The sequence below is a fragment of the Winogradskyella vincentii genome (assembly GCF_020166345.1).
GTDB classification, from domain to species: domain Bacteria; phylum Bacteroidota; class Bacteroidia; order Flavobacteriales; family Flavobacteriaceae; genus Winogradskyella; species Winogradskyella vincentii.
Genome location: NZ_JAIUJS010000001.1, coordinates 173,015 through 230,685, shown reverse-complemented (window position 1 = coordinate 230,685; position 57,671 = coordinate 173,015). Strand labels below are relative to the sequence as shown.

General features: G+C 33.4%; 54 protein-coding genes (2 of these 54 running past the window's edge). 23 read left to right on the top strand and 31 right to left on the bottom strand.

Annotated features, from left to right (window positions below; genetic code table 11):
* From msrA to LBV24_RS01100, 3 genes are all read right to left on the bottom strand, one after another.
* Nucleotides 1-662, bottom strand: partial view of a peptide-methionine (S)-S-oxide reductase MsrA gene (gene msrA / locus LBV24_RS01110; protein WP_224476765.1) — the 5' portion only. It extends 1 nt beyond the left edge of the window; the window shows 662 of its 663 coding nt (coding positions 1-662); the start codon lies at nt 660-662; the stop codon is cut by the window's left edge — 2 of its three bases fall inside, at nt 1-2.
* Nucleotides 663-792: 130 nt separating this feature from the next.
* A complete protein-coding gene (locus LBV24_RS01105; protein WP_224476764.1) occupies nt 793-1,578 on the bottom strand; it encodes a zinc ribbon domain-containing protein in 786 nt (261 codons plus the stop codon).
* Between the two features lie 2 nt (nt 1,579-1,580).
* On the bottom strand, nt 1,581-2,675 hold the full coding sequence (locus LBV24_RS01100; protein WP_224476763.1) for a Nif3-like dinuclear metal center hexameric protein: 1,095 nt from the start codon (nt 2,673-2,675) through the stop codon (nt 1,581-1,583).
* 40 nt (nt 2,676-2,715) lie between these two features.
* On the opposite strand from LBV24_RS01100, the gene lpxK reads away from it, so the two are divergent.
* Entirely contained in the window at nt 2,716-3,714 is a 999-nt protein-coding gene (lpxK, locus tag LBV24_RS01095) for a tetraacyldisaccharide 4'-kinase (protein ID WP_224476762.1), read from the top strand.
* On the opposite strand, the gene LBV24_RS01090 is transcribed toward lpxK, so the two are convergent.
* From LBV24_RS01090 to LBV24_RS01060, 7 genes are read right to left on the bottom strand one after another with little or no spacing between them, the layout of a single operon-like run.
* A complete protein-coding gene (locus tag LBV24_RS01090; protein WP_224476761.1) occupies nt 3,711-5,948 on the bottom strand; it encodes an ATP-binding protein in 2,238 nt (745 codons plus the stop codon). The two genes, lpxK and LBV24_RS01090, sit on opposite strands and share 4 nt — an antisense overlap.
* Nucleotides 5,949-5,976: 28 nt before the next feature.
* Nucleotides 5,977-6,993: a type I glyceraldehyde-3-phosphate dehydrogenase gene (gene gap, locus LBV24_RS01085; protein ID WP_224476760.1), complete on the bottom strand. Its 1,017-nt coding sequence runs from the start codon at nt 6,991-6,993 to the stop codon at nt 5,977-5,979.
* Nucleotides 6,993-7,865, bottom strand: coding sequence for a lipoyl synthase (gene lipA / locus LBV24_RS01080; RefSeq protein ID WP_224476759.1), 873 nt, complete (start codon nt 7,863-7,865; stop codon nt 6,993-6,995). Before lipA ends, gap begins: the two co-directional genes overlap by 1 nt.
* Before the next feature lie 51 nt (nt 7,866-7,916).
* Nucleotides 7,917-9,161 (bottom strand): NRAMP family divalent metal transporter, encoded by a 1,245-nt coding sequence (locus tag LBV24_RS01075; protein WP_224476758.1) that lies wholly within the window; start codon nt 9,159-9,161, stop codon nt 7,917-7,919.
* Entirely contained in the window at nt 9,161-9,706 is a 546-nt protein-coding gene (locus LBV24_RS01070; protein WP_224476757.1) for an RNA polymerase sigma factor, read from the bottom strand. Before LBV24_RS01070 ends, LBV24_RS01075 begins: the two co-directional genes overlap by 1 nt.
* A complete protein-coding gene (locus tag LBV24_RS01065; RefSeq protein WP_224476756.1) occupies nt 9,697-10,806 on the bottom strand; it encodes a glycosyltransferase in 1,110 nt (369 codons plus the stop codon). The genes LBV24_RS01070 and LBV24_RS01065 overlap by 10 nt, the downstream gene beginning before the upstream one ends.
* Before the next feature lie 6 nt (nt 10,807-10,812).
* Nucleotides 10,813-11,016 (bottom strand): membrane or secreted protein, encoded by a 204-nt coding sequence (locus LBV24_RS01060; protein WP_114300638.1) that lies wholly within the window; start codon nt 11,014-11,016, stop codon nt 10,813-10,815.
* Between the two features lie 122 nt (nt 11,017-11,138).
* Here LBV24_RS01060 and aqpZ point away from each other — a divergent pair, with 122 nt between their 5' ends.
* The gene (aqpZ, locus tag LBV24_RS01055) at nt 11,139-11,825 is read left to right on the top strand and encodes an aquaporin Z (RefSeq protein WP_224476755.1); all 687 of its coding nucleotides are present in this window, start codon (nt 11,139-11,141) and stop codon (nt 11,823-11,825) included.
* A 50-nt stretch (nt 11,826-11,875) separates the two neighbouring features.
* On the opposite strand, the gene LBV24_RS01050 is transcribed toward aqpZ, so the two are convergent.
* The 4 genes from LBV24_RS01050 to LBV24_RS01035 all read right to left on the bottom strand — a co-directional run bounded on the left by LBV24_RS01050 (nt 11,876) and on the right by LBV24_RS01035 (nt 15,601).
* On the bottom strand, nt 11,876-12,667 hold the full coding sequence (locus tag LBV24_RS01050; RefSeq protein WP_224476754.1) for an anti-sigma factor: 792 nt from the start codon (nt 12,665-12,667) through the stop codon (nt 11,876-11,878).
* 11 nt (nt 12,668-12,678) lie between these two features.
* Nucleotides 12,679-13,212 carry an RNA polymerase sigma factor gene (locus tag LBV24_RS01045; RefSeq protein WP_224476753.1) on the bottom strand — a complete coding sequence of 178 codons (534 nt, stop codon included), beginning with the start codon at nt 13,210-13,212 and terminating at the stop codon, nt 12,679-12,681.
* A 185-nt stretch (nt 13,213-13,397) separates the two neighbouring features.
* Nucleotides 13,398-14,411 carry a UDP-N-acetylmuramate dehydrogenase gene (murB, locus tag LBV24_RS01040; protein WP_224476752.1) on the bottom strand — a complete coding sequence of 338 codons (1,014 nt, stop codon included), beginning with the start codon at nt 14,409-14,411 and terminating at the stop codon, nt 13,398-13,400.
* Entirely contained in the window at nt 14,411-15,601 is a 1,191-nt protein-coding gene (locus tag LBV24_RS01035) for a pyridoxal phosphate-dependent aminotransferase (protein ID WP_224476751.1), read from the bottom strand. Before LBV24_RS01035 ends, murB begins: the two co-directional genes overlap by 1 nt.
* Before the next feature lie 115 nt (nt 15,602-15,716).
* On the opposite strand from LBV24_RS01035, the gene LBV24_RS01030 reads away from it, so the two are divergent.
* Nucleotides 15,717-17,072, top strand: a complete 1,356-nt coding sequence (locus tag LBV24_RS01030; RefSeq protein WP_224476750.1) for a pepsin/retropepsin-like aspartic protease family protein — start codon at nt 15,717-15,719, stop codon at nt 17,070-17,072.
* 32 nt (nt 17,073-17,104) lie between these two features.
* Here LBV24_RS01030 and LBV24_RS01025 read toward each other — a convergent pair whose 3' ends face one another.
* A complete protein-coding gene (locus tag LBV24_RS01025) occupies nt 17,105-17,533 on the bottom strand; it encodes a DUF1573 domain-containing protein (protein WP_224476749.1) in 429 nt (142 codons plus the stop codon).
* 185 nt (nt 17,534-17,718) lie between these two features.
* Here LBV24_RS01025 and LBV24_RS01020 point away from each other — a divergent pair, with 185 nt between their 5' ends.
* The 6 genes from LBV24_RS01020 (at nt 17,719) to LBV24_RS15310 (ending at nt 25,527) form a co-directional block, all read left to right on the top strand.
* Nucleotides 17,719-20,349 carry a valine--tRNA ligase gene (locus tag LBV24_RS01020; protein WP_224476748.1) on the top strand — a complete coding sequence of 877 codons (2,631 nt, stop codon included), beginning with the start codon at nt 17,719-17,721 and terminating at the stop codon, nt 20,347-20,349.
* A gap of 9 nt (nt 20,350-20,358) precedes the next feature.
* Complete coding sequence (locus tag LBV24_RS01015; RefSeq protein WP_224476747.1) at nt 20,359-20,838, top strand: gluconokinase; 480 nt, start codon at nt 20,359-20,361, stop codon at nt 20,836-20,838.
* Nucleotides 20,839-20,840: 2 nt separating this feature from the next.
* Nucleotides 20,841-22,241 (top strand): NADP-dependent phosphogluconate dehydrogenase, encoded by a 1,401-nt coding sequence (gndA, locus tag LBV24_RS01010; protein ID WP_224476746.1) that lies wholly within the window; start codon nt 20,841-20,843, stop codon nt 22,239-22,241.
* Nucleotides 22,238-23,581 (top strand): GntP family permease, encoded by a 1,344-nt coding sequence (locus tag LBV24_RS01005; RefSeq protein WP_224476745.1) that lies wholly within the window; start codon nt 22,238-22,240, stop codon nt 23,579-23,581. Before gndA ends, LBV24_RS01005 begins: the two co-directional genes overlap by 4 nt.
* A 220-nt stretch (nt 23,582-23,801) precedes the next feature.
* Nucleotides 23,802-25,238 carry an NADP-dependent isocitrate dehydrogenase gene (locus LBV24_RS01000; protein WP_224476744.1) on the top strand — a complete coding sequence of 479 codons (1,437 nt, stop codon included), beginning with the start codon at nt 23,802-23,804 and terminating at the stop codon, nt 25,236-25,238.
* Between the two features lie 91 nt (nt 25,239-25,329).
* A complete protein-coding gene (locus tag LBV24_RS15310) occupies nt 25,330-25,527 on the top strand; it encodes a PLDc N-terminal domain-containing protein (RefSeq protein ID WP_224476743.1) in 198 nt (65 codons plus the stop codon).
* A gap of 74 nt (nt 25,528-25,601) precedes the next feature.
* Here LBV24_RS15310 and rodA read toward each other — a convergent pair whose 3' ends face one another.
* The 6 genes from rodA to purH all read right to left on the bottom strand — a co-directional run bounded on the left by rodA (nt 25,602) and on the right by purH (nt 32,823).
* Nucleotides 25,602-26,882 (bottom strand): rod shape-determining protein RodA, encoded by a 1,281-nt coding sequence (rodA, locus tag LBV24_RS00990; protein WP_224476742.1) that lies wholly within the window; start codon nt 26,880-26,882, stop codon nt 25,602-25,604.
* A gap of 3 nt (nt 26,883-26,885) precedes the next feature.
* Nucleotides 26,886-28,826 carry a penicillin-binding protein 2 gene (gene mrdA, locus LBV24_RS00985; protein ID WP_224476741.1) on the bottom strand — a complete coding sequence of 647 codons (1,941 nt, stop codon included), beginning with the start codon at nt 28,824-28,826 and terminating at the stop codon, nt 26,886-26,888.
* Nucleotides 28,823-29,329 (bottom strand): rod shape-determining protein MreD, encoded by a 507-nt coding sequence (locus LBV24_RS00980; protein ID WP_224476740.1) that lies wholly within the window; start codon nt 29,327-29,329, stop codon nt 28,823-28,825. The genes mrdA and LBV24_RS00980 overlap by 4 nt, the downstream gene beginning before the upstream one ends.
* Nucleotides 29,322-30,143 (bottom strand): rod shape-determining protein MreC, encoded by an 822-nt coding sequence (gene mreC / locus LBV24_RS00975; RefSeq protein ID WP_224476739.1) that lies wholly within the window; start codon nt 30,141-30,143, stop codon nt 29,322-29,324. Before mreC ends, LBV24_RS00980 begins: the two co-directional genes overlap by 8 nt.
* Nucleotides 30,144-30,153: 10 nt before the next feature.
* Nucleotides 30,154-31,182, bottom strand: a complete 1,029-nt coding sequence (locus tag LBV24_RS00970; RefSeq protein ID WP_224476738.1) for a rod shape-determining protein — start codon at nt 31,180-31,182, stop codon at nt 30,154-30,156.
* A 111-nt stretch (nt 31,183-31,293) separates the two neighbouring features.
* Nucleotides 31,294-32,823 carry a bifunctional phosphoribosylaminoimidazolecarboxamide formyltransferase/IMP cyclohydrolase gene (purH, locus tag LBV24_RS00965; protein WP_224476737.1) on the bottom strand — a complete coding sequence of 510 codons (1,530 nt, stop codon included), beginning with the start codon at nt 32,821-32,823 and terminating at the stop codon, nt 31,294-31,296.
* Nucleotides 32,824-32,967: 144 nt separating this feature from the next.
* Between purH and LBV24_RS00960 the strand changes: the two genes are divergently transcribed.
* Nucleotides 32,968-34,218 carry an ABC transporter permease gene (locus tag LBV24_RS00960; RefSeq protein WP_224476736.1) on the top strand — a complete coding sequence of 417 codons (1,251 nt, stop codon included), beginning with the start codon at nt 32,968-32,970 and terminating at the stop codon, nt 34,216-34,218.
* 79 nt (nt 34,219-34,297) lie between these two features.
* Complete coding sequence (locus tag LBV24_RS00955) at nt 34,298-35,551, top strand: ABC transporter permease (protein WP_224476735.1); 1,254 nt, start codon at nt 34,298-34,300, stop codon at nt 35,549-35,551.
* A 1-nt stretch (nt 35,552) separates the two neighbouring features.
* Here LBV24_RS00955 and LBV24_RS00950 read toward each other — a convergent pair whose 3' ends face one another.
* Nucleotides 35,553-36,011, bottom strand: a complete 459-nt coding sequence (locus LBV24_RS00950; RefSeq protein ID WP_224476734.1) for a GAF domain-containing protein — start codon at nt 36,009-36,011, stop codon at nt 35,553-35,555.
* Nucleotides 36,012-36,102: 91 nt separating this feature from the next.
* Here LBV24_RS00950 and xrtF point away from each other — a divergent pair, with 91 nt between their 5' ends.
* The 6 genes from xrtF (at nt 36,103) to LBV24_RS00920 (ending at nt 41,627) form a co-directional block, all read left to right on the top strand.
* The gene (gene xrtF / locus LBV24_RS00945; RefSeq protein WP_224476733.1) at nt 36,103-36,654 is read left to right on the top strand and encodes an exosortase family protein XrtF; all 552 of its coding nucleotides are present in this window, start codon (nt 36,103-36,105) and stop codon (nt 36,652-36,654) included.
* Nucleotides 36,647-37,075, top strand: coding sequence for an exosortase F system-associated membrane protein (locus LBV24_RS00940; RefSeq protein ID WP_224476732.1), 429 nt, complete (start codon nt 36,647-36,649; stop codon nt 37,073-37,075). The genes xrtF and LBV24_RS00940 overlap by 8 nt, the downstream gene beginning before the upstream one ends.
* Before the next feature lie 51 nt (nt 37,076-37,126).
* A complete protein-coding gene (locus LBV24_RS00935; protein ID WP_224476731.1) occupies nt 37,127-37,534 on the top strand; it encodes an HYC_CC_PP family protein in 408 nt (135 codons plus the stop codon).
* Between the two features lie 68 nt (nt 37,535-37,602).
* Nucleotides 37,603-39,840, top strand: a complete 2,238-nt coding sequence (locus LBV24_RS00930; protein ID WP_224476730.1) for a TonB-dependent receptor — start codon at nt 37,603-37,605, stop codon at nt 39,838-39,840.
* A gap of 21 nt (nt 39,841-39,861) precedes the next feature.
* The gene (locus LBV24_RS00925) at nt 39,862-40,233 is read left to right on the top strand and encodes a heavy-metal-associated domain-containing protein (RefSeq protein WP_224476729.1); all 372 of its coding nucleotides are present in this window, start codon (nt 39,862-39,864) and stop codon (nt 40,231-40,233) included.
* Between the two features lie 245 nt (nt 40,234-40,478).
* Nucleotides 40,479-41,627: a N(5)-(carboxyethyl)ornithine synthase gene (locus LBV24_RS00920; protein WP_224476728.1), complete on the top strand. Its 1,149-nt coding sequence runs from the start codon at nt 40,479-40,481 to the stop codon at nt 41,625-41,627.
* Between the two features lie 129 nt (nt 41,628-41,756).
* Here the strand turns inward: LBV24_RS00920 and groL are convergent, their stop codons facing one another.
* From groL to miaB, 9 genes are all read right to left on the bottom strand, one after another.
* Complete coding sequence (gene groL, locus LBV24_RS00915; protein ID WP_224476727.1) at nt 41,757-43,388, bottom strand: chaperonin GroEL; 1,632 nt, start codon at nt 43,386-43,388, stop codon at nt 41,757-41,759.
* A 33-nt stretch (nt 43,389-43,421) separates the two neighbouring features.
* Entirely contained in the window at nt 43,422-43,697 is a 276-nt protein-coding gene (locus LBV24_RS00910; RefSeq protein ID WP_224476726.1) for a co-chaperone GroES, read from the bottom strand.
* Between the two features lie 141 nt (nt 43,698-43,838).
* Nucleotides 43,839-44,189 carry a preprotein translocase subunit SecG gene (gene secG / locus LBV24_RS00905; protein ID WP_224476725.1) on the bottom strand — a complete coding sequence of 117 codons (351 nt, stop codon included), beginning with the start codon at nt 44,187-44,189 and terminating at the stop codon, nt 43,839-43,841.
* A gap of 1 nt (nt 44,190) precedes the next feature.
* Complete coding sequence (locus LBV24_RS00900; protein WP_224476724.1) at nt 44,191-45,117, bottom strand: hypothetical protein; 927 nt, start codon at nt 45,115-45,117, stop codon at nt 44,191-44,193.
* A gap of 3 nt (nt 45,118-45,120) precedes the next feature.
* On the bottom strand, nt 45,121-45,621 hold the full coding sequence (locus tag LBV24_RS00895; protein WP_224476723.1) for an LptE family protein: 501 nt from the start codon (nt 45,619-45,621) through the stop codon (nt 45,121-45,123).
* On the bottom strand, nt 45,622-45,819 hold the full coding sequence (locus LBV24_RS00890; protein WP_224476722.1) for a hypothetical protein: 198 nt from the start codon (nt 45,817-45,819) through the stop codon (nt 45,622-45,624). It abuts the gene before it with no gap.
* A gap of 9 nt (nt 45,820-45,828) precedes the next feature.
* Nucleotides 45,829-47,100, bottom strand: coding sequence for a sigma-54 interaction domain-containing protein (locus LBV24_RS00885; protein ID WP_224476721.1), 1,272 nt, complete (start codon nt 47,098-47,100; stop codon nt 45,829-45,831).
* Between the two features lie 6 nt (nt 47,101-47,106).
* Nucleotides 47,107-48,039: a hypothetical protein gene (locus tag LBV24_RS00880; protein ID WP_224476720.1), complete on the bottom strand. Its 933-nt coding sequence runs from the start codon at nt 48,037-48,039 to the stop codon at nt 47,107-47,109.
* Nucleotide 48,040: 1 nt separating this feature from the next.
* Entirely contained in the window at nt 48,041-49,489 is a 1,449-nt protein-coding gene (miaB, locus tag LBV24_RS00875; RefSeq protein ID WP_224476719.1) for a tRNA (N6-isopentenyl adenosine(37)-C2)-methylthiotransferase MiaB, read from the bottom strand.
* Nucleotides 49,490-49,641: 152 nt separating this feature from the next.
* On the opposite strand from miaB, the gene LBV24_RS00870 reads away from it, so the two are divergent.
* The 6 genes from LBV24_RS00870 to porM all read left to right on the top strand — a co-directional run.
* A complete protein-coding gene (locus tag LBV24_RS00870) occupies nt 49,642-50,082 on the top strand; it encodes a hypothetical protein (protein ID WP_224476718.1) in 441 nt (146 codons plus the stop codon).
* Between the two features lie 159 nt (nt 50,083-50,241).
* Nucleotides 50,242-52,740, top strand: a complete 2,499-nt coding sequence (gene topA / locus LBV24_RS00865) for a type I DNA topoisomerase (protein ID WP_224476717.1) — start codon at nt 50,242-50,244, stop codon at nt 52,738-52,740.
* 5 nt (nt 52,741-52,745) lie between these two features.
* Complete coding sequence (locus LBV24_RS00860; RefSeq protein WP_224476716.1) at nt 52,746-53,912, top strand: formimidoylglutamase; 1,167 nt, start codon at nt 52,746-52,748, stop codon at nt 53,910-53,912.
* A 166-nt stretch (nt 53,913-54,078) separates the two neighbouring features.
* Nucleotides 54,079-55,425: a type IX secretion system lipoprotein PorK/GldK gene (porK, locus tag LBV24_RS00855; protein WP_449667289.1), complete on the top strand. Its 1,347-nt coding sequence runs from the start codon at nt 54,079-54,081 to the stop codon at nt 55,423-55,425.
* Nucleotides 55,426-55,512: 87 nt separating this feature from the next.
* Nucleotides 55,513-56,145, top strand: coding sequence for a type IX secretion system motor protein PorL/GldL (gene porL, locus LBV24_RS00850; protein ID WP_224476714.1), 633 nt, complete (start codon nt 55,513-55,515; stop codon nt 56,143-56,145).
* Nucleotides 56,146-56,192: 47 nt separating this feature from the next.
* Nucleotides 56,193-57,671, top strand: partial view of a type IX secretion system motor protein PorM/GldM gene (porM, locus tag LBV24_RS00845; RefSeq protein WP_224476713.1) — the 5' portion only. 93 nt of this gene lie beyond the right edge of the window; only the first 1,479 of its 1,572 coding nucleotides appear in the window; the start codon lies at nt 56,193-56,195; its stop codon lies beyond the right edge, outside the window.

Sequence of the window (57,671 nt, the reverse complement as noted above, 5' to 3'; positions counted from 1 at the left end):
TAATGCTTTGCACTTTCTTTTAATAGTTCTTGGAATTTTGCCTTAAATCTATTTAATCTTGGTATCGATACTGCTCGTACATATCTTTGATTTGGATTCCTCTTTTCGAAATCTTGATGATAGCCTTCTGCAATCCAAAATTTCTGAAAAGGATAAACCTCTGCAGCGATTTTTGCATCAAGTGTTTTAGCTAACGCCATTTTTTTATCTAAGATGGTTTTCTTTTGAGCTTCATTCTGGTAGAAAATGATAGATCTATATTGTGATCCTCTATCTGGTCCTTGACCATTAAACTGAGTTGGGTCTTGAGATCCAAAATATACATCAACCAAGGTTGAAAAACTTACAACATTAGGATTGTAAATAACTTCTACCGCCTCTGCATGCCCTGTTCTTCCTGTATTACTCAATTCATAGGTTGGATTATCAGTAAAACCACCTGCATAACCACTAATAACTTCGTCAACACCTTTCACGCTTTCATAGATTGCTTCTACACACCAAAAACAACCACTGGCAAAGTAGGCTTTGGCTAAACCATTTTCTAGAGGTACTTCAATAGGATCTGCATTAATTACGGCTTGTTGCTTAGGATTAGTTTGAGCTTGGTTATGACAGCTAAAACAAAATAAAATGCTAAATACGATTACTAATTTTTTCATTTTTGTTATTTCTTTTTCTAATAGACGAACAAAATTAATATTCCTTAAAACCAATTGTTTTAAAATTATATTAAATAAAAAAAGCCTTTGCATTATTGCAAAGGCTTTTCTAGACTTATAAATAGTTAAATTATTTGCTCAATTTCGCGAATAACTTATTCATTTTTGCTTTTTCCTCTTCAGCTAATTGAGCATCAACCAAGATACGGCCACTATGCTCATCAGTGATTACTTTTTTTCTTGAAGCAATTTCAACTTGTACCTGTGGAGGAATAGTAAAGAAAGAACCGCCTGAAGCACCACGTTCAATAGGTACAACTGCTAATCCGTTTTTTACATTATTTCTTATTCTTAAGTAAGCATTAACCAAACGCTCATCGATCTTCTTTTGAAAATCCGCTGATTTAGCCAATAATGCCTCTTCTTCCTTTTCAGTTTCTTTTAAAATCTCATTTAATTCTCCTTTTTTGTGCTTAAGATGAGAATTACGATCTTTTAAACGGTCCTTTGTTTCAGAAATAACTTCTTTCTTCTGTTCTATTTGAACCTTAAATTCTTTGATGTGTTTTTCAGCCAATTGAATTTCTAGCTCTTGATATTCAATTTCTTTAGTAAGTGAGTTGTATTCTCTGTTATTTCTAACATTTTTTTGTTGCTCACTGTACTTTTTAATTAAAGCCTTGGCCTCTTCTATTAGGTTCTTTTTTCCTTTAATCTCGTCATCAATAACAGCTAAACTGTCATTTAATTTTTCTAACCGCTTTGTAAGCCCTTCAACCTCATCTTCTAAATCTCTAACTTCTAAAGGAAGTTCACCTCTGACATTTCTTATTTCGTCTACTCTAGAGTCAATTAATTGTAAATCGTATAATGCTCTTAATCTTTCTTCGACAGAAACTTCAGCTTTTTTTGCCATAATTATAAATACTTAACCGGATTTGTATTTGTCTTTGATAAAATGATTGCAAAACTAGTAATTTTTTTCGAGAGATAGTCTACTAAAAACGATTTTGTGAACTGTTCGCTTTCATAATGTCCGATGTCGGCTATTATGATATCATCCTCTGCAGTAAAGAAATCGTGATATTTTAAATCTGCAGTTATAAACAAATCTGCACCAGAGGCTTTTGCAGCATCAATTGCAAAACTACCAGAACCTCCTAAAACAGCAATTTTTTTAATCTGTTTTGATGATAATTTTGAATGTCTTATACATGCAGATTTGAATGTGTTTTTCACAAATTCTAAACATTTAGTCGCTTCCATTGGCTTACTTAACACACCAACCATACCCATACCAGTATTTGCGTCAGTGTTATTGAGCGTGAATATTTCATAAGCTACCTCTTCATAAGGGTGCGTAGTTAGGAGAGCTTTTAAGACTTGTTTTTCTAGATGTTTTTTGAAGACAACAGAAATTGAGGTTTCATCTTCAGAATGAAGCTCTCCTTTTTTACCAATTGCCGGATTAGAATCGTCATTACCTAAATATGTGCCCTTTCCTTCTACATTGAAACTACAAGACTCGTAATTGCCTAAGCTTCCAGCACCAGCATTGAACAATGCTTCTCTCAATTCTAATGCTTTTTCCTTTGGTACATAGGTCTGTAATTTTTTAATAGTACCCGTTTGAGGTATAAGAATCCTTTTGTTTTCTAATCCTAATTGATCACATATAATGGAATTAACACCTTCAATGGCATTGTCTAATGCTGTATGGATTGAAAAAATTGAAATATTATTCTTGATAGCTTTTATTACAACACGCTCTACATAGGATTTTCCAGTAATTTTTTTTAAACCTTTAAATATGATTGGGTGAAAACTAACAATAAGGTCGCAGTTGTTTTCAATGGCCTCATCTACCACAGCTTCTAGAGTATCTAAAGTGACGAGGATTCCATTAACTTTTTGGTTTTTATCACCAACTAATAAACCTACATTATCAAAATCTTCAGCATAACTCAATGGTGCCAAATCGTGTAGGTGATTAATAACGTCTTGTACTATCATAATTAGTAATTTGTATCAAAAATAGCATATTTTAGTAGCAATGAAATTCATCCGAATTATATTATTTCCATTAATGCCAATATACTATATCGTAACGTGGTTGAGAAACTGGTGTTATGATAATGGAATATTAAAGTCAAAATCTTATAACGTACCTATTATATGTGTTGGGAATTTAAGTACTGGTGGTACTGGAAAAACGCCTATGATTGAATTATTAATTTCTTTATTGCATAAAAAGAAATCCGTTGCAACTTTAAGTAGAGGTTATAAGCGCAGTACCGAAGGATTTGTTTTGGGTGATGAAAATGCTTCAGCCTCCTCAATTGGTGATGAACCATTTCAGTTTTTTAAAAAGTTTGATGGCATAAAAGTAGCTGTGGACAGTGATAGACAGAATGGTATTTCTAAATTATTGCAATTGTCTTCTCCTCCTGATGTTATTTTACTTGACGATGCCTATCAGCACAGAAAAGTGCGTGCAGGATTAAATATATTGTTGACCTCATATAGTAATCCATATTTTAAAGATTATGTTTTACCAACAGGTAACCTTAGGGAACCAAGATCTGGTAAAAATAGAGCTGATATTGTTGTGGTAACAAAATGCACAATAGGAATAACAGAAACAGAGAAAGAGCAATATAGAGAGCGTTTAAAGCTAAAATCTAACCAAAGTATTTTTTTTAGTTATATAGATTATGCTACGGATGTTATTGGGTTAAAAACTACCTTAAAATTAAAAGATCTATCAAAATTTACATTGGTAACTGGTATTGCAAATGCTAAACCATTAGTTGAATATCTTGCTAAACAAGGTTTGATATTTGATCATATTGAGTATCCTGATCATCACAATTTTAGAACTTCTGAAATTGAAATGTTAAGTCAAAAGGAACTTATATTAACTACTGAAAAAGATTATATGAGATTGTCTGATAATGATAGCCTAAATGAAAACCTATTTTATTTGCCAATTCAGACAAAAATTGATGATGCAGATAACTTCAAAAAGCAAATAACATCATTTGTTATTTAGAAGAAACTTGAAACAACTTCTTTACCTGTAAGTACATCGTAAAGTTTGTTCTCGAAGTCTTCTTGCTTGAACGGTTTAGAGATAATATCGTTAAAACCAGCTTCACCAAACTCGTGCATCTTATCTTCAAGTGTTACGGCAGTTAGGGCAAAAATGGTTAATTCTTTATCAAAGGTTCTAATGATTTTTGTTGCTTCTAATCCGCTAATTCCAGGCATATGAATGTCCATTAAAACAACTTTGTATTCAACCTTACGAACTTGTTCCACAGCGGCTTCGCCATTGTCAACAACATCACAATGTAATCCCATTTTATTTAGGATCTTTTTTGTAATCATTTGATTGATTTTGTTGTCTTCTACAACAAGAATTTTTACTCCGCTTAAATCTAAACCTTCCATTTTACTTGGTTTTTTGTCGTCTTCAACTTTTTTGATTTTAGACTTTTCAGCAACTTCTAATGGAATTTCAAAAAAGAATGTTGTGCCTTTTCCAAGCTCACTCTTTAGGTAAATCTTTCCTTTTAGAATTTGAATAAGTCCTTTTACAATTGATAAACCAAGACCAGTTCCGCCATACTTTCTGTTTATTTGTACAGAACCTTGAGAAAAACTCTCAAACATTTGGTCTTGTTTTTCTTTTGTAATACCAATACCATTGTCTTCAATTTCGAAGCGTAAATTGCAGATCTTGTCTTTTTGATCTACTTTATGCGCTCTGACCCAGATGTCACCATCTTTTGTGAATTTAATAGCATTACCAAGTAGGTTAATTAAGATTTGGGAAATCTTAAGTTGGTCTCCAAAGTAGGTTTCTGGGAGACCATCTTCATATTTAAAATGTAATTTGGTGCCGTTATCTTTAGCCGAATTACTGAGAGCTGACATTACATTTTCAATTTTTGTTTTAAGGTTAAATCTTTCTGGATCCAGTTCAACCTTATTAGCTTCAATCTTATTAATTTGAAGTATGTCATTAATAAATGTTAACAAATAATCACCTGAAAATTTGAGTGATTTTAAATGAGGTATCTGATGTTCTTTTGGGTTTTCATCTAACAACATACTTGTTAAACCTGTAACTGCATATAAAGGAGTACGTAATTCATGGGTTACAGTTGATAAAAAGTTAGCCTTTGTTTTAGATGCTAGCTCTGCCTTTTCTTTTGCAACGATAAGCTCATCATTCTTCTTATGAAGCATGTTATTAGTTTTGAGCCTTATGTTATTGTTTTTATACAGAGACAGGGTCAGCAAGGATAATATTGTAATTAATGCAATACTTAGAATTGTTGTAATTCTTGTAAAATTACTTTCAGCGCTTACCTCTTCAATTTGAGCCTTTAATTGCGCGTTTTCAGCATTTTTATATGCATTAATATATTGGCCAGATAGTCCTGCACTTAAATTCTCTCTTTGTATATGCAATAAAGAATCAGATAGTTTTATGTGCTGTTTTAGATATAATAATGATTTTTTATAATCGCCATCATTATTATAAATTTCACTCAAAGTACTGTAGGCTGTATTAACATTGTCTGTAAGGTTGTTTGTTTGTGCGATTTCGAGCCCTTCATTTACTTGAGTGTATGCTAAATCATGACTTCCTATTGCACATGATACCTTACCTGATTGTATCAACGCACTGCTTAGTAATCTTTGTTGATCGTATTTTTTGGCTATTATAATTGTTCGTTCAAGTAGAGATTTAGCCTCCTCGTATTGTTCTAGGGCAATATGTGCTTTAGCTTCATTTAACGTAACTTCCGAAACGTATTCTTCTAAATCTTCCTGCTCAAATAAATTTTTTGCGGATTTAAAATAATCTAGGGCATTTTCATAATCTTCTTGAGCACTTAAGAAAACTCCTTTAATATTATAACTTACTGCTCGATTACCATAATCATCTATCTCTCTTTGAATATTAAGTGCGTTTGTTAGTGATACTTTTGCTTGATTGTGCTCATTTACAAGGAACTGAGCTTTGGCAATTTTTGTGTATATAATGCCTTGACTAGATTTATCATCAATTTTTATTGCAACATCTAGTGCTTTGTTAAGATTATCAATAGCATTAAAGTAGTCACCACGATCACTCTCTAGCTTGGCTTGATCTTCGTAGTTTTGTTGGCGTAGAGCAAGCATGTCCACGTCTTCGACTTCATCTTGTTGTGCGAAAACTAGGCTACAAAAACTTGCTAAAAAAACAAATATATAATATTTGATTCGGGACATTTCAGCTCTCTTAATTGAACAAATATAATTATTTATTCGACAAAAGTGATGTTTTCTCCGATAAATTGCAAATTAATTCTAATATTCTTGAACTGTAACCTGTTTCATTGTCATACCAACCCACTATTTTCACCATGTTTCCGATAACAGAGGTCATTTGAGAATCAAATATGCATGAATGGGGATTTCCGACAATGTCAATTGATACAATTGGATCTTCAGTATATTGTAAAATACCTTTAAGTTTTCCTGTTGCGGCATTTTTGAAGAGGTTGTTTACTTCTTCTATTGTAGTTTGCTTTTTTACATTAATTGTAATGTCAGTAAGTGAACCATTTGCGACAGGAACTCTGATACCGCAACCACCAATAACATCTGATAAATCAGGAAAAATTTTTGTTAACGCTTTTGCTGCACCAGTCGTTGTTGGTACAATTGACTGACTTGCAGCTCTTGCACGTCTCAGATCCCGATGAGGTTGATCATGAAGGCTTTGGTCCGTAGTATAGGAGTGTACCGTGGTTATATATGCTTGTTTAATACCAAGATGCTCTTTTATGATAGAAATCATAGGAGCAGCATTGTTTGTTGTACATGAAGCATTTGAAATAATAGTATCATTTGCATCTATACTATCATCATTTATACCTAAAACAATTGTTTTTATATTGTCTTGTTGTGGAGGTACGGATAATATTACTCTTTTTGCACCATTATTAATATGTTGCTGTAATACTTCTTCTGACTTAAATTTACCAGTAGATTCAATTACAAAATCAGGTTTTACTTTAGACCAATCTATATCTCGTGGATGAGAGTGGTTATATAAAGGTATTTGCTGATTATTAATTATGATGTGATCCTCATTGTATGATATAGTCTCATTAAGAACACCATGAATGCTATCATACTTTAACAAATGACTTAATGTTTTGGCATCTGCCAAATCATTAATTGCAACAATTTTTATTTTGGGATTTTGAAGCGCTAACCTAAAAACACGTCTTCCTATTCTACCAAAACCATTTATGGCAATAGCAATCATTAATTAATATGTTTCTGTGCTTTGTATGAAGACCTAACTAAAGCACTGCTTTCCACATGTCTAAACCCAAGACCAAGTCCAATTTCTTCGTATTCTTTAAACTCGTCTGGATTAATGAATCGTTTAACAGGTAGGTGCTTTTTACTTGGTTGTAGATATTGCCCAATGGTTACGACATCAACATCATTTTCTCTTAAATCATGTAAAGTTTCGATAACTTCTTCTCGCGCTTCACCTAGACCTAGCATAATCCCAGATTTAGTTCGTCGCTGGCCTTGCTGTTTTAAATATTTTAAAACACCCATGCTACGTTCGTATTTTGCTTGTATCCTTACTTCGCGAGTAAGGCGTCTTACAGTTTCAATATTATGTGAGACCACTTCTGGTGCAACATCAATGATTCTGTCTATATGACGTTCTATACCTTGAAAGTCTGGAATAAGAGTCTCAAGTGTAGTTTCTGGATTCATTCTTCTTACAGCTTTAACTGTTTCTGCCCACATAATGCTTCCCATATCCTTTAAATCATCTCTATCTACACTTGTTAATACGGCATGCTTTATTTGCATGATCTTGATAGAACGAGCAACTTTTTCAGGTTCATCCCAATCTACGGTCTCAGGTCTACCCGTTTTTACACCACAAAACCCACAAGAACGTGTACAAATATTCCCTAAGATCATAAATGTTGCTGTTCCTTCTCCCCAACACTCACCCATATTTGGACAACTACCAGAAGTACAAATTGTATTTAATTTGTATTTGTCAACAAGTCCTCTTAATTCGGTATATTTTTTACCTGTTGGTAATTTTACACGAAGCCATTTTGGTTTACGCTCTGGTAATATATTTGAAGCAACTTTCGTTTCCATGTAATTTCAATTTCAGGAAGCAAAGATACGAAGTAATAAATTAAAATAATCTTAAATAGTTGTTAGGTACCAGATGCTGAATCCTATTAAAAATACGACTCCAAACCATGATAAAATCCTTAGTTTTAAGTTTGGTTGCCATTCTTTTGGAGTGTGTTTACTGGTAATAAGTCTTAAGTTTATAATGGCATAAAATGGAGCTGTAATAAAGGAAAGGATCGTTGCTATTTTAATCAATAATCCCATTTCTGAAATAAAGGCAAAGAAAATAACCAAAGTGCCAATCGTGAGAACTAATATCCAAAAGAAATATCCTCTAGGAAAAGATTTCTTAAGTAATAACTCCATACTGTTTGTCATTGCTCTCGGTGACGCATCTAAAGTTGTAATTGTTGTACTAAACATTGTGGTCAATGCTGCAACTCCTATAATTACAAAAGCCCATTTACCCAAAGTACTTGTGTAAAGATCAATGAGTTGATTTGAAAATACCGAGGCTTTATCGCTAAAAGTTTCTCCCGTATTATACATTACAAGGTATCCAAGAGATAAAAATGCAATACCAAGAATAATAGTACCTATATAACCAATATTAAAATCTAATAATGCTGTTTTTGGAGAGAATTTCTTCTCGTCTTTCTTTTTTTCTACTGCCCAGATGGAATGCCAGACCGAAATATCTAATGGAGCAGGCATCCAACCCATAAAGGCGATTAAGAATGCAATTTCCAAAGAGTTTTGTGGCAATACTTGTCTTAAAGAAATTTCATTGGTGTTTTCTATAATGGCAAAACCAACCGCAACCAATGTGCTTATGGTTAAGATTATAATTATGAATTTTATGAGTTTATCTAATGCACTATACTTACCAATGAATAGAAATAGTAGGCAAATGCTTAAAATTATCATAGTCCAGATCTGAATACTAGATATACCAAGAGACTGACTATTTAATATACTAATATCACCAAAAAGAGAATTTGCCAGTCCGGCAGTTACGATTGTAACAGCCGTTTGAATTGTAAACATTGTGGCCAAGTTTAAAATAAAGTAGACAATCAATATCCCTTTATTCAATTTATAATACCCTTGTAATAGATTCTCACCAGTTGCTGCGGCATATCTTGGGCCAAACTGAAAGAATGGGTATTTAAATAAATTTACTAGTAGTAATGCCCATAATAGACCTAACCCGAAATCAGCTCCAGCTCTTGTGGATTGAACCAAGTGTGATACACCAATCGCCGCACCTGCAAATAGTAGTCCTGGTCCTAACTTTTTAAATGCCTTAAACATTAGCTTTTGGTAATTATTTCAGCCAGTAGTTTTTTGGCTCTAAGAAGTTTTACCTTAACATTATTCATAGGTTCATTTAACTCTTCTGAAATTTCTTTGTAACTCAATTCTTGAAAATACCTTAAGTTAATAACCTCTTGGTAGTGGGGTTTTAATTTTTTTATATCTCTCAGAAGATTAGCTAAATTCTGTTCGGTAATAATTTTATCCTCAGGTGAAGGAGAGTCATCGATAATGTCGAAGTAGTGGTCTTCGTTATCTTTAGATGTATTTCTAATTGATTTTTTCTGTGATCTTACTAAATCAATATGGATATTTTTAGAAATGGTAATTAACCAAGTTTTAAACTTGTATTTATCCTTGTAAGTATCAATTTTATCAAAAGCCTTTGAAAAGGTTTGAATGGTAATATCTTCTGCATCATTCTCATTTTTAGTACGCTTTAATTGAAAAGCATAAACATCATTCCAAAAGCTATCTAACAAGAAATTAAATGCAATCTGATCATTTTGCTTTGCTCTATTAATTGCTTCTGTTAATTCCAATGCTTGGGTTTAGATATGAGATTAGCAATAAAGATAAATAATTGGGAGATAACTAAAAATAAATCTAAAAGAGGAGTGAAGACTATTAAGTCCCTTTCATTTAGTTTAGAAGACGTTAAGCCAGTACACACTATTAGAATCAAAATTCTGGATAAGAATAAAACAAGTATCAGCCAGTTGTTTATAAAAATAAAGCACAGAAGTGCTATTATCCAAAACATTATTTGACTGAAATAAAATAGACCTAACAAGAACTTATGTTTAGGTTTGTACAATTTGGCAGTGCTAATGTGCCTACGTTTTTGATTAAACCAATCCAGAAAACTTGCTTTAGGCTGAGAAATTGTAAAACTATCCTTAGTATAGCAAATAGCCGTATTTTGGCTTGTAGCCACTTCATTAATAAATAAATCGTCATCGCCAGACTTAATATGCATATGTTCCTTAAAACCAGAATTATTAAAAAACAATTCTTTTCTATAAGCCATATTTCTTCCAACACCCATATAAGGTATCCCTAATTTGGTATAAGAGAAATATTGTAAAGCAGTCATTAAAGTTTCAAATCGAATAAGTTTGTTGAGTAGAGAGTATGACTTTTTTGAATAAGCTCCATAGCCCAAAACAATTGATTTTGAATTTGAAAAGTGTCCACTTATATTAGCCAGCCAATCTTCAGAAACTGGAGTGCAATCTGCATCTGTAAAAACTAAGAAATCATTTTTTGCTGCTTTGATTCCAAGTGTTAATGCATATTTTTTGTTTCCCCAAAAAGCCTCATTTACCTTTACATCCACCAATGAAATATTTTCATGTTTTGATTGAAATTCCTTCATGACTTCTAAGGTGTTATCCGAGGAACTGTCATTAACCAAAACAATTTCAAAATTCCCGTATTTCTGATTTATAATTGTAGGTAGAGATTCTTTTAGGTTCTCTTCTTCGTTCTTTGCGCAAATAATTACTGATAGCGGAAGATTATGTTTTAATTTCTTTTCTGAACTTTTAATAGCAAAGGAAAAAAGAAAGCATAGGTAATAGCCAGCTTGAATACTTACTACTGCAATAAACGCTACAAATAGTATAGTAGTTAAGCTCATTAAGTATTAAGAATGTTGAGGTTCTTTGCAGTCTTTGAATTGATCTGGTGTTTTACCGCAGAACCCACAGGCTTCACCATCTTGATTAAGCATTGGATTTTGACTTGCACAGGTTCCAGCAAATTCACCATCTTTTTTTGCCCATATCTTAATTGCAATTCCGGCAACTGCTAAAGCCAATAAACCAAGTGTAAGTAATAGTAGTTTCATGTCAAGACTTAAATGAGGTACAAAGATAAGCTTTTACTTTATTTTTTTTCAATTAATTTAGATTGTGACTTTAAGAAAAATCAATGTGTCACATTATTAATAACTAATTAATTATATCAATTATGAAAAAATTATTCGCAGAGTTCTTTGGAACTTTTTGGCTTGTTTTTGGAGGTTGTGGTAGTGCTATTTTTGCTGCAGGTTTTCCTGAATTAGGAATTGGCTTCGTAGGGGTGGCTCTCGCCTTTGGTTTAACGGTACTAACAATGGCTTATGCTGTAGGGCATATTTCTGGAGGACATTTTAATCCTGCCGTTTCATTAGGACTTTGGGCAGGAGGAAAGTTTGAAGCTAAGGATTTAATCGGTTACATTATTGCACAAGTTGTTGGCGCAATTGCTGCTGCGGCAGTCTTGTATCTTATTGTGTCAGGTAAATCTGGATTTGAATCCGTAGGAGGATTTGCTTCTAACGGTTACGGCGAGTTATCACCAGACGGTTATGGATTGACATCTGTAATAATAGCAGAAATGGTTCTGACTGCATTTTTCTTATTGGTAATTTTAGGGAGTACAAATGCTAGGGCTCCAAAAGGATTTGCTCCAATAGCCATTGGTTTGGCATTAACACTTATTCATTTAATAAGTATTCCAATTTCAAATACATCTGTAAATCCTGCAAGATCTTTAAGTCAGGCTTTGTTTTCAGATGGAGGACATCTTGCACAAGTATGGGTATTTTGGGTGGCACCTATTGCAGGTGCAATTATTGGCGGAATAATCCATAAGACACTTTTTGAAAAAGAGTAGAAAACAAAAAGGCGCTTATTAAGCGCCTTTTTTAATTCTTTATATTAAGATTAATTATCCTTAAGTGAAATCTCAGCTACTTCGGTATTGTTTTCATTGGTTTCTTCACCTTTTGTACCGATTTTAATACTTAATGCAAGTGCATCTTCCATATAAGGAATTGGTTTCAATTTACGATCAGATTCATCTAGGATTCCCAGGTTTACCATTCTGTCTTGAAGCTCCGCCCAAATTTGGTAGTGTTGTTCTTCAGGCAACTGAGGTAATGTAATGACGTCAATCATAGAGGTTTTATCAACCGGATTAATATATGCTACTGTTTTTAGGTTTTTAGCTCTTTCATTGCCTGTCAGCACATATTTTTTAGCATCTGGATTATTTAATTTCATTAATAGATCAGACAGTTCACCAAGTTTATTGTTGTTATTTTCAATATCACTTCTCAAGTCAAAAATTTCATCAATTACAACATTATTTTCATCAAGTAAATTTTGATTTTTTTGGTATAAAAAGAAGGATGTAACAGCAAATAAAACTGCAGCAGCACTTGCGGCAATACTGTACCATTGAGTTTTCTTATGCTGTACTAATTGTATAACCTTAGTTTGATTTTCTTCATCTAAAGTTTTCAAAATGTCTTTTAGTACGTGCTTAGGAACATCTACAGCACCAGCTTTAGCTATAATTTCTAAATTCTTCTGAAGCTTATCATATGCTAATGATGCTTCAGGGTACTTGGCAATAAAGTATTCAACTTCTTGAGTTTCTTTCAGAGAAGTTTCTCCTACTAAATATTTATTAAGAAGGTCAGACTTTAAAAATTTATGTAATTCTGTTTCCATTTTAAAAAATTTTAAGGGTCGTAAACTTTTTTCAATTCACGTAATCCTATTTTTAATCTAGATTTAATCGTACCCAAGGGAATGTTTAATTCATCACTTGCCTCTTGTTGAGTCATGCCTTCAAAAAACAAGGCTTTTAGCACAATCTGGTACTTTTCTTCTAGTCTGCCTACATGCTCTTTTATATCCAAAACATCTTGGTTTAAATTACTTGAAGGTAGAATATATACGTTAGAAGTGTCAATTTGGACTTCCTTATGATACCTGTTGTTAAAACTTCTAAGTTTATCTATGGCTGTATTTCTTGCAATTCTGAATAGCCAGGTAAAGAGTTTTGCTTTGCTTGAATCATATTTTCTCGCATTTTTCCAAACTTTAACAAATGTCTCCTGCAGTGCGTCTTCAGCAATTTCTTCATTAACGGTAATTTTTAAAATAACACCATAAAGACTGTTTGAGTAGTGTTCATACAAAAGATTAATGGCTCGTTTGTCCTCTTTTTCTAAAAGCTCTATAATTTTTTGCTCTATTGGTGTAATACTCAAAATGTTAATTTATTAAATGAAAGATCCAAATCAGGATAATTAATGTAAATATACTTAAATACACTTTTAACGCTAATTAAGTTAAAATATTTAGAATAATTTTTTCCTTCATAAAAATTTGATTAATAGCATATTAAGAAATTATTCTAGATTCAAAAGTCACACATTTTGTTGTGACTTTTGTATTATATAATATTCACCTCAGTATGAATATTAATTTTAAAAATACGCTTTACTGTAGCTTTGATTAGTAATGCTAGTTTATGAATATCACCTCCTTTGGCATCGCCATAATTTACCAAAACAAGAGCTTGTTTTTGATGTACTCCGTAATTATTAAATCGTTTTCCTTTAAAACCAGCTTTTTCAATTAGCCAACCTGCTGGAATTTTAACTTCAGTGTCAGAAACTTTGTATGAGGGAACTTCTGGAAAATTTAGTTTAAGTTCATTAAAGTCTTCAGTTGAGATAACAGGATTTTTAAAAAAGCTTCCGCTATTACCTATTTCTTTTGGGTCTGGTAATTTACTCTGCCTAATATTTATTACGGCATCAGATACGTTATGTATTGTTGGATCTGTTATACCTGATGAATGCAATTGGTCATGGATAGCACCATAATCTAAATGAAGTTTATGATTTTTCTTCGAGAGTTTTAAGTTAACACTTGTGATTATATACTTTCCTTTTAACTGTTGCTTAAAGATAGATTCCCGGTAATCGAATTTACATTCTTCGTTAGTGAAGGTCTTTAACTTTTGATTTTTAATATCAATTGCCTCGCAACTAACAAAGGCATCTTTAAGCTCAACACCATAGGCACCAATATTTTGAATAGGTGCAGTACCAATATTTCCAGGAATTAATGATAGATTTTCAACACCACCATAGTTTTGCTCCAACGTCCATAGCACAAATTCATGCCAATTTTCACCTGCCATTGCTTTAACCGTTACCCAATTTTCATTTTCCTCAACTATACTTATTCCTTTGAGGTTAATATGGAGCACTAAAGCCTCAATGTCTTTGGTAAGTAGCATATTGCTTCCTCCACCTAATATGAATAGTTTTTCTTCTTTGTACTTTTCTAAACACAGGATTAATTCATCAATTGATGAAATATTACAATATGATTTGGCGTTGACATCAATACCAAAAGTGTTGTATGGTTTTAATGAAATGTTTTGCTCAATTTTCATTAATCCTTGTATACTTTTAGTGCTTCTGCTAAAATTTTTACAGCAGCTCGAAGACTTTCTTCGTTCAAGACATATGCTATACGAATTTGATTTTGACCAACACCAGGTGTAGAGTAAAATCCGGCAGCTGGAGCTACCATTACAGTATTATTATTATAGTCGAATGATTCTAGTAGCCACTTTGCAAAATCATCACTATTTTTCACGGGAAGTTCTGCAATACAATAAAACGCCCCATTTGGCTTGGCGACCTTAACACCATCAATTTTTTCTAATTCTCTAATCAATACATTCCGACGTTTTGCATACTCATTAATGACATCGTCAAAATAGCTTTGAGGAGTATCTAAGGCAGCTTCACTCGCAATTTGCGCTAAAGTGGGAGGGCTTAACCTCGCTTGTGCAAATTTTAAGGCGGTTTGTATAACTTCTTTATTCTTTGATACTAAATACCCTATTCTTGCACCACACATACTGTATCGCTTAGATACCGAGTCTATAACTATTGCATGTTCTTCTAAACCAGGTTCTTGCAGTATGGAATAATGTTCAATACCATCGTAGACAAATTCCCTATATACCTCGTCTGCAATCAAGAATAAATCATGTTTTTTAACTATAGATGCTAATTTTTTAATTTCTTCTTTTGAATAAAGGTATCCTGTAGGGTTACCTGGATTACAAATTAAAATTGCTTTGGTATTTGGAGTTATTAGTTTTTCAAATTCCTCGATTGGAGGTAATGCGAAATTATTATCAATTTTAGAAATAACAGGAACTACTTTAATACCAGAGGCTGTTGAAAAACCATTATAATTTGCGTAAAATGGTTCAGGTATTATTAATTCGTCATCTTCATCCATAATGCTACCAAATGCAAAAAGCAAAGCTTCACTACCTCCAGTAGTTACAATAATGTCATTGTGTGTTATATCAATATGATTTTTTTTGTAATATTTAGCAATTTTCATTCGGTATTCCTCAGAACCTTCAGATCTAGAGTAGGCCAAAATATCTAAAGAATGAACTTTGACAGCATCTAGTGCTATTGTAGGTGTTTTAATATCGGGCTGACCAATATTTAGATAATAAACTATTTTACCTTTTTTATTTGCTTCTTCTGCATAGGGTACCAATTTTCTAATTGGTGATTGAGGCATGTTATGGCCTTTTTTCGAAATTTCTGGCATTTACAGATTGTTTAGGTTACAAAGTTCTGAAAATTCTTAAAGTTTATTTAAAAAATTACAATTAAAAAATGTCTTAAGTTAAAGATTCGTAACTTAAAATAAAATCACAGCTGTATTGAGGCGCTTTTACATTTATATAACATTTTTCTTCTTTTCATTTAATATACTTCATTTAAATGCTCAAGGTAATTTTATTTTAAATGACAATGTTAGTGATCGCATAAACTTTGAGTTTATAAGCAATCTTATAATAGTTCCTATTGAAGTTAATGGAGTAGAATTGTCCTTTGTATTAGATACAGGAGTTAGTAAACCTATTCTTTTCAATTTATCTGAAAAGGATTCTTTAGACCTAAAAAATGCAAAGACATTTTATTTACATGGCTTAGGTGCGGAAGGTAAATTTAAGGCTCTACGATCTACCCAGAATACTTTTAAAATTGGTAATGTTGGTAGCGTCAATCAGGATTTATTTGTTGTTTTTGACGAAGCAATAAATTTTACTCCAAGATTAGGAGTACTAGTTCATGGCATTATTGGATATGATGTGTTCAAGGATTTCGTGGTAGAAGTTAATTACAGTTCAAAATATTTGAGATTGCATAAAGCCAACTCATTTAAACCGAAGAACTCAAAAAAATGGAAATCAATACCAATGTCAATTCATGGCAGAAAGCCCTTTATTGATACAAAGGTTACAATAGATAATCAGCAACAAGATGTTAAGTTACTAATAGATACTGGCAGTAGTGACGCACTATGGCTTTTTGAAGATGAATCATTGGGATTATTTCCTAAGGAAAACATGATTTTCCATGACTATTTAGGACAAGGATTAAGTGGTTCGGTTTATGGAAAGCGATCTAAAGTAGAGCAATTTACAATAAGTGATTTTATGCTATCAAAGGCAAATGTTGCATTTCCTGATTCAACATCAATAGACAAAACCAAAATTTTTAAAGAAAGAAATGGTAGTTTGGGTGGTGATATTTTAAAACGTTTTAATCTGTTTTTTGACTATAGCAATGGTAGATTATACTTGAAGAAGAATAGTTATTTCAAAGATGCATTTACTTATAATAATAGTGGTATTGTCCTAGAACACAACGGTTCTGTTTTTGTTAATGAAGAAATTAGGATGCCCTCCTATGATAATTTTGGTGATAATAGAAACGATAATTCAGTGCAGATTAATTTCTCGATTAATTATATCATGAAATTAAAACCAGCCTATAAAATTGTAGAGTTAAGGGCTTCTTCTAATGCTTATCAATCCGGATTAAGAGTAGGTGATGTTTTAATAAATATTAATGGTAAGCAAGCCTATGATTTTAAACTACCTGAAATTAACAGAATTTTGCATGGTAAAACAGGTAAGCCAATTAGGTTGCGAATTGAACGGAATGGTAAAAATATGCTATTTAAGTTTAGGTTAGATGACGCTTTTAAAATAAATGAGCCCTCAAATTGAGAGCTCATGTAACTTAATATTTGCTGATTGACTTATTGCTCAATCATACTTTTACTTTTCTTTTCTAAGACACTCGTTTTACTTGGGTCTACAACCAAACCTTTAATCTTAAGTGCTACGGTAGGTCTTTCTGCATTAGAAATTACTGTAATTGTCTTTCTAATAGGGTTAACTCTGTTAGTGTCGTATTTTACTTCAATTTCCCCAGTTTCCCCTGGCATAATTGGTTCTTTCGGCTTTTTAGGAACTGTACATCCACAAGTAGACTTAACATTAGATATAATCAATGGAGCATTTCCTGTATTTGTAAATTCAAATACTCTTACACCATCAGCACCCTTTTCAATAGTACCATAATCAATGATCTCTGTTTTAAACTCAATCTTTGCGACTTTTTTGTCTTGAGCATATAGTCCAAGGCTCATCATTCCTACAAATAAAACTGCTATTAATTTTTTCATCATTTAAATTTTAAATTGATATTATAAAACTACTTACTTTTTTAATGTCAACAAAATTAATTAGATGTAATGCATTGTATTTAACAGTATTTCACTGTATTGACACATATTAGTACACTAATTGTTTTTCAAAAAAAGAAATATAAGTACTTTTGTCAGTTACTTAGCAAAAACAATACCAAAATATGGAAATCCCATCAAAATATAATGCATTGTCAGTAGAGAAGAAGTGGTATGACTATTGGATGGAGCACAATTATTTTCATTCTGTTCCAGACGAAAGAGAACCTTATACCATTGTTATTCCTCCTCCTAATGTAACAGGAATATTACACATGGGCCATATGCTAAATAATACGATTCAGGATGTATTAATTAGACGAGCTAGACTATTGGGTAAGAATGCATGCTGGGTGCCTGGTACAGATCATGCTTCTATTGCAACAGAAGCAAAAGTAGTAGCTAAACTTAAAGATCAGGGTATTGATAAAAATGACCTAACTAGAGATGAGTTTTTAAAACATGCTTGGGATTGGACAGAGGAATATGGAGGTGTAATTCTAGAACAATTAAAAAAGTTAGGTTGTTCTTGTGATTGGGATAGAACAAAATTTACTATGGACGACGATATGTCTGAAGCAGTAATAGATGTTTTCATCAATTTATATAACAAAGGACTTATTTACCGAGGATTTAGAATGGTGAATTGGGACCCTGAGGCAAAAACTACATTATCAGATGAAGAGGTAGAATATGTTGAAAAACAAGGCTTGTTATATTATTTGCAATATAAAGTTGAAGGAAGTGGCGAAACCTTGACAATTGCAACGACAAGACCAGAAACAATTTTTGGTGATACGGCGATTTGCATTAATCCAAATGATGAAAGATTTACTCACCTTAAAGGAAAAAAAGCAATTGTTCCTATTTGTAATAGAGTTATACCAATAATTGAAGATGAGTATGTGGATATTGAGTTTGGTACTGGTTGTCTAAAGGTTACACCAGCACATGATGAAAACGATAAAGTTTTAGGTGATAAACATAATTTAGAGGTAGTTGATATTTTTAATGATGATGCATCACTTAATAGTTATGGATTGCACTATGAAGACCAAGATAGATTTGTTGTAAGAAAGGCTATTGCAAAGGAACTAAAAGAATCTGGTCAGTTAGTCAAAACAGAAAATTACATTAATAAGGTAGGTACATCAGAGCGCACAAAAGCAGTAATTGAACCAAAGTTAAGCGATCAGTGGTTTTTAAAAATGACAGATTTGGCAAAACCAGCTATAGATGCCGTCTTAAAAACAGGAGATGTTAAGTTGTTTCCAAAGAAGTTTGAAAACACCTATAGACATTGGATGGAAAATATTCGTGATTGGAATATATCACGTCAGTTATATTGGGGACAACAAATACCAGCTTACTATTATGGTGACGGAAAAAATGATTTTGTAGTAGCCAAAAATTTGGATGATGCTTATTCTCAAATTAGTGAGAAAGGTATATCTATTAAGAAGGAAGATATACGTCAAGATAATGACGCTTTAGATACGTGGTTTTCTTCATGGTTATGGCCAATGAGTGTTTTTGACGGTATCAGAAATCCAGATAATGAGGAAATAAAGTATTATTATCCAACAAATGATTTGGTTACAGGACCAGATATTTTATTTTTCTGGGTGGCACGAATGATTGTCGCAGGATATGAATTTAAAGGCGAACGTCCTTTTGAGAATGTATATCTCACAGGTTTGGTAAGGGATAAGCAACGTCGTAAAATGTCTAAATCACTTGGTAATTCACCTGATGCCTTAAAACTTATTGAACAATATGGTGCAGATGGTGTAAGAGTAGGATTATTATTAAGTTCGGCAGCTGGGAATGACTTGTTGTTCGATGAAGAATTGTGTGACCAAGGAAAGAAATTTGCAAATAAAATTTGGAATGCCTTTAGGTTAATTAAAGGCTGGGAGGTTGATAAGACAATTAGTCAACCAAATTCAAGCAAAATTGCTCTCGATTGGTTCGAAACTAAATTTCAAAAAACAATAATTGAAATTGAGGATCACTTTAGTAAATATAGATTAAGTGACGCACTCATGGCAACTTATAAATTGATTTGGGATGATTTCTGTGGATGGACTTTAGAAATGATCAAGCCAGCCTATCAACAGCCAATTGATACGACAACTCTTGAAAAAGTTATCTCAATTTTCGAGGATTTACTTAAAGTTCTTCATCCGTTTATGCCATTCTTAACTGAAGAAATTTGGCAGTATATAGATAAACGATCACCAGAACAAGCTCTTATTATATCAAAGTGGCCTGTAAAAACAACGGTTAATGAAGGATTAATTAATGAATTTGATTTTGCGTCTGAAGTTATTTCTGGCATTAGAAATATTAGAAAACAAAAGAATATTGCCTTTAAAGAAACCATTGACTGTTTGTTAATCAATAATGAGAATGGCAATTCAACCTTTGATGAGGTAATAATTAAATTGGGTAATCTTAGTAGCTTTAAACATGTAACTGATGCTGTGGAAGGCGCTTTAACCTTTAGGGTGAAATCTAATGAGTACTTCATTCCAATGGCGGGAAGTATAGATGTTGAAGCTGAGGTAAAAAAACTCACTGAGGAATTAAATTATACTGAAGGATTTTTAAAATCCGTTCAGAAGAAACTTTCTAATGAGCGCTTTGTAAATAATGCTCCAGAGCAAGTCGTAGCATCAGAACGAAAAAAAGAAGCAGATGCTAAAGCTAAAATTGAAACTATTAAGGCGAGCCTGGCAAGTTTGAGTGTATAAATTGTAATAATGATAATAATCGTTTTTGGAGTTAGTGGCTCTGGTAAGTCAACAATTGCTAAAGGCTTGTCAGAGAGATTGCGATTACCATACTATGACGCTGATGATTTTCATCCACAACAAAACATTGATAAAATGTCTGTTGGAAAAAGCCTTAACGATGAAGATAGATTACCTTGGTTATTATCATTGGCAGATAACATAAATATCTGGTCACAAAGTGAAGGTGCTGTATTAGCCTGTTCGGCTTTAAAGGAAAAGTACAGGGCCTTGCTTAGCTCTAACTACAAAACTGATATTAACTGGGTTTTATTAAAAGGCACATCAGAGCTTATCAAAAGAAGAATGGATACTAGAAAAGGTCATTATATGACTTCCAAATTACTTAATTCTCAATTTGAGGATTTAGAAATACCAGATTACGGTCTTCATGTAGATATTTCTGAACATCCAGATTCAATCATAGATAAAATAATTTCAAATATATAAGAATGGAAAAATCATTTTTTGGAGTTATTGGTTTAGGTGTAATGGGGCGAAGTCTTAGCCTCAATATTGCAAATAAAGGTTTTAAACTTTCAGTTTACAATAGAAGTACAGCAGGTGAAGAAACAATGGTTTCTGACTTTATGAAAAATGTTAATTCTCAAAATGAAGTTTTAGGTTTTACTGATTTGACGGAGTTTGTAAGCTCTTTAGAAAGACCGAGGAAAATTTTAATAATGATAAAGGCCGGTAATGCTATTGATGTAGTAATTGATAAGTTATTGCCGTTATTATCAGAAGGAGATATTATTATAGATGGTGGTAATTCCTTTTTCGTGGATACTAACAGAAGAAAAAAGGAATTAAAAAATGAATGTGTTAATTTCTTGGGATGTGGTGTTTCAGGAGGAGAAACAGGAGCACTAAAAGGTCCATCACTAATGGTTGGTGGAGACAAAAATGCATATGAAATTGTTGCGCCAGTATTAAAAGCAATAGCTGGTAAGGATAAAAATAATAATCCATGTTGTACTCTGGTTGGAGATGAAGGATCTGGTCATTTTGTAAAAATGATTCATAATGGAATTGAATATGTAGAAATGCAATTGTTAGCAGAAATATATGCGTTACTGAAGGAAGAGTATTCTAACGATGAAATAGCTTTAATCTTAAATCAATGGAATCAAACGGATTTATCGAGTTATCTTTTAGAAATTACATCTAAGATATTTCTTAAAAAGGAAAACGATGCGTACATAATTGACACTATATTAGATAAGGCTGGTAATAAGGGCACTGGATCCTGGTCCTCTAAAATAGCTTTTGATTTAGGTTCTGTGAACACGATGATGTCATCAGCAGTGTTTGCAAGATATATCTCATCATTTAAATCTAAACGTACTCAACTATCACAGGATATAAAATCTGAAAATTCTAATAAAAATATTGATTTGAATGATCTTGAGATTGCTTATAGGTTTGCTAGAAAAATAAATCATCATCAAGGTTTTGAACTCATTAAAAATGGATCTCAATCTTATAATTGGGATTTAGATTTATCTGAGATTGCACGAATCTGGACTAATGGATGTATCATAAGATCAGATTTTATGGAACGCTCTATTTTTCTTTTAAAAGATGGTAAAAATTATCTTGATAATGAGGAAATCATTTCTTTTTTAAAGAATAATGAATCAGGCATTATTAATATACTTAATACGGGTTTGATAAACCGAATAAGCCTAAATACCTTCTATACTGCTTATGATTATTGGGTGGCAATTACAACCAATAGATTACCTGCAAATTTAATCCAAGCTCAACGAGATTATTTTGGTGCCCATACCTATCAGAAAATTGGATTTAACGAAAATGAATTTTTTCATACTAATTGGGAACAATCATGATTGACTTTTCACTTTTAGGTGCGGTTATGGTAGGTGTTGTTTTACTTTTGGTTTTAATACTAAGATTTAAAATCCAAGCATTTATTGCTTTGCTATTAGCAAGTATCACCGTAGGTGTTTTATCTGGTATGCCACCATTATCTATAATAAAAACCATTCAAGAAGGTATGGGTAATACACTTGGATTTGTGGCTGTTGTAGTTGGTTTGGGTGCCATTTTTGGTGCAATCTTAGAGAATTCTGGTGGTGCTGAAGCGCTCGCTACATATTTACTGAATAAGTTTGGAGAGAAGTATTCATCTTGGGCATTAATGCTCACAGGCTTCATTGTAGCTATTCCAGTGTTTTTTGATGTAGCCTTTATTATATTGGTTCCAATGATTTATGCACTACAACGTAAAACAGGTAAATCATTGCTGCTTTATGGTATCCCTTTGCTTGCAGGTTTGGCAATAACTCATAGTTTTATTCCACCAACTCCAGGACCTATTGCTGTAGCAGATATTATAAATGCAGATTTAGGTTGGGTAATATTATTTGGAATTATTGTGGGTTTTCCAACAGCTATTTTCTGTGGGCCTTTATTTGCAAAATACATTTCAAAAAAAATTAATGTTGTAGCTCCAGAATTAATAGAGAATAATACATCAAATAAACAGTTACCGCCTGTAATTTCAATAATGATCATTATAGCTATACCTATTGTATTGATAGTTTTGAATACTATTTTGAACAGTCCCATGATAGAACAAGGTTCAATTTCTCAGACTATTTTGGATTGGATTGGAATGGTTGGTCACCCCTTTAGTGCACTGATTATTGCTAATTTAATTGCATGGTATTTATTAGGAGTAAATAAAGGATTCACAAAATCTCAATTATTAGACATATCAACAAAATCTCTTGGTCCAGCTGGCATAATAATATTAATTACTGGAGCAGGTGGAGTCTTTAAGCAAGTATTGGTAAATACAGGTACAGGTACAATGCTTGCTAACTATTTCGCTGATATGGGTATTAGTATTATTCTATTTGGGTTTTTGTCTGCAGCTATTGTTAGAATTTTACAAGGTTCTGCGACTGTGGCGATGATTACAGCTGCTGGTTTAACTGCCCCATTATTGATTAACGATATTTCAGAACCTCAAAAAGCACTCCTAGTTATTTCAATTGCAGCAGGTGCAAGCATAATGTCTCATGTTAATGATAGTGGTTTTTGGCTGGTTGGAAAATATTTAGGATTAAATGAAAAACAAACTTTTCAAAGTTGGTCATTGATGACTACAATTTTAGCGATTACAGGATTTTCTTGTGCATTTATTCTTTCACTTTTTTTCTAATGTACAACGATATTTCAGGTTGTACTCACAAACTAACAATAGTTAAAGTTTCTTAAAGTTCTTTATGAGTTTTCTTTTTCCCTATGTCATTTTTATGAGAAATGGTACAGTATGAAATCATTTTCAATAACTTTTGTTTATGATTATTATAAAAAACATATATAATAGTATATGAAAATTAATAATAATATTTGCACATCAAAATTAAACAATAGGTATTATGATTAAAATATCACTAGCAAAGGGTGACGGTATTGGTCCAGAGATTATGGACGCTACACTTAATATACTAAACGCTGCAGGTGCAGACTTGACCTTTGAGGAAATTGAAGTTGGTGAAAAAGTGTATTTGTCAGGTAATTCTACAGGGATTTCAGATGAAGCGTGGGATACCATTAGGAGGAACAAAATACTTCTTAAAGCACCGATTACTACACCTCAAGGTGGCGGTTATAAGAGTCTTAATGTTACTATGAGAAAAACTCTAGGTTTATACTCAAACGTAAGACCATGCCGTAGTTTGCATCCATTTGTTATCACCAAACATCCTGATATGGACGTTGTAATTATTAGAGAAAATGAGGAGGATTTATATGCTGGGATTGAACATCAGCAAACAGATGAGGTTGTACAATGTCTTAAATTAATCAGTCGTCCAGGATGTGAAAAAATTGTGACCTATGCATTTGAATATGCAAGAAAATATGGTCGAAAAAAGGTGACTTGTTTTACTAAGGATAATATAATGAAACAAACTGATGGATTATTCCATCAGGTATTCGATGAGGTGGCCGCAAAGTATCCAGACATTATCAATGAACATTGGATTGTTGATATAGGTTCTGCATTGCTTGCGGATTCACCGGAAGATTTTGATGTTATTGTAATGCCAAATTTATATGGAGATGTTGTTTCGGATATTGCTGCACAGATTACTGGTTCTGTTGGATTAGCAGGTTCGGCTAATATTGGACAAGAATGCGCAATGTTTGAGGCAATTCATGGATCTGCACCAGATATAGCTGGTAAAAATGTAGCGAATCCTTCTGGATTAATAAATGGAGCAGTAATGATGTTAAATCATATTGGGCAAAATGATGTTGCTGAAAACATTCAAAATGCATGGCTTAAAACTATTGAAGATGGTGTGCATACCAATGACATCTATGATCCAATCATGAGTACTAGAAGAGTTGGTACAAAAGAATTTGCAGAGGCCGTTGTTTCTAACTTAGGTCAAAAACCAAAGCAATTACCAGAAGTCTATTTTGAAGATAATACACCATTGATATTGCCAAAATATCAAAGAAAACCATCAAGAGATAAGAAAGTTGTCGGTGTAGATCTTTTTGTAGATTGGCATGGTACTGATGCAAATGAGCTAGCAGAAAAATTGCAAAAACTAAATAATGATGAATTGAAACTAACTCTAATTACAAATAGAGGTATTAAAGTTTGGCCAAATGGTTTTAACGAAACGTTCTGTACGGATCACTGGCGATGCAGATATTCATCAAAAGAAGGGAAAGAATTGTCAAAAAGAAAAATTGTAGAGATATTACAGGCAGCTATAAAGTATGATATAGATGCCATTAAGACGGAAAACTTATACACTTTTGACGGTGTTAGGGGTTATTCATTAGGGCAAGGTCAATAGAAATAGGTTAAAAGTTACATCCCAAGTTTTTTTTTAGAGTTTGAAGAGTTAGTTATCAAAAAGACTTGGTATGTAACAAAAAAAAGACACCATGACAGTGGTAGACTCAGGATTGGTAAATTTTTTCATAGGTTGTTACATACTAATTATCTTGTTTCTGTGTATCGTTGTGCTTAGATCAAAGTTGAATCTCAATGATAAGTTGATTTGGTTAGTATTACTACTGTTTTTACCTGTGCTTGGTGTCTTTTTCTATATAATGTCAATAACATTTAAAGTTAGGGTTTAGCTAGAAAATGGATTAATAGCAGTGATGTATTATCTTGTTATAAAAGACTGTCCATAATTGGTCGGTCTTTTTTGTTACCACTCATTTATTTTATTGCTATCAAGTTTTATAAATATAAATAGCAGAATAGTGAATCCCCAAAGACCAGATCCACCGTAACTAAAAAACGGAAGTGGTATGCCAACTGTTGGTATTAAACCCATAACCATACCTGTATTTATGGTAAAATGGACAAAAAGAATGGAAGCAACGCCATACCCATAAACTCTACTAAATTGGGACTTTTGTGATTCGGCTAGATATAATATCCTTACAATTAAAGCCACAAACAAAATGACAACAAAACTACTACCTAAGAAGCCCCATTCTTCACCAACAGTACTAAAAATATAGTCCGTATGTTGCTCAGGAACAAATTTCCCCGTTGTTCTTGTTCCTTGCAAAAACCCTTTTCCATATGTACCTCCAGAACTTATGGCTTGTTCAGACTGAATAAGGTTGTATGCTTCCGCTTTTTTCATACGCTCTAGCTTAGCGGGATCTTTCTCTAATCTTAACCAAAGACTTATTCTATTTTGCTGATGTGGTTTAAGTCCATGCTCATAGAACAATTTAACACCGTAGGCAAAACCTATACTTATTATCAAAACCAAGATGTATTGGATGAGTGACGCTCGCTTCTTTTTTCTCAAAAAATAGCGTACTAATAGAATTATCGAAGCAATTACAGAAGTAACAATTAATCCATATTTTAATGATAAAACCGCAAGGATTATTAAGGCTAATGCTACTATTAAATAAACCTGCTGTAAACCTTCCCTGTAGAAAACAAAGAAGAATGCTAGATATACTATAGTACTACCTGCGTCATTTTGAAGTAAAATCAATAATGCAGGTGTAAATATAATAGCAGCAACTCTAATTTGGTCCTTTAGAGTCTCCATATTAGTTTGTAAGTCGCTAATATATTTTGCTACAGCAAGTGCGGTAGCAAATTTTGCAAATTCACTAGGCTGAATAGTCATACTGCCTATACCATACCAAGACCGCGCACCATTAACATCTTTACCAAAAATAAACAAGCCAAGTAGTGATAGGATGGCCACTATATAAATTATACTGGCAAACCGTTCATAAAACTTGGCTTCAAAGGATAGTATTAGGATAATTAGAATAAAGGTAAGTCCAATAAAAACCGTTTGTTTTCCATAGGGTTGACCCATATCAAAATAGTTGGTAATTTCTCCAACATGCGAGGCAGAAAGAATATTAACATAACCAAAAGCAACCAATAACAGAAAAATGATAATGGTTATCCAATCAAATTTAAATCGTCTTTGATTTTCTCTTAGCATAGATTAGTCTTTTGGAATATTTGCTTTAATCTGCATAATATTTTGGTATTCTTCAGGCGAAACAGTCTCTAAAGTTGTTTGCCTGTTAATACCAAACGGCTCATCAGAATAAGGCTTGGCATACTCATGTTCTAATGTATGTCTCAAAACAAAATCTTCCATATCTGTTCTTGAAATCTCACCTTTTATATAGCGTTCAATCATTAAGCTGGCCATTCTACCTGCAAATCGACTACCGAAATAACCATTTTCAACAAAAACTGCAATTGCAATTTTTGGATTGTCTTTTGGTGCAAATGCCATAAAGATAGAGTGATCGGTTAATTGTGTCTTTTCACCATTAATTATTGCAAAATTTTCTGCCGTACCTGTTTTACCGCAGATTTCTATTCCAGGTATTTGAACCCACTTAGCTGTACCCTTATTGTAAACGTCAAACATACCTTGAACTACAGGTTCAAAATGTTGTTTGTCGATGGTGGTATATTTAGGTGTAGTAAAATTTTCTGGTATTGGTTCTCCCTCAATTTCCTTAATAATATGTGGCGTGTAATAAAACCCTCTATTTCCAATTGCGGCAGCCATATTGGCCAATTGAATAGGAGTTGCAAGTACTTCACCTTGACCAATTGCATTAGAAATTGTGAATGTGGTATACCATTTGTTTTTGCCGTATCCTCTATCATAGGTTGCGGCGGTTGGTACCTTACCTGGTTGACCAACAGATAAGTCGTTATTAAGATAATTTCCTAGCCCAAAACTTTTTATATGGTTACTCCAGTTATCCATTCCTTCAGCAGGACTATCGTATTTATCAATGATCTTTCTATATACATTGGCAAAATACGCGTTGCAAGATTCGTAAATGCCTAAATTCATGTCAGCTGGACTTCTATGAACGTGGCATCCCATTTTTCTGTTGCCATATCTATAGCCTAAGGAACAGGAAAACTTGTCAGTAGTAGTTACAACCCCTTCTTGTAATGCAATTAATGCATTGAGTGTTTTAAACGGTGAACCTGGTGGATACATCGCTTGTAATCCTCTATCAAAAAGAGGCTTAGCAATACTATCGTTATATAGTTTTGTGAAATTCTTTGACCGATTCCTTCCAACTAAAAGATTTGGATTGTATGATGGACCGGATACCATTGCAAGTATTTCTCCAGATGCTGGCTCTATGGCTATGATTCCACCACGTTTATTCTTCATTAATAGCTCACCATAAGCCTGTAGTTTGGAGTCTATGGTAATTTTTATGTCCTTTCCAGGAACAGGTAAGGTATCTAAGGTACCATCCTGAAATGGTCCTATATCCTTATTAAATCTATCTTTCTGGATAAATTTTATACCCTTAACTCCTCTAAGTGTTTTTTCGTAGGTTTTTTCAACACCTTGTTTGCCAATTAAATCACCCATATTATAATAAGGCTGTTTGGCTATGATACTCCTATTCACTTCACCAATGTCTCCAAGAACGTTGGCTCCAATAGTAGTTTGATATAACCTGAGGGAACGTTTTTGAATATAAAAACCTCGGTATTTCCTCATTTTCTCTTGAAGCACAGCATAATCAATTTTTGATAATTGAGCTACGAAAGGAGAAGGTAATCTAGGTGAGTATCTGGTGGCTCTATCGAGTTTTTTAAAATAGTCTTCTTTAGTGATTTTTAGAAGAGTGCAAAATTCTTCAATTTCAATTGAGTCCAAGGGTTCCACGTCTCTTGGAATAACCATCACATCGTAGGATGGTTGATTGGCAACTAAAAGTTTACCATTTCTGTCATAAACATAACCACGTTTAGGATAATTATATTCTTTTTTAATCGCACTGTCCTCAAATACATCATACTCGTAGCCACCATACACTTGCAAGTAAAATAAGCGTGCAATGAAAACTATTCCAACAAGGATTACAATTGTTAAGAGTAGTAGTTTTCTCATTTTTTGTTCCTACTGAATAAAACTATTATTAATATACTAAGGATTATGGTAAAAATACCTGAGAATAACGTCTTTTTCAGGATTAAAAGTATGTTGGAAATGTTAAATACTTCAAGTGAAAAAAGTATAAAGTGGTGCAATAACGTTCCTAATCCCACATAAGTAATTAGACTACCAATATCTGTATTACTAAATTTCACACTTTGATGTTCATATAACATCCCAAATGACATTTTTAATAAGAGTGGCCTAGCATACGCTAGAGTAACTGCAGCGGCGGCATGTACACCTCCAGAATCTGAAAACATATCAACTAACATGCCTAATAAAAAACTAACTAGAAGTAATACAATTCTACTGTCTCGAATGGGAAACAAAAAAATAAATACTATGTATATATATGGGTTAATATAACCCAAGAAATTAATATTATTACAAATAACCACCTGCGCTAGTAGCAATGCAATAAATCTTAGACTAAGTACACCAGAAAAACTAGTCATCTACGCTGCTTTCTAAGTTAATAATTTCCTCTTTATCTAAATTATTAATGATATAAACCGTACCTATATTTGTCATATCATTAAATAATTTCACTTCAATATTATATGTATCACCGCTTATGTCAGTTTCAAATTTTTCAATCGTACCAATGCCAATTCCTTTTGGAAATATTGCGGACTGACCACCTGTTTCAATCGTATCTCCAACTTTAATTGGAGCAAATTTTGAAACATCTACCAATTGAGTGAAATAAGGTGATTTTCCATCCCACTCTAAAGAGCCAAGATGATTAGTAGCTTTAACTTTTGCATTAATTTTACTATTGGTATTTAAAATAGACAGAACAGTAGAATAATTGTTGGAGGTATTATCGATGATACCTATAATACCCTTTGAGGATATAACACCAAAATCTTCTTTTATACTATCATTTTCTCCTTTGTTTATTGTTAAATAATTATTGGTGGATGAATAGCTGTTTTTGTACACTTCCGCTGTTGTTACTTTGTAATTTCTTCTCGATTGGGTAGTGTCTAATTGAGATGTGTTAGCAGGTTTATTTAAATTAAATAGTTCATTTCTCAATCTCTTGTTTTCTTCTACTAAGATTTTGTTCTGGTCTTTTAGACTGAAATATTTGCCTATTGAATTGAATGTGCCATAAACACCACCAGTTAATGCATTGGCAGAATTAATAAACTTACTTCTATGGTAAGAATGAGATTGAATTGTTAGGGTCAGTGAAATGGTAAAAAGCAACAAAAACAATAGAAAGGTCTTGTTTCGTATAACAAAATTGATGATTTGTTGCATTATTTAACCCTTATTTAATCAATACGCTTTTGTATTTAGATAAGTTTTTAAGCACAATACCAGTTCCTCGAACAACTGCTCTTAATGGATCCTCTGCAATATAAACTGGTAAATCTGTTTTTTGTGATAAACGCTTATCAAGCCCACGAAGCATAGATCCACCACCGGCTAAATAAATACCTGTATTATAAATATCTGCTGCTAATTCTGGCGGAGTCTGAGATAAAGTCTCCATTACAGAATCTTCAATTCTTAAAATAGATTTATCTAATGCCTTTGCAATTTCTCGATATGATATTTGAACCTGTTTAGGCTTACCGGTTAATAAATCACGGCCTTGAACGCTCATATCTTCAGGAGGCAATTCTAAATCTTCTGTGGCTGCACCAATCTGAATTTTTATTTTCTCTGCTGTTCTATCACCAACATATAAGTTATGTTGGGTACGCATGTAATAAATAATATCATTTGTAAACACATCACCTGCAACCTTTACTGATTTATCACAAACAATTCCACCTAAAGCTATAACTGCAATTTCAGTTGTTCCACCACCTATATCTACAATCATGTTGCCCTTAGGTTGCATAATATCTACGCCAATACCAATTGCGGCAGCCATAGGTTCATGGATAAGGTAAACTTCTTTACCATTAACTCTTTCACATGATTCTTTAACCGCACGCATTTCAACCTCTGTAATTCCAGATGGAATACAAACCACCATTCTTAGGGCTGGATTAAAAAACTTCTTTTTTAAAGCTGGGATATTCTTAATGAACAAACTTATCATCTGTTCAGAGGCATCAAAATCTGCAATTACTCCATCCTTTAAAGGGCGAATAGTTTTAATGTTTTCGTGGGTTTTACCTTGCATCATATTCGCCTCTTTACCAACAGCGATAATTTTACCACTAATTCGATCTCTGGCAACTATAGAAGGGCTATCTACCACAACTTTGTCATTATGTATTATAAGTGTATTTGCAGTACCTAAATCTATTGCGATTTCTTCTGTAAGGAAATCAAAAAATCCCATGCGCTATTTAATTATTTGGGTTACTCTTTAATCAAGTTTTTCGACTATCTGTAAATGTAATAAATTATACGTTATTTCTACGATTTAAGACGTCGTTTACGTATTTATTTTTTAATGTTTAAAATGACGTGTTCCGGTAAAGACCATGGCAACATTATTTTCATTGCAATAATTGATGCTCAATTCATCTTTAATTGATCCGCCTGGTTGAATAACTGCTGTAATACCTACATTATCCGCTATTTCTACACAATCTGGAAATGGAAAAAAAGCATCACTTGCCATAACAGCTCCATTTAAATCAAAATTGAATGATTTAGCTTTATGAATAGCTTGATTAAGTGCATCAACTCGACTTGTTTGTCCAGTTCCACTAGCACAAAGCTGTTTGTTTTTTGCCAAAACAATAGTGTTAGATTTGGTATGCTTGCAGATTTTAGAAGCAAAAATTAAATCCTCAACTTCGTTTTGGTTCGGAGAGGTTGAAGTAACTGTTTTTAAATCTTCAATACTGTCTGTTTTGCTATCTCTTTCTTGAACCAAGGCTCCATTAAGACATGTTCTAACTGTAGTTTTTGGTAACTCCACCTCATTAAGGATTAAAAGGATTCTATTTTTCTTTCCTTTTAAAATTTCTAAGGCATCATCACTGAATGATGGTGCAATTACAACCTCACAGAATAATTTATGTATTTCTTCTGCCGTTGCTTTGTCAATTTCTGTATTTGAAATTAAAATGCCACCAAAGGCTGAAATAGGGTCACCTGCCAGTGCATCTACATAAGCTTGATAAACAGTATTTCGTTGCGCAAAACCACAAGCATTGTTATGCTTTAATATTGCAAATGTTGGCGCCTCACCTTTAAATTCTAAAATTAAATTTACTGCAGCATCAACATCCAAAAGATTATTATAGCTGAGTTCCTTGCCATGAAGCTTTGTGAACATCGCATCAAAATCACCAAAGAAAAATCCCTTTTGATGAGGGTTTTCACCATAGCGCAATACTTTGCCATTTGTTTCACTGATTTTTAACGCAGCATGATCATGATTTTTATTAAAATAATTAAAAATGGCTGTATCATAGTGAGACGACACATTAAATGCTTTAGTGGCAAAATGCTGTCGATCTTCTTCTGAAGTTTCACCATTTTTAGTATTAAGTAAATTTAAAAACTCACTATAGTCTTCAACGGAAGAAACACATGTAACGTCCGCATAGTTTTTGGCTGCAGCTCTAATTAATGAAATACCACCAATATCTATTTTCTCAATAATTTCTTGATTGCTAGCTCCAGAGGCCACTGTTTTTTCAAACGGATAAAGATCAACTATCACCAAATCTATTTGAGGGATTTCAAATTCAGCTAATTCTGCAACATCACCATCGTGGTTTTGACGATTTAGAATACCACCAAAAATCTTTGGGTGTAACGTTTTAACTCTTCCGCCTAAAATTGAGGGATAAGATGTTACATCTTCAACAGGGACTACATTTATCCCTAAATCTTTTATAAATTTTTCTGTTCCTCCTGTTGAATATATCGTTACATTAAGTTTGTCTAATTTTTTAACGATAGGTGCTAATCCATCTTTACTGAATACTGAAATTAGTGCAGATGAAATGGTTTTGTTGCTCATAGTGGTTTATTGTAATTTTAATGCGCCAAAAATACGGATAATCAAAAAGAAATTATTGGTGATTCTGGCAGTTTATTAAAGTTTTTTGTAACAATGAATTGTTGAAAACGTCTAATTGATAAATAGAGAAAAAACAACCAATCTATGTTAGTCTATCTTAGGGTTTTTAAAGAGAGTTTTTCTTTTGCTTTAAATGCACTTAGAAATAATAAACTACGTACATTTTTATCGTTGCTTGGAGTAACGGTAGGGATCTTCTCTATTATTGCTGTTTTGGCTGCAGTAGATTCACTTGACAAAAACATAAAGGAAAACCTTTCTGGATTAGATAAGAACACAATTTATTTATCAAAATATTCATTTGGCCCAACTGATGTTCCAAGGTGGAAGCGTGATAACTTTCCGCAAACTGAATACGATGATTATGAGTTTGTAAGACGAAATATACCTGATATTGAAGAGTCTGCGTATGTAATTTTTGGAGGTAGTGAAACTATTAGATATCAGGCTGAAACACTGACCAATATTAACATAACTCCAATTTCACATGGTATATATACTATTGATGATCTGAAGGTTGTTCAAGGAAGGTTTTATTCTGAATTAGAGTCCGATACAGGTGCACCTGTAATAGTGATTGGTTCTAATTTGGCTGAGAATTTGTTTGATAAGGCCAACCCAATAGGTAAGGTAGTAAGGGTATATGGAAGAAAGTTGACCGTAATTGGTGTTTTGAAAAAATATGGTGCAAATTTTGGGGATTCACCAGACGATAAAGGTTTTGTACCAGCCAATTTTGTAAGACAATTTAGAAATGGTGGTGTAGACGGATTACCTGGAGCTGTGGTTATAAAACCAAAAAAAAGTGTGGATATTGGTGCATTTGAAAGCGTTTTGAAACAGAAATTCAGAAATTATCGAGGATTGAAAGCTGATGAAGAAGATGATTTTTTTGTTAATAAACTTTCGGGATTAGTTTCTTTTATAGACGCAATAATTGCTGGTTTGAATACTGTAGGTTGGGTTATTAGCGGATTCTCATTGTTAGTTGGTGGCTTTGGTATTGCCAACATTATGTTTGTGAGTGTTAAAGAACGCACCAATCTAATTGGTATTCAAAAATCACTTGGTGCTAAAAACAGATTCATATTGTTCCAGTTTCTATTCGAAGCGACAATTCTTGCTGTAGTTGGTGGTTTAGTAGGATTATTCCTTGTGTGGATAATATCGCTCATAATGAATGGATTTGTAGAAGACTTTAAGTTTGTACTCTCCTTTGCAAACATGTTTCTAGGTTTTGGATTATCTACCTTAATTGGTCTTATATCTGGTGTAATACCGGCTTTTTCAGCATCAAAATTAGATCCTGTGGAAGCCATTAGAACAGGTATGTAATTCACAAAAAATATATTTAAGCTTTTTGTAACATCATAATAATTGAAAAGCAACTATCTTTAAGCGTTTCAATGTAACTATGCTCGTATATCTACGTTTATTTAAAGAAAGCTTTTCATTTGCATTTAATGCTCTACGCAATAATAAATTAAGGACATTCCTTTCCTTACTGGGCGTTACAATTGGTATATTTTCTATCATTGCTGTATTGGCAGCAGTAGATTCATTAGATAAAAATATTAGAGAATCTCTTAGTGCACTAGATAGTAATACCATGTACTTGGCCAGTTTTTCATTTGGCCCAACTGACGTGCCAAGATGGAAAAGGGAGACATTTGATGAGATTTCTTATAATGAGTATAAGTTTCTAAAGGCAAATCTTAATGGTGCAGAGCATGTTGCTTTTCAATTATTTGTTAGGCGTGAAAACATAAGGTATGAATCTGAGCAGGTAAGCAGTATTAATACTGTGGTTGTTTCTAATGAATTCACAGATATCCAAGTTTTGGAATTTGAAAAAGGTAGGTTTTACACTGAATCCGAATCTAATGCTGGTAGGCCAGTAGTGGTTATAGGCTCGGAAATTGCTAAATCCTTGTTTGGTGATTTTGAACCCATAGGAAAGAAAGTAAGGTTGTATGGACAAAAATTTACAGTTATAGGAGTTGTCAAAAAAGAAGGTTCAGGACTTTTTGGTGATAGTAATGATGTTTCAATATTTCTTCCTGCCAATTATGTAAGAAAACGGTTTGGTGATAACAATAAAAATTTCAGAAATATTATAATTATCAAACCAGAAAAAGATGCAGATATTGCAGGTTTAAAGGCAGAAGTAGTACAGTTAATGCGTAATCGTAGAGGCTTAAAGCCAGATGAAATAGATACGTTTTTTATTAGTGTTATATCTGGACTTCAAGATGCTATCGATGGTATTATTGGCACAATGAATTTAATTGGTTGGGTAATTAGTGGTTTTTCCTTGCTGGTTGGTGGTTTTGGTATTGCCAATATTATGTTTGTTAGTGTTAAAGAGAGAACCAATTTAATAGGTATACAAAAGTCTTTAGGCGCTAAGAATAAGTTTATATTGTTTCAGTTTTTATTTGAAGCAATAATACTAGCAATTGTTGGTGGTGTAGTTGGTTTGTTTATGGTTTGGATTGGTACGATAATAGGAAACAACCTCTCTGAAGATTTTGAATTTGTTTTGTCCTTTAGAAATATGCTATTAGGTATTTCAATATCGTCCTTTATAGGTTTGATTTCTGGTTTAATACCAGCGTTATCTGCTTCGAGATTAGATCCGGTTGAAGCAATTAGAACAGGAATGTAGTTTAAGCCAAAATATGTGAAACCTCTTCACAAACAAATTCAAGGAAGCGTTCGTCAGCTTCAGTAAAAGGATCAGGAGTATTAGAATCTATATCTATTTGACCTATGTTTTCACCATTCACAAAAATTGGTACTACAATCTCGGCCTTAACTGTAATACTGCAGGCAATGTAATTATCTTGCGCTGAAACGTCTGGAACAACAAAATTCTGATTGCTTACGGCAACTTGTCCACAAATACCTTTACCAAAAGGAATAATTGTATGATCGGTTGGTTCACCAACATAGGGTCCTAATTTCAATTCTTCTTTGTCACCATTTTTAAAATAAAAACCAACCCAATTATAATGGTCAACATTAGATTCTAGTAATTCACAAATCTTATGTAATCGTTTATCTAGGGTAATTTCCGATTGATTTATTATTGATTTTACTTCTGGTTTTAATTCTATAAGGTTCATAAGATGAAAAACTTTTGGTAAAAGTATTCAAAATGCACTATTTTGAAATACTGTTTTTATAAATTTAACAACAAACTAACACAGCTAATTGTTGAGATCAATTTTAATTAAATATAAACTTGTAATACGTTTTATACTAACCTTTGTATTAGTTTATACAGTTCTTACAATGGGGTATAAAATATATCTCAGTAATTCTGACGGTTCATTGTATTATCCTGACTATGCGACACATTTAGTGGCAAATCAAACCGAAAACTTACTAGATGGAATTGGTTATGATGCTTTAGTCCTTCCTCATGAAACTGAACCTTCAATGAAAGTTGTAATTAACGGAAAGTTTGTAGCACGAATTATTGAAGGTTGCAATGCCATAAGTATTATAATTCTGTTTTTATCTTTTGTAATCGCGTTTGCGGATAATTTTAAAACAACATTTTTGTATTGTTTGGTTGGGAGTATAATTATATATGCTTTTAACCTCATAAGAATTGTCATCTTGTCTGCCGGTTTATATCATTATCCTTGGCGAAGAGAAATTTTACACACTGTTATTTTTCCACTTGTCATTTATGGAACAGTATTTATTCTATGGATGATTTGGGTTAATAGATTTGCAAAAAAGAAAAAAGTCAATGCCTAGAGTTGTGAAATATATCATCTTGTTTGTGCTTTTTTTGATGCTCGTTTTAATACGTGCTTTTGAGGATGTTTTATTTTATGACCCATACCTTTCCTTTTTTGAAAATGATTATTTGTATATGGATAGTCCACGTCGTGAAGTCGCAAAACTGGTGTTTTTTACGAGTTTGAGATATCTATTAAATACCATAGTTTCATTAGCAATACTATTTGTGATCTTTAAGGATAAGGGCATTTTAAAGTTTAGTACACTTATTTATACACTAGCGTACATCGCTTTAATGATACCATTTTTATATTTTGTAATTAATCCAAAGCAAGAAGATTATTATTTGTTTTTCAATATTAGACGATTTTTAATTCAGCCATTGTTGTTATTACTTCTGTTGCCAGCGTTTTATTACTATAAATTGAATCGTTAAGACTAATATAAAACTCATCTCACCTTTTAATTTATTTTGTAGGTTTGCAATGTGAAAGCAACAGTTTTACATAAGACCTTTTCTTTGTTCCTGGCATTTTTAGTGCTCTTTTCAACATTATCATTCACTGTTGAGAAACACTATTGTGGTAATCATTTAGTTGATACTGCAATTTTTAGCGAAGCAAAAAAATGTGGTGGTATAGATGCTGAAGATATTAGTTATGTTAAAAAACCCTGTTGCAAGGATATCGTAGATATAATTGAAGGTCAGGATGAACTGAGCGTTAAAGACTTTCAATCTATTGAAAAAGATACATGTACTACTTTAGTGTCTTATGTCCTTAGTTATACGTTTCTGTTTGAGACGGTAGCAAAACCAATAATACCGCACAAGTATTACAAACCTCCCAAAATCATCAAAGACATACATGTTTTAGATGAAACTTATCTCATTTGATTAAGAAGTAACAACTCAAAAATTAAGAGAGCACTGAATTGTGCAAACGTTATTTCTATAATTAAATCATGAAAAAATATTTATACATTTTATTTATAATTATTGGGTTTATATGTTATTCCCAAGAACAATTAAAAGGTGTTGTTTTAGAAAACAGTAGTTCTAAAGAAGTACCATTACAAGGAGCTAATGTATTCTGGCTCAACTCAACAGTAGGTGCAGTTACGGCTGAAGATGGAACATTTTCATTGCCATATAAGTTTTCCTATAACAAACTTGTAATAAGTTATGTTGGCTTTAAAACTGATACCGTAATTGTCAGTGAGAACAGATATATAAAGCACGTGTTACAATCATCGGATGAATTAGATGCAGTAACCGTGACATCACGAAAACAAGCCACTACAAAGTCCTACTTAAAAGCTACTAACACGTTCACGGTTAGTAGTGAGGAATTATTAAAAGCGGCATGCTGTAATCTCTCAGAAAGTTTTGAAACCAACCCATCAATTGATGTCAATTTTGCCGATGCGGTTACAGGTACTAAGCAGATAAAAATGTTAGGACTGAATTCTCCATATATTTTAATTGCAACAGAAAATATCCCAGCAATTCGAGGAGCTTCTCAAGCATACGGATTAAGTTTTATACCAGGAACTTGGGTTGAGAGTATACAGATTACCAAAGGTGCAGGAAGTGTGGTGAACGGTTTTGAAAGTATTGCAGGCCAAATTAATGCAGAACTTGTAAAACCAATTACTGACAACAAGTTGTTTGTAAATGCGTATGCAGGGATTAATGGACGACTAGAATTAAATACACACATTAATAAAAAAGTATCCGATAAATGGAGTAGTGGATTATATATCCACGGTAATCTCCGAAATCAAAAGTTTGATAGAAATGATGATTCTTTTTTAGATGTCCCTTTAAAAGAACAAATTAATATCATGAATAGGTGGCAGTACACTAATCCAGAAAAAGGTGTAGTCAGTTTTATTAATCTTAGATATCTGAATGATAATACTCAGTCTGGACAAATTGATTTTGATCCAGAACGTGACAAGGGTACTACAAATTTTTGGGGAAGCGAAATAGATACAGAACGATTTGAGGTAACTACCAAACTTGGTTACGTTAATCCTGAAATCCCATATCAGAGTTTAGGGTTTCAGACAGCATTTAGTCAGCACAATCAAGAATCTTATTTTGGGTTAAATGTATATGATATACAGCATACGAGTTTTTATTCAAATTTGGTATATAACAGTATTATCACAGATTCAAGGCATAAAATTAAAACTGGACTAAGTTTCACCTACGATAATTATGATGAGTTGGTCAATACCGATAATTATGAACGTACGGAGAACTCGTTTGGAGGCTTCTTTGAATATTCTTATGATGATTTAGATAAGTTGACATTAACTGCTGGTATTAGAGCAGACCAACATAATAGATTTGGATTTTTTATAACACCAAGATTACATGTTAGGTATACACCTTGGGAAAAATCTGCATTTAGGGCTTCAATTGGTAGAGGTATAAAAAGTGCCAATATTTTTGCTGAGACTCAAAATATGTTCTCTAGTTCTAGGCAGATTAATATTCTTGGAACAGGAGGGAAGATTTACGGTTTAGATCCGGAGATTGCATGGAATTATGGTTTTAGCTATTTACAAGGATTTAATCTTTTTGAGAGAAAAGCGGATATTACGCTAGATTTTTATAGAACGGATTTTGAAAATCAGGTTATAACTGATTGGGAAAATCCATTTGAAATAAATTTTTACAATCTAGAAGGTGAAAGTTTTGCAAATAGTTTTCAGTTAGAGTTTAATTATAATGCCTTCGAAAATTTTGATTTGCGCATGGCTTATAAGTTTTATGATATTCAAACAGATTATTTAAGTGGTAGGTTAGATAATCCGCTGATCCCTAAACATCGTCTATTTGCAAATGCATCTTACGAAACGGAGTTGACCACAAATGGATCCCAATGGAAATTCGATGCAACGTATAACTGGTTGAGCAAACAGCGTTTCCCTAACACTGAACAAAGTGCACCTGAATTTCAGTTAGATGAATATTCACCTACAATTGGAACTTTAAATCTACAAATGACTAAGGTGTTTTCGCCAAGTTTTGAAATTTATGTTGGAGGAGAAAATGTAACAAATGTGAGACAGTCTAACCCAATTATTAGCCCAGATAACCCATTTGGTTCAAATTTTGATAGTAACTTTGTGTATGGTCCTATTTTTGGAAGCATGTATTATGCAGGACTTAGATTTAAAATGAATTAAGAAAATTTAAAAATTAATAACATGAAAAATATAATAACTCTATTAGCCCTTTGTTTTGGAATGATTGCTTTTTCTCAAAATAAAAATGCAAAGGCAAGTATGGAAGTAGATGGCGTTTGCATGATGTGTAAAGAACGAATCGAAAAAGCTGCAATTAGAACAAAAGGAGTTAAATCTGCTGTTTGGAGTGTAGATACGCACGAGCTTAAACTTATTTATGACGAGCGTAAAACGAATCTTAAAACAATTGCACAAAAATTAGCTGACGTAGGACACGATACCAAAGAAATTAAAGCAACAGAAGAGGCCTACAATTCAGTTCACCCATGTTGTAAATACAGAGACAAAGATGTGGTAAAAGACCATGAAAGTGAGAATGGAAATGGAAATTAAGTAAAATGCCTGAATTTAAATTCAGGCTTTTTTTATAAAGTACTTATATGCTGTAAAAGTCTCAAGTGAACTTCTTTGTCGTTTTATTTATAATATTAAAACAGATTCGTATAAATTATTAAATATAAATATCTTAGGATGCCTTTGATTTTCTTATCTTTAATATATCACTGACAAGTAGATTGTCATATTCGGTTATTACTTATTTTGATTATCATATCCTAAAATTTAAAATCAATAAGCATATGAGTTTACTTAATGTTTGTGTTTTCGGATCTTCGAGAAAAAAACAAGAAAAAAGAGTGCCAATTCACCCTGATCAATTGGATTGGATAAATGACGAGGTTAGAGACCATTTGTTTTTTGAAGAGGGCTATGGTTTGCCTTTTGGAATGAATGATTCCGAATTAACTAAAATGAGTGCTGGTGTTCTAAATAGGGCTGAGCTCTTTCAGCATTGTGATGTCGCATTATTAGCCAAACCAGTACAAGAGGATTTTGAAGATATGAAAGAAGGGACAATCCATTGGGGCTGGCCGCACTGTGTACAACAAAGACGTATTACACAAATAGCGATTGATAAAAAGCTGACACTTATTGCCTGGGAAGCCATGCATCGGTGGTCAGCTCATGGAGATTGGCAAATGCATATCTTTCAACATAATAATGAAATAGCAGGATATGCAGGTGTACATCATGCCATGAACTTGATGGGAATCGATGGAAACTATGGGCCAAATCGTAAAGCAGTTGTGATTAGTTTTGGTTCGGTAAGCAGAGGTGCCATAAGAGCATTAAAAGCAAGAGGGATACAAGATATTACTGTATTAACGCAACGTCATTATTTTCTGGTCGCTGACCAAATGACCGGAGTTAATTATTATCAAATTGATGAAGATAAAAATGGTAATCTTAAAGCTTTACATCCCGATAATCAGTCTCGTCCGTTTGTTGAAGAATTAATTGATGCAGATATTATTGTGAATGGCATGCTTCAGGATACAGATCACCCTTTGATGTTTGTGCCTGAGGATCAAAATAATCGACTTAAACCGGGTTGCCTAATTATAGATATTAGCTGTGATGAAGGTATGGGTTTTTCTTTTGCTAAACCTACTAATTTTGAAACACCGATATTTAAGGCAGGAGAATTATTTTATTATGCGGTTGACCATACGCCTTCATATCTATGGAATGCGGCTAGCTGGGAAATATCTAATAACCTTATTCCTTACTTACCCATAATAATGGGAGGTCCTGAAAAATGGAACCAAAGCGAAACTATACGACGAGCTATTGAGATTAAAGATGGAATTATTCAAAATCCAAAAATTACCTCTTTTCAAAATAGATCAAGTGAATATCCACATATTGAAATTTCTGCCTCCACCTAACAATTTATTTTTTGAATACTAAAACGTGAACAAGCCATAAAATTGAAACAGCAAAAAGCCCTTGATTCTCATCAAAGGCTTTTAATTTATTATTGACTCTAGTCAATGCCTGTGTGTCGAGGCACTTGACTACATCATACCTGGCATTCCACCTCCACCCATTGGAGGCATTGCAGGTGTATCTTCTTTAATATCAACTAAAGCACACTCCGTAGTTAAGATCATACCAGCAACAGATGCTGCATTTTCTAAAGCAATACGAGTCACTTTCTTAGGATCTATAATACCAGCTTTAAGCATGTCTACATATTTCTCTGACTTGGCATCATAACCAAAATCCTTTTTACCTTCTAAAACCTTATTGATAACAACAGACCCTTCACCACCAGCATTTTCAACTATAGTTCTCAATGGAGATTCAATAGCTTTATTTACTATTTGAACACCTGTAGTTTCATCTAAATTTTCAGTTTCTAATTTCTCTAGGGTTTTCTTTGCTCTTACTAAAGCAACACCACCACCAGCAACAATACCTTCTTCTACAGCAGCTCTAGTTGCATGTAAAGCATCATCTACACGATCCTTCTTTTCTTTCATTTCAACTTCTGATGCCGCACCAACATATAATACTGCAACACCACCTGCTAATTTAGCTAAACGCTCTTGTAGTTTTTCTCTATCATAATCTGAAGTTGTTGTGTCTATTTGAGCTTTTATTTGGTTTACTCTTGCTTTGATATCTGCAGCTTTTCCTTCACCATTAACAATTGTAGTATTGTCTTTGTCAATTGTAACGGTTTCAGCAGTACCCAACATAGTAAGATCAGCATTTTCTAGCGAGAATCCTCTTTCTTCAGAGATTACAACTCCACCAGTTAAGATGGCGATGTCTTCTAACATTGCCTTACGTCTGTCACCAAATCCTGGAGCTTTAACTGCGGCAATTTTTAAGCCACCTCTAAGTTTGTTTACAACTAATGTAGCCAATGCCTGTCCTTCTACATCTTCAGCGATAATTAATAATGGACGTCCAGATTGTGCAACTGGCTCTAATATTGGTAGGATTTCCTGTAAATTCGAAATCTTCTTATCAAATAATAAGATGTATGGATTTTCTAAATCTGCGATCATTTTATCAGCATCAGTTACAAAGTAAGGAGAAAGGTAACCTCTGTCAAACTGCATACCTTCAACAACGTCTACATATGTATCTGTTCCTTTTGCCTCCTCAACTGTGATAACACCTTCTTTACCTACTTTACCAAATGCTTCTGCGATAAGTTCACCTATAGTACTATCGTTGTTTGAAGAAATTGAAGCTACTTGTTGAATTTTCTCAGAAGAATTACCAACTTTTTTAGCTTGCTTTTCTAAATCTCCAGTAATAGCTTCAACTGCTTTATCAATCCCACGTTTTAGATCCATTGGGTTTGCACCAGCAGCAACATTTTTAAGACCTTCTTTTACAATAGCCTGAGCTAACACTGTTGCTGTAGTTGTACCATCACCAGCCAAATCGTTGGTTTTAGAAGCAACTTCTTTAACCATTTGAGCTCCCATGTTTTCTAACTCGTCTTCTAATTCAATTTCTTTTGCCACTGAAACTCCATCCTTGGTCACTGCAGGACCACCAAATGATTTTCCAATGATTACATTACGTCCTTTTGGCCCTAATGTTACTTTTACTGCATTTGCTAAAGCATCAACACCACGTTTTAACCCGTCACGTGCTTCAATATCAAATTTTATATCTTTTGCCATTTTGTACTAAGTTTTAATTGATTTGTAAATAGATTAAACAATTGCCAAGATGTCACTCTCGCGCATCATTAAATAGTCTTTGCCTTCTAATTTAAGTTCGGTTCCTCCATACTTTCCATATAATACAGTGTCACCAACCTTAACAGTTAAAGGTTCGTCTTTTTTACCGTTTCCAACGGCAACAACAGTTCCCTTTTGCGGCTTTTCTTTTGCATTATCAGGAATAATAATACCAGAAGCTGTAGTTGTTTCAGCTTCCATTGGTTCTACAAGAACTCGGTCTGCTAAAGGTTTAATGTTTAAGCTCATTCTATTTAAGTTTTTATTAATTAATTATTGTTTTAACGCTTTAGCGTTATTCGAAAATTATGCCAAGACAATTAGACTGACAAACTTGCAGTAATAAAAAAGCCAGCTCATTGAGCTGGCTTGTGTTTTCTTATAGTTGCATTACTCGTTGGTAGTGTCACTACCACCAGAGGTATCATCAGTTGCTGGTGTTGTATTCAATGGAGGAAGTGTAGTATCTTCCGTTGTGTCTAACGCTTTAGACTCCAAAGTTGTATTAGACTCCATAGTTAAGTTTGAAGCTAAAATTAACACGATTAACGCTGTCGCCAAAAACCAAGTACTTTTATCTAGAAAGTCTCCTGTTTTCTTAACACCACCTAATTGTTGTGTGCCACCACCTCCAAAAGAAGAGGATAAACCACCTCCTTTAGGATTCTGTACCATAATTACTACCACGAGCAGAAACGCTACGATTACGATTAGTACTAGAAATATTGTAAATGCACTCATTTTATATATTATTATCCTTTAATTCTACTATTAATTTTAATTGGTCTGCAAAGAAACTACTTTTTTCTGGATATTTCAAACTTAAAATCTTGTAAGATTGAATGGCTTTATCATAGTTTTTTTGCTCTAAATAAATCCGTGCTAGAGTTTCTGTCATTAAACTATCAGAAATATCTTCATCATTATTAACCAATTTTGGTTTTGGTTGATGATGTGCAACTGGTTTTATCTTTGGATTTTCGCTTATGAATTTGTCTATTATATCTAATTTGTTTTGAATGGGAGGTTTAGATTCCTTTGTTTCAATTTGATGTTGTTGCTCCTCTTCGGATCTCACAATTGGCTTGAAACTTGTAATTTTTAACCATTCAGCAAATGAATGACTTTCTGTTTTGTCAAACTCTAAAGGTTTTCCAATATTCAGTTTCTCATCAGGTTTAATATTCTTAACATCAACTGATATAATTGAATCTTCAATTTTCGGAACTTCTTTTTCAATAATTGTTTCAGGCTTCTCCCTTGCTTCAAATAATTGAGGATCTAAAACACCTTCCGTGGCTTTGATATGCTCCTTTAAAGCATCGTCTATTGTAACACTTTTATTTACTGAAATATCATCTACTTCATTTACGCTTATGGATTTAATATACTCGGTAGTTTGCTTTATCTGTTGGGATATTTCATTTTGATTAAAGGTCTCGGAAGTGATGTAGTCAAATAGCACACTTCTATCTGTAGTATGTGCAGCCGTGACTTTAAGTGTATTGTTGTATTTGTAGCTATCTTTTTGCTTAAGTCCTTTTAAGTAAAGCGCATGTAGAGGTTGAAAGTATGGATATTGTTTAATCTTGTTTGCAAGCGCCTCTGTTTGAGAACTGGTAATAGCTTCAGGATGTTGTAATAAATATGTAAGGTCTTGAAGTTGCATATATTACCAATTGGCTAATGATGTATTAAATATATCTTGTGTTATTCTTTCAAAAAGTACTTCATGGGCTTCACTCTTTACACTTGATAACTGAACATCAGCGGGATAATCAAAGAAAAATGTGAAGCGTTGCTCAAAATCTTTTTCTTCATCTAAACTATTAAAGTATCTCACATTTACTGCCATAGTAAGTCTATTCTGTGCAGCGGTATTTTGAGCAGTGGCTGTCATAGGAGCGATTCTATATTCAGTAATCTCACCTTCAAAAATTAAATCACCACTATCTGTCACTAAATTTAAATTGGTCTGATTTTGAACAAGGTCTTGTAATGCATTTGTAAAGTCAATATCTAATCCAGGCTCAATTAGTTGTGCGTTATTTTGAAAGAAATTAACTTGAAAGGTTTTTGCATTTCCGGTATCGGCTCCAGTAAATGAATAAATACCACAACTTGTCACTGAAATGATGAGTCCTAAAACAATAATTAACTTTAAATCTTTCATTTAATAGGTGTTTGGTCGTTTCATTGTTATAAAGGCATAAATGTAACCTGCATTGTCCGCAACATCAAAATCAACATTGATTAATCGATACCCTTGATAATGTTTTTCATTAATTAAGTCTTCAGCTTCCTTTCTTATCGCTTCAGAACTGTTTGGTCTAAACGACTTTCTAATCATAAATATTTCTACTGCCTTCATAATTTTATCTTAAAGATCGTATTGCTTTATTTTTCTGTAAAGGGTTCGTTCACTAATACCTAACTCCGCAGCTGCAAGCTTACGCTTCCCATTATGACGTTCTAAAGATTTTTTAATCAATTCTAATTCTTTATCATGCAATGAAAGTGTTTCTTCTTCTTCAATTTCTTCAGCAAAATGATATTTATCTTCTACTTCAACGGTATTATTCTCAATGGTCTCAGTATGTTCTGGTATTGAAAGCACTTCGAGATCATCAACTACAGTTTCCGTTTTTATAGGGTCTTGGTCATCTTCCCCATATATTTTTTGGATAAGATGCTCATGCTCTTTTTGAACATCAGAAACACTACCTTTCTTCATCAGTTCCATTGTGAGCTTTTTAAGGTCATTAAGGTCACTTTTCATATCAAATAAAACCTTGTATAAAATCTCACGTTCACTGCTAAAATCACTTTCAGACTTTGTAGTGCTTATAACTGCTGGTAAATTATTTCCGGCATTAGGTAAATATTGTTTTAAAGTTGCGCCATTTATAGTTCTATTTTGCTCTAAAACAGAGATTTGTTCAGCCACATTTCTTAATTGACGGATATTTCCGTTCCAACGGTATTTTAATAAAAGTCCTACGGCGTCATCCGTGAGTTTAACGGTGGGCATTTTATATTTTAAGGCAAAGTCGCTGGCAAACTTTCTGAACAACAAATGAATATCATCTTTCCTTTCTCTAAGTGCTGGTAGATTAATCTCTACTGTACTTAATCTATAGTAAAGGTCTTCTCTAAATCTTTCTTTTTTAATGGCCTCAAACATATTAATATTAGTTGCGGCCACAATCCTAACATTTGTTTTCTGAACCTTACTTGATCCTACTTTTATAAATTCACCATTTTCTAAAACACGTAATAGGCGAACCTGAGTGGTAAGAGGTAATTCACCAACTTCATCTAAAAAAATTGTACCACCATCTGCAACCTCAAAATAACCTGAACGGGTTTGAGTAGCACCAGTAAAAGCACCTTTTTCATGTCCAAATAATTCACTGTCAATTGTACCTTCTGGTATGGCACCACAGTTTACAGCAATATATTTCCCATGCTTTCTGTGTGATAATTGATGAATAATTTTTGGGACACTTTCTTTACCTACACCACTCTCACCAGTAACCAAAACTGAAATGTCGGTTGGTGCAACCTGAATGGCCTTCTCTAAGGCACGATTAAGTTTGGGATCATTTCCTATAATCCCAAAGCGTTGTTTTATGGCTTGAACAGATTCCATTGTTTTTTAATTAACGTAAGTAAATCTTTCATTAAACTCAAATGCTAACTCCGCTCCAAAATCGTATGCTATATCTCTGCTAATGATTCTTCCGGCAGTATTATACTGAAGATCAAATGAGAATGCCTCATCATTGAATGTTGCAGAACTCCAGTTATTGCTGGATAAAAATTGAGCTATCTGTGGGCCAATTTCGTCAGAGTAATCATCTGTTAAGAAGCGTAATAAATAATTGTCTTCGTAAACTGCTTTAAGAGGGTTTTCGTTGTCATCAAATTGATACGATGTATTACTTTGAGCTTCTCCTGTAGTAACACTGCTATTTATATTTCCTACTCCAGAATAGACTACACTTTCATTCTGTATAGAGGTTGCTCCATCAAAAGATTCTTTTCTAATTACTCGATCAAAACCGTCTATCGTAAAAATAGTACTAATGGAAGACCCTACTTCAGTTCTGGTAATGGTATTACCATCGTATGTGAAATTATAAGTGTAATCGTCAATATCATCCTCATAATAATCGTAAGTGATTTGAGTAATCATTCCATTGGTATAGAAAACTTGAGTTTCATTAGTAGTTATGCCTCCCGAGTTTACGGAAATATCACTTATGATTTGACCAGTACTGTTTCTAGTTATAATTTGATTTTCCGTTTCAAATGGACTACCACTAACAGAAAATGCATTTACACCGGACACAATTCTATCATTAAGAATATTGATATCAGAGTTGGTTACCGATTCTATTGGCACTCCAAAAAAATCAAAATTAATTTGGGTATCTAATTCATACAGTAATAAGCTTAAGTCATCACTTTCACTTCCACCTGTGGTGCCACCATTATTATTGTTGCCAGACAAATCACCATCGATAGGTTCATTTTCGCAAGAGAATATTAAGGTGGTAGCAAATAATAATATAAGTAGTTTCTTCATTTTATAGATTGTTTTTGGAGTAATCTACGGCTTGGCCAATTAGTGTAGCACTTGTGCAATCATTTATTTTTACATTGACAAATTCTCCAACCTTATAATGTTCTTTAGGGAAAACAACAACTGTATTTTGGCTATTTCTTCCGGACCAATGTTGGTCAGATCGTTTTGATTCTTTTTCTATTAAGACTTCTTCAATTTTACCTACATGCTCCTGTGTTCTTAAAAGGCTGTGCTTTTGTTGAAGCTGAATAATTTCATTTAAGCGTCTTTTCTTTACATCCTCAGGTATGTCATCCTCTAATTTTCTTGCAGCAAGAGTTCCTGGACGTTCAGAATAGGCAAACATAAACCCAAAATCGTACTTAACATATTCCATAAGGCTTAACGTGTCCTGATGATCTTCTTCAGTTTCAGTTGGGAATCCAGAAATCATATCTTGGGATATAGCACAATCAGGAATAAGTCTTTTAATATTATCAATCAACTCAAAATATTCTTGGCGTGTATGCAGGCGGTTCATGGCTTTTAATATCCTATCGCTTCCACTTTGTACAGGTAGGTGAATATAATTGCAGATATTCTCGAATTTAGCCATCGTTTCAATAACATCTAAAGTCATATCTTGAGGATTAGATGTAGAAAATCTAAATCGCATTTTTGGTTGTGCTTTGGCACATAGTTCTAATAGTTTTGAAAAGTTCACAGCAGTCGCTTTTTCAAAGTCAGATGCTTTTTCAAAGTTCTTTTTTAGACCACCACCATACCATAGGTAGCTGTCCACATTTTGTCCTAATAAAGTAACTTCTCTATATCCTTTAGACCATAAATCGTTTATTTCTTCTATTATACTCTGAGGATCTCTACTACGTTCTCTACCTCTCGTAAATGGAACTACACAAAATGTACACATATTGTCACATCCTCGTGTAATTGAAACAAAAGCAGTTACACCATTGGAGTTTAGTCTTACGGGAGAAATGTCGCCATATGTTTCTTCTTTAGATAGAATAACATTAATAGCATCTCGCCCTTCATCCACTTCCGCAAGTAAATTGGGTAAATCTTTATAGGCATCTGGGCCAACAACCAGATCAACAATTTTCTCCTCTTCTAGGAATTTACTTTTTAGTCGTTCTGCCATACAACCTAAAACACCAACTTTCATGTTAGGGTTAATGCGTTTTACAGCATTGTATTTTTCCAAACGCTTTCTGACCGTTTGTTCTGCTTTGTCACGAATAGAGCAAGTGTTAACAAGAACCAAATCTGCCTCTTCTAATTGTTGTGTGGTATTAAAACCTTGATCACTTAATATTGAAGCAACGATTTCGCTGTCACTAAAATTCATTTGACAACCATAACTTTCAATAAAAAGCTTCTTTGAGTTGCCCTCTTTATTATCTAAAATCAGGGCTTCTCCCTGTTTATTCTCGTCTATAGTCTTTTCCATCTTTAATAATGAATTCTACTGCATTCAATAAGTATGCAAAGATAGGATTAATTTGTAGAATATGACAATCTGGCAGTTTAATAAAAATTTAATTTAACATTTAAATACGCAACCAATTAATGTATCTTTAATCTTATAATTAAAGATTAAAAATGAGGTATACCATACTATTAAAGTGTGTTGTTTTTTGCATGTTGTTTGTAAATACAACATGTGACGACGATGTTGTTGAAGTTCCAGAAACAGAGTGCGATCAATTCGCTATAGCAGATAATAGTTTATATCAAGGTGCACAATCTGATTTTTATCAAATAGTTAGTGCCGAGGTAGTGGAAGACTGTCTAAACTTTGAAGTGTCGGCTAGTGGTTGCAGTGGAGATACATGGGAATTTTTGTTATTATCATCTGAGGAGGTTATGGAGTCGTTTCCTGTTCAAAGGAATATAAAATTGATACTAATTAACCAGGAGGCGTGTCTCGCAGTATTTACAAAAGAAGTATCATTTGATTTAACTGATCTTCAGGTTGAAGGTGAAAATGAAATTATATTTAATCTTCAAGATTATGAGGATTCTATTTCTTACACCTATTAATTATAATTAAATTAACATACCTAAATTAAGCCTTACAAAAAGTAAGGCTTTGTTGTTTGTAATTCGTTCAAAATATGCTCTTCTGAAGGGTTCAAAAAAACACAAATTAGGATTGTAAATTTATTTTCATATACATTTGTAACCTCAAAAAAACGAAGAATGCCAAAGAATTTAGTAATAGTTGAGTCGCCAGCAAAGGCTAAAACCATAGAAAAATTTCTCGGAAAGGATTATAAGGTCGAGTCTAGTTTCGGACATATAGCAGACCTTCCTTCTAAGGAACTTGGTGTTGATGTAGAAGGTGATTTTAAACCTAAATACCAAGTCTCAAAAGATAAAAAAGATGTTGTTAAGAAATTAAAAGATTTAGCAAAAAAAGCTGAACTAGTATGGTTGGCTAGTGATGAAGACAGAGAAGGGGAGGCAATTGCATGGCATTTAGCAGAAACATTAGCACTAGATAAGGAGAAAACTAGGCGTATTGTATTTTCAGAGATTACAAAAAAGGCAATAAATAAAGCAATTGAAAACCCACGTAGTATTGATTACAATCTTGTTGATGCGCAGCAAGCACGACGTGTATTAGATAGAATTGTAGGATATGAATTATCACCTGTTTTATGGCGTAAGGTTAAGGGTGGATTATCCGCAGGAAGAGTGCAATCTGTCGCAGTAAGATTAATTGTAGAGCGTGAGCGTGATATTCAGCAATTTAATCCTCAGGCATCGTATCGTGTAGATGCTGAATTTATAACAGCAGACGGTTCTAGTTTTAGAGCAAAATTGCCTAAAAACTTTACTTCTAAAACTGAAGCAGAAGACTTTTTGAATAAGAATTTGGGAGCATCTTACAGAGTTTCTGATCTTGAAAAAAAACCAGTTAAAAAATCGCCTGCTCCTCCATTCACAACTTCAACGCTACAACAAGAAGCTGCCAGAAAGCTTGGTTTTTCAGTGAGCAGAACTATGAGTAATGCTCAACGTTTATATGAAGCTGGTTTAATTACCTATATGAGAACCGATAGCGTTAATTTATCTAATGAGGCTAAGCGAGGGGCTGAAGATGCCATTGTAACTTCTTTTGGATCACAATATAGTAAACCAAGGAATTACAAAGGAAAATCTAAAGGTGCACAAGAGGCTCATGAAGCCATTAGGCCAACAAATTTTGCTAATCAAAATGTAAATGCAGAACGAGATCAATCTCGTCTTTATGATTTAATTTGGAAACGTGCTATTGCATCGCAAATGAGTGAGGCAAGATTAGAACGTACCAATGTTAAAATTAAAGTAGACTCATCACAAACTGTGAATGAACAGTTTGTTGCGAATGGAGAGATGATAACATTTGATGGTTTCCTCAAAGTTTACTTGGAAGGTACAGATGATGAAAATGTGGAGCAATCTGGGTTACTGCCAGAATTAAAAGTTGCAGACAACTTAGATAACAAATTTATTACAGCCACTCAAAGATTTACAAGGCCGCCTGCAAGATATACTGAGGCATCATTAGTAAAAAAATTAGAAGAATTAGGTATTGGACGTCCTTCAACTTATGCACCAACAATTTCTACAATTCAAAATAGAAACTATGTGGAAAAGGGTAGTGTAGACGGCGCTGAACGCTCTTACACTCAACTGGTTTTAGAGTCAAATAGTATTAAAGAAAAGAACTTGTCAGAACGCGTAGGTTCTGATAAAGGTAAATTAGTGCCAACAGATATTGGTACAATAGTAACTGATTTTCTTGTAAATCATTTTGAGTCTATTCTTGACTATAATTTTACTGCAAAGGTAGAAGAGAGTTTTGACGATATAGCAGAAGGTAAAGAGAATTGGAGAGAAATGATGAAAGATTTCTACAAAGGGTTTCACCCTCAAGTAGAAGACGTAAGTGAGAACGCAGAGCGCGAATCTGGAGAAAGAATTTTAGGTGAAGACCCTAAAACGGGTCGTCAAGTAAGTGTAAGGCTAGGTAGGTTTGGGCCAATGGTGCAAATAGGCACATCGGAAGATGAGGAAAAGCCTCAATTTGCGAGTTTAGGACCAGACCAACAATTAAGTTCAATCACCTTTGAAGAGGCAATGAGCCTTTTTCAACTTCCAAAAGCTTTGGGACATTATAATGATGAAGAGGTTGAAGTAAACAATGGACGATTTGGGCCCTATGTACGTTATGGTAAAAAGTTTGTGTCTTTGCCAAAAGGAGTAGATCCATTAGGTGTAGAATTAGACGAAGCAATTACTTATATAAAGGAAAAGGAAAAAGCCGATGCACCTATATATAAGTATCAAGGATTGGATGTTACAAAAGGTAAGGGGAGATTTGGACCATTTATTAAATGGAATAACATGTTTATAAATGTTAATAAAAAATATGATTGGGATAATCTTTCTGAAGAAGACATCGTAACTTTGATCGAGGATAAAATACAAAAGGAAAAGGACAAGCTTATTCATGTATGGGAGGCCGAAGGCATTCGAGTTGAAAAAGCTAGATGGGGAAGGCATAACGTAATAAAAGGTAAGCAAAAAGTAGAGCTAGCAAAAACGGTAGATGTGAGTAAAATGACTCTCGAAGAAGCCAAAGCACTACTTGAAAAGAATGCTCTTAAAAAGAAAAGAACCACGAAAAAAACAACAGCTAAAAAGAAATAGTTTAAATGAATTTTAATTTTCTAACGCCTGTTTCAGATGCGGTACTAGCTCAAAAAGAACTATTAGCGCAGCAAGCGCTAGGAAAAAAAATCAAAGTCCACTCAAGACAAAACGGAATCCCAGATTTAGATGATGTGCAATTAGCCATCATTGGTGTAAAGGAAACAAGAAATGATGTCAATTATATTGGCGCTGAACTCCATTTTGATTCCATACGTGTAGCTTTATACTCACTCTTTCCCGGAAATTGGTTTAATACAATTGCAGATTTAGGAGATATTGATCCGGGTGAATCCGTTGAGGATACATACTTTGCTATCAGAACCGCTATAACGGTATTGTTAGAAAAAAACATTATACCTATAATATTAGGTGGCAGTCAAGATTTAACCTATTCAAATTATCGAGCTTATGATAATGTTATGCCAATGGTTAATATTGTCAATATCGATACTAATTTTGATTTAGGTGATGCCAACCTTCCAATTAAAAACAATAGTTATGTAGGTAAGGTTATAGTTGAAGAACCCTATAATCTATTCAATTACACTACAATTGGATATCAAACCTATTTTAATTCTCAAGAGGAGATTGATCTTATGGAAAAGCTTTATTTTGAAGCTTATAGATTAGGAGAAGTTTCAGCAGATATAAATATGGTAGAACCACTTCTGCGCGATGCTCATATAGTATCCATTGATTTAAAGTCGGTACAAGCATCAGAAGTAAGTGATAACCAAAAGTATTCACCAAATGGTTTTTCTGGTAAGGAGATGTGTGCCATTAGTAGATATGCTGGTATTAGTAATAAGGTTACCTCATTTGGTATATATGAATACCATAACTCAAGAAATGACAATGCCAGTTCTATGTTAATTGCTCAGATGATATGGTATTTTATTGAAGGTGTTAATTGTAGAATTAAGGATGATAATTTTACAAACGAAAAGCACTATCAAAAGTTTAATGTCTTAGTAGATGATGACGAATTGATTTTTTACAAAAGTCTAAAAACTAATCGTTGGTGGATAGAAATTCCATTTTTACCAGATGTTAATAATAAATTAAAAAAGCATACGTTATTACCATGCATGCATGCCGATTACCTGCATGCTTTAAAGGGTGAAATACCGGAAAGGTGGTATAAAGCCTACAGGAAGAACAGCTTCTAAAATGTGCATTTCGTCGGAGTTTTACTTGAATTTCATCGATGAAATACACTTTTTTAAGGTTGAAATGCAAAAAAAATTGGAAAAAAGTTGTTTTTTCGAAAATATATAAATATGTTTACCACCTTAAAATTAAGGACGACTAATTTAACCTCGAGTTACTATGAATATTAAGAAGTTTATTTTACTTACCACTGTATTAGTTTTGGTAGCCAGTTGTAATTCTGGAGACCGTGGACAATTAGTAGGTGTTAAAGGTAAAAAATGGCATCCAGAAAAGCCTTATGGAATGACACTCGTTCCTGGAGGTGCTTTCATTATGGGTAAATCCGATGATGATATTGCTGGCGTACAAGATGCTCCTACTAAAACTGCAACTGTACGTGCATTTTATATGGATGAAACTGAAATTACAAATAGCGAGTACCGCTCATTTGTATATTGGGTGAGAGATTCTATCTTAAGATTAAATCTTGCTGAAATGGCAGATTTAGAAGGAAAAACTCCTGGTAGTGGAGACATTGGGGAATTTGCCTACTTAGATTCTAATCCAGATGATCTTAATGCTTATGAAAGCTATATGCTTAATACATATGGTAATGAGCAGAGAAAAATTAATCACGATGCGGATTTAATTTTTGACACAGATGAATATCCAGACGAGCTCTATGCTGAGGTAATGGACAATATGTATTTACCTCTTGAAGAGTCTTACAATGGTCAACGTACGTGGGATGTAAAGCAATTTAAGTTTCAATATACTTATATGGATATAGAGAGAGCTGCAAAAGACAGAAATCTTAAACGCTCTGATGTTATTATAAAAGAAGAAATTGAAGTTTATCCAGACACTACAGCTTGGATTAGAGATTTTGCATATAGTTACAATGAACCTATGCACAATGACTATTTCTGGCATTCTGCTTACGATGATTACCCAGTAGTTGGTGTATCATGGAAACAAGCACAAGCATTTTGTCAGTGGAGAACTTTAAAGCATAATGGTTTCCAGAAAAGTAAAGGAAAACAACCAATAAATGCTTATAGATTGCCAAGTGAGGCAGAATGGGAATATGCAGCTAGAGGTGGATTACAAGGTGGAACGTATCCATGGGGTGGACCTTATGCTAAAAATGACAGAGGGTGTTTTATGGCAAACTTTAAACCTTTAAGAGGTGATTATGCTGCAGACCAAGCCTTATATACTGTTGAAGCGGATGCTTATGATCCAAATGACTTCAACTTGTATAATATGGCTGGTAACGTATCTGAATGGGTGAATGGATCTTACGATCCTGGTTCTTATGAATATTCGTCAACTATTAATCCAAATGTAAATGATCCAAACAATGCACGTAAAGTTGTAAGAGGAGGATCATGGAAGGATGTTGCTTATTTCCTACAAGTAAGCTCAAGAGATTACGAATATGCGGATTCTGCAAGAAGCTATATTGGTTTCAGAACGGTTCAAGATTACATGGGAACTGAGGTAACTAAGAATGCAGCCACAAATTAATACTTAAACTTAAACAATAAATAACCTAAAATTAAAATTAACCTACTTAAGTTAAATCCATTAACTTAAACTAAAACTTAACAAATTATGGCACAAAAAGGTAAATTAACACTGACTAACATGATCTACGGATTAGGAGCAGCAATCGTAATCCTAGGAGCACTATTTAAGATTCAACACTGGCCATTTGGTTCTGAGATCTTAACAATAGGTATGGTAGTAGAAGCATTAGTATTCGCTTACTCTGCATTCGAAAGACAACAAGCTGACCTAGATTGGTCATTAGTGTACCCTGAATTGGCAGGAGGACAAATGTCAGGAAAGAAGAAAAAAGAAGAGCCTAAAGATGCAGAAGGATTATTATCTAAAAAATTAGACAATTTATTAAAAGAGGCTAGAATTGATAGTGACCTTATGTCTAGTTTAGGAGAAAGCATTAAGAATTTCGAAGGTGCTGCTAAGAATATTTCACCTACAGTAGATTCATTAACTGCTCAGAAGAAATATAGTGAAGAGCTATCTTTAGCAGCGGCACAGATGGAGTCTTTAAATAGTCTTTACAAAGTACAAATGGAAAGTGCTAACCGTCAGGCAGCAATTAATGAGGAAGCGGTAGAAAACGCTACTAAATTAAAGGAGCAAATGCAATCATTAGCATCAAACCTTTCATCATTAAATGGTGTATATGGTGGTATGTTATCTGCTATGAACAAAAACTAATTAGTTTTTATAACAATTAATAATTAACCATTAAAAACTAATTCACAATGGCAGGAGGAAAACTATCTGCAAGGCAGAAAATGATTAACTTAATGTACTTGGTATTTATCGCTATGATGGCAATGAATATGTCAAAAGAAGTACTATCGGCATTTAGCGCAATGGACGCTAAATTTGAATCGACGAACGAATTTACTACAGCTTCTAATGATAATCTTTTAAAAGGATTAGCACTAAAAGCTGAGGAAAAACCAGCTGAGTTTAGAGTTGTTGCTAATAAGGCACTACAAATTAAATCAATATCTGATAAATTTGACGCATATATAGAATCACTTAAAAAGGACATCCTTGAAGGTGGAAAATATGAGTTGGAGAATGGAATGTTACCAGCTGAGGAAATGGACAATGGTGACTATCTTGATGAAAAGTGGTTTACTGGAGACAGATTAACCAAAGTTGGTCAAGAAGTAATGAGAGTCTTTGAAAAATATAAATCAGATGTTAAAGAAGTTCTTGCTGGTGATGTAACATACGAAAGAGCTATCGAGAATTTCGATAAACGTTTTGACTTTAGTGATATTAAACCAGAGGAAGGTGCTAAGTTAAGTTATTTAGACTATAACTTTAAAGGTTTCCCTGCAATAGCATCTTATGCTAAATTGACTTCTTTTCAAAATGATGTTAAAACAACAGAAGCAAACCTATATAACGTATTTTTAGGTAACTCTTTGGAAGAAGCAGTTACGTTAAAGAATTACCAAGCTATTGTTATTCCTGATAAGAATGCATTTTTCGCTGGTGAGAAATTCCAAGGAAAAGTTGTATTAGGTAAATATGCTAGTGTAACACCTGTTAAACTAAACATTAACGGAAATGATGTTGCTTTAACTGAAAAAGGAGCAATAGATTCACTAGGTAATGCTAGACTAAACTTTACTACTGGTAGTGTTGGTGAAAACGAGGTTAAAGGTACATTTACCTTTATGGAAAAGGGAGTAGAATTACCAATTGAATTTACTGGTAACTATGTTGTAGTACCAAGACCAAATTCTGCTACTATATCTGCAGATAAAATGAATGTAGTTTATAGAGGGGTTGTAAACCCGATGACAATTTCATTTGCCGGTGTATCAGATAATAAAGTCAATGCAAATGCAGTTGGTTTAAAAAAGTTATCTAACGGTAAATATGAAATGAGACCTCAAACAGGTAGAGAAGTAACTATTAATGTTACGGCTACTTTAGATGACGGTTCTAAAGTTGGAGATAAGAAAACATTTAGAATTAAAGATTTACCAAAACCATTAGGTAAGTTCAACGGACAAGTTGGTAATGCAAAATTGCCACGAAATAACGTTGAGATTGGTAAACTTTCAGCTGACTTTGGTGATGATTTCGATTTCACGTTACCTATTAATATAGTATCATTTACAATGAAAGTTCCTGGTAAACCTTCTGTAAATGTAAATGGTAATCGTTTAAATACAGCTGCTAAAAATGCATTAAGATCTGCTAGACGTGGAGAT

Excerpts from the sequence above, each read along its gene's own strand:
- topA (WP_224476717.1), top strand. The coding sequence starts at position 50,242 with ATGCCAAAGAATTTAGTAATAGTTGAGTCGCCAGCAAAGGCTAAAACC.
- secG (WP_224476725.1), bottom strand. The coding sequence starts at position 44,189 with ATGAGTGCATTTACAATATTTCTAGTACTAATCGTAATCGTAGCGTTT.
- LBV24_RS01000 (WP_224476744.1), top strand. The coding sequence starts at position 23,802 with ATGATTAAAATATCACTAGCAAAGGGTGACGGTATTGGTCCAGAGATT.
- LBV24_RS00925 (WP_224476729.1), top strand. The coding sequence starts at position 39,862 with ATGAAAAATATAATAACTCTATTAGCCCTTTGTTTTGGAATGATTGCT.
- LBV24_RS00960 (WP_224476736.1), top strand. The coding sequence starts at position 32,968 with ATGTTAGTCTATCTTAGGGTTTTTAAAGAGAGTTTTTCTTTTGCTTTA.
- gndA (WP_224476746.1), top strand. The coding sequence starts at position 20,841 with ATGGAAAAATCATTTTTTGGAGTTATTGGTTTAGGTGTAATGGGGCGA.
- LBV24_RS00870 (WP_224476718.1), top strand. The coding sequence starts at position 49,642 with ATGAGGTATACCATACTATTAAAGTGTGTTGTTTTTTGCATGTTGTTT.
- LBV24_RS01005 (WP_224476745.1), top strand. The coding sequence starts at position 22,238 with ATGATTGACTTTTCACTTTTAGGTGCGGTTATGGTAGGTGTTGTTTTA.
- LBV24_RS00980 (WP_224476740.1), bottom strand. The coding sequence starts at position 29,329 with ATGACTAGTTTTTCTGGTGTACTTAGTCTAAGATTTATTGCATTGCTA.
- LBV24_RS00920 (WP_224476728.1), top strand. The coding sequence starts at position 40,479 with ATGAGTTTACTTAATGTTTGTGTTTTCGGATCTTCGAGAAAAAAACAA.
- LBV24_RS01035 (WP_224476751.1), bottom strand. The coding sequence starts at position 15,601 with ATGCCAGAAATTTCGAAAAAAGGCCATAACATGCCTCAATCACCAATT.
- LBV24_RS01060 (WP_114300638.1), bottom strand. The coding sequence starts at position 11,016 with ATGAAACTACTATTACTTACACTTGGTTTATTGGCTTTAGCAGTTGCC.
- porL (WP_224476714.1), top strand. The coding sequence starts at position 55,513 with ATGGCACAAAAAGGTAAATTAACACTGACTAACATGATCTACGGATTA.
- LBV24_RS00895 (WP_224476723.1), bottom strand. The coding sequence starts at position 45,621 with ATGAAAGATTTAAAGTTAATTATTGTTTTAGGACTCATCATTTCAGTG.
- LBV24_RS00880 (WP_224476720.1), bottom strand. The coding sequence starts at position 48,039 with ATGAAGAAACTACTTATATTATTATTTGCTACCACCTTAATATTCTCT.
- murB (WP_224476752.1), bottom strand. The coding sequence starts at position 14,411 with ATGAAAATTGAGCAAAACATTTCATTAAAACCATACAACACTTTTGGT.
- LBV24_RS01105 (WP_224476764.1), bottom strand. The coding sequence starts at position 1,578 with ATGGCAAAAAAAGCTGAAGTTTCTGTCGAAGAAAGATTAAGAGCATTA.
- LBV24_RS01065 (WP_224476756.1), bottom strand. The coding sequence starts at position 10,806 with ATGAGCTTAACTACTATACTATTTGTAGCGTTTATTGCAGTAGTAAGT.
- LBV24_RS00930 (WP_224476730.1), top strand. The coding sequence starts at position 37,603 with ATGAAAAAATATTTATACATTTTATTTATAATTATTGGGTTTATATGT.
- LBV24_RS00955 (WP_224476735.1), top strand. The coding sequence starts at position 34,298 with ATGCTCGTATATCTACGTTTATTTAAAGAAAGCTTTTCATTTGCATTT.
- LBV24_RS01100 (WP_224476763.1), bottom strand. The coding sequence starts at position 2,675 with ATGATAGTACAAGACGTTATTAATCACCTACACGATTTGGCACCATTG.
- LBV24_RS01025 (WP_224476749.1), bottom strand. The coding sequence starts at position 17,533 with ATGAAAAAATTAATAGCAGTTTTATTTGTAGGAATGATGAGCCTTGGA.
- mrdA (WP_224476741.1), bottom strand. The coding sequence starts at position 28,826 with ATGAGAAAACTACTACTCTTAACAATTGTAATCCTTGTTGGAATAGTT.
- lpxK (WP_224476762.1), top strand. The coding sequence starts at position 2,716 with ATGAAATTCATCCGAATTATATTATTTCCATTAATGCCAATATACTAT.
- LBV24_RS00890 (WP_224476722.1), bottom strand. The coding sequence starts at position 45,819 with ATGAAGGCAGTAGAAATATTTATGATTAGAAAGTCGTTTAGACCAAAC.
- LBV24_RS00940 (WP_224476732.1), top strand. The coding sequence starts at position 36,647 with ATGCCTAGAGTTGTGAAATATATCATCTTGTTTGTGCTTTTTTTGATG.
- lipA (WP_224476759.1), bottom strand. The coding sequence starts at position 7,865 with ATGGAAACGAAAGTTGCTTCAAATATATTACCAGAGCGTAAACCAAAA.
- LBV24_RS00970 (WP_224476738.1), bottom strand. The coding sequence starts at position 31,182 with ATGGGATTTTTTGATTTCCTTACAGAAGAAATCGCAATAGATTTAGGT.
- LBV24_RS00860 (WP_224476716.1), top strand. The coding sequence starts at position 52,746 with ATGAATTTTAATTTTCTAACGCCTGTTTCAGATGCGGTACTAGCTCAA.
- mreC (WP_224476739.1), bottom strand. The coding sequence starts at position 30,143 with ATGCAACAAATCATCAATTTTGTTATACGAAACAAGACCTTTCTATTG.
- purH (WP_224476737.1), bottom strand. The coding sequence starts at position 32,823 with ATGAGCAACAAAACCATTTCATCTGCACTAATTTCAGTATTCAGTAAA.
- LBV24_RS15310 (WP_224476743.1), top strand. The coding sequence starts at position 25,330 with ATGACAGTGGTAGACTCAGGATTGGTAAATTTTTTCATAGGTTGTTAC.
- LBV24_RS01020 (WP_224476748.1), top strand. The coding sequence starts at position 17,719 with ATGGAAATCCCATCAAAATATAATGCATTGTCAGTAGAGAAGAAGTGG.
- LBV24_RS01015 (WP_224476747.1), top strand. The coding sequence starts at position 20,359 with ATGATAATAATCGTTTTTGGAGTTAGTGGCTCTGGTAAGTCAACAATT.
- rodA (WP_224476742.1), bottom strand. The coding sequence starts at position 26,882 with ATGCTAAGAGAAAATCAAAGACGATTTAAATTTGATTGGATAACCATT.
- LBV24_RS00885 (WP_224476721.1), bottom strand. The coding sequence starts at position 47,100 with ATGGAATCTGTTCAAGCCATAAAACAACGCTTTGGGATTATAGGAAAT.
- miaB (WP_224476719.1), bottom strand. The coding sequence starts at position 49,489 with ATGGAAAAGACTATAGACGAGAATAAACAGGGAGAAGCCCTGATTTTA.
- LBV24_RS01075 (WP_224476758.1), bottom strand. The coding sequence starts at position 9,161 with ATGTTTAAGGCATTTAAAAAGTTAGGACCAGGACTACTATTTGCAGGT.
- LBV24_RS00900 (WP_224476724.1), bottom strand. The coding sequence starts at position 45,117 with ATGCAACTTCAAGACCTTACATATTTATTACAACATCCTGAAGCTATT.
- LBV24_RS00910 (WP_224476726.1), bottom strand. The coding sequence starts at position 43,697 with ATGAGCTTAAACATTAAACCTTTAGCAGACCGAGTTCTTGTAGAACCA.
- aqpZ (WP_224476755.1), top strand. The coding sequence starts at position 11,139 with ATGAAAAAATTATTCGCAGAGTTCTTTGGAACTTTTTGGCTTGTTTTT.
- LBV24_RS01050 (WP_224476754.1), bottom strand. The coding sequence starts at position 12,667 with ATGGAAACAGAATTACATAAATTTTTAAAGTCTGACCTTCTTAATAAA.
- groL (WP_224476727.1), bottom strand. The coding sequence starts at position 43,388 with ATGGCAAAAGATATAAAATTTGATATTGAAGCACGTGACGGGTTAAAA.
- gap (WP_224476760.1), bottom strand. The coding sequence starts at position 6,993 with ATGATTGCTATTGCCATAAATGGTTTTGGTAGAATAGGAAGACGTGTT.
- LBV24_RS00950 (WP_224476734.1), bottom strand. The coding sequence starts at position 36,011 with ATGAACCTTATAGAATTAAAACCAGAAGTAAAATCAATAATAAATCAA.
- LBV24_RS01090 (WP_224476761.1), bottom strand. The coding sequence starts at position 5,948 with ATGTCCCGAATCAAATATTATATATTTGTTTTTTTAGCAAGTTTTTGT.